The following is a 57,671-nucleotide window of genomic DNA, read 5'->3' as shown; positions in this document are numbered from 1 at the left end:
TCAAGAGCTTCCGGAGTATCAAAAGCATAATATGCCCAACCTGAATTGATCAGTTGATCAGCATAAGTTTGGTATAAATCTTTACGATCACTTTGTCTGTACGGACCAAATTTTTCATTTTTCCCAACAGTTTCTTCAGGAGAAATTCCTAACCATTCCAGTGCTTCCATAATATAAGCTTCGGCACCGGGAACAAAACGGGTTTGATCTGTATCTTCAATTCTTAAATAAAAAACACCATTGTTTTTTTTGGCAAATAAATAATTAAATAGGGCAGTACGAACGCCGCCAATATGTAAAGGTCCTGTTGGACTTGGTGCAAAACGCACACGAACTTGCTTTGACATTTGTTTAAATTTTGATGCAAAGATACAACTTTAGATAAATTCCAGTTTTTTTTAAATTCCAAATTCCAAGATAGTGGTGAAGTTGGAATTTGGAATTTAGATTATTGATTTCAGTTTTTTCAATCTTAGAACCTTAGTGCCTTAGTAACTTAGAATCTTAAATGGTATTATTAAAATTACTACTTTTATGGGTTATAAATAAAACAGATTCACTTTGAAAACAACATCTGCTATATACCAAAAGTTAGAAGCTTTTATAAAGAAATATTATACCAATGAATTGATAAGAGGAGCACTTCTTTTTATTGGATTTGGATTATTGTACTTTCTGTTTACGCTTTTTATCGAGTATTTTCTTTGGTTAAAACCATTAGGAAGAACATTATTATTCTGGGTATTTATAGGAGTAGAAGTTTTTCTATTGTTTCGTTTTATTTTGTTCCCAATTTTTAAGTTGTTCAAACTTCAAAAAGGAATCGATTATAATCAGGCTTCAACGATTATTGGAAATCATTTTACAGAAGTAAGTGATAAGCTGACTAACTTTTTACAATTGTCAGCGTCTGAGAATTCGACAGAAAGTTCAGAGTTGATGTTGGCTTCGATAGAACAAAAAGCAAATTCATTGCAGCCAATTCCGTTTGGGAACGCTATCAATTTTAAAACAAATAAAAAATATTTGCCATTAGCAATTATCCCAATTTTGCTTTTTGCGGTGTTTTATATTTCTGGAAATAGCAATATAATTTCTCAAAGTTTAAATAGAGTAGTGCATTTTAATGCTACATTTTTACCTCCGGCTCCATTCAAATTTGTGGTGCTAAATAAGAATTTGCAGACTGAGCAAAACAAAGATTTCGTGATCAAGATGGAATCTGTTGGAAAAGTAGTTCCGGAAAATGTAATGATTCATATTGGAAACGAAAGTTATTTTATGGAATCGTCTCAACCCGGAAAGTTTGAATTCAAGATTGAGAAACCGGTATCTAATGTTGAATTTTCTTTTGAAGGAAATTCAGTTTCTTCAGAGGAATATGAGTTGAAAGTAATCACGGTTCCATCAATTGCCAACTTCGAAATGGTACTGAATTTTCCATCTTATCTAAAGAAAAAATCGGAAACAATTCAGGGAACAGGTAATGCAATTGTACCAGAAGGAACTTTGGTAACCTGGAAAATGAACACGCAATCGACTCAGGAAATTGTTTGGAAAGATGATAATGCGACTTTCAAGTTCAATAAAGCCGAAAATGAGTTTAAATTGGCTAAAAATATCAGTCAAAATACAGAATATCAAATTCTTACATCAAATAATAAGGTCAAAAACTACGAAAAACTCGATTATCAGCTATCGGTGATCAAAGATCAGCATCCAACGATCACAGTTAGTCCTGCACCGGACAGTTTAAAGCTGGATAAAAATTATGTTTTGGGTAGGTTAGGTGATGACTACGGATTGTATAAACTTCAGGTTGTGTATTACGAACGTAACAAACCAAACACTGCCAAGCGTGGAACAATACCTGTTAAGTCTGGAGTATTTGATCAGTTTGTTTTTAACTTTCCAAGTAATCTTGCCGTGCAGGAAGGAGTATCTTACGAATACTATTTTGAGGTTTTTGATAACGATGCACCGCATGGTTTCAAGAGTACAAAGTCTTCTGTTTTTTCTGATCGTGTTTCGACTACAGACGAAGTTCACGATATGGAATTACAACAACAAAATGAAAATATCAATAGTTTAGAAAATTCTTTAAAGAATCAAACCAAGCAATTTTCTGAAATGGATAAGATTCAGAAAGCAGGAAAAGAGAAAGATAATTTAGAGTTTAAAGATCAGCAAAAAGTAAATGATTTTATCAAACGTCAGAAACAACAAGACGAAATGATGAAACAGTTTGCAGAGAAAATGAACAAGAATCTGGATAAATTTCAATCTGAAAAGAAAGATAAAACGGCTGATGATTTGCAAAAGCGTTTAGAAAATGCAGAGAAAGATTTAGAAAAGAATCAAAAGTTGATGGATGAATTGAAGAACTTAAATGACAAATTAAACAGTGAAGATTTGTTTGATAAGATGGAAAAATTCAAACAAATCAGCAAGAACCAATCTCGTAATCTGGAGCAATTGGTTGAACTAACCAAACGTTTTTATGTTTCTAAAAAAGCAGAACAAGTTGCAGATAAATTAAAAAAACTTGCAGACCAACAAGAGCAACTTTCGAATAAAGAAAAAGAAAACACACAAGAGAAGCAAGACGATATTAATAAAGCTTTTGATAAAATTCAGGAAGGTTTAAAAGATCTGAAAGAAGAAAATAAAACATTAAAAGCGCCTTTGGATATTCCTGCTGATGCTTCAAAAGAGAAAGATGTGAAGGATGATTTGAAGAAAGCTTCTGAAGAATTGAGTAAAAAGAATTCTTCTTCGGCTAAGCCAAAACAAAAAAGTGCAGCCAAGAAAATGAAGAGTATGGCCGAGCAGATGGATTCAAGTATGGAGGGCGGAGAACAAGAACAACTTGAAGAAGATGTTGCAATGCTTCGTCAGGTTTTGGATAATCTTCTTGCTTATTCATTGTCTCAGGAAGATGTTATGAAACAATTTAAATCTATGAAATTAGGTTCTTCGGCTTTTACAAAGAACATTAAAGTACAGCAAAACTTGAAACAACAGTTCAAACATGTCGATGATAGTTTGTTTGCATTGTCATTACGTAATCCAAAAGTAGCTGAAGATGTAACGAAAGAAATTGGAAATGTACAATACAATATAGATAAAGCTATTGAAACTTTAAGTGATGTTCAGGTTCCAAAAGGAGTTTCGCACCAACAATATGCAGTTTCTTCTGCGAATAAATTAGCTGATTTTTTAAGTGATTTATTAAATAATATGCAGATGTCTATGTCGAAACCGGGAGCTGGAAAACCAAAACCAGGTGACGGACAAGGAATGCAATTGCCAGATATTATTCAAAAACAAAAAGGCTTGGCTGATAAGATGAAAGCTGGAATGAAACCTGGAGATAAGCCTGGTAACAAACCTGGGGACAAACCGGGAGAAGGTCAACAAGGAAAATCCGGAGAAGGAAAGCAGGGACAAGGTAAAGATGGTCAAGGCAAAAATGGAGAAGGTAAGGATGGTCAGGGAAATAAAAGTGGAGGAAAAGGTAATGAAGGTAAAGACGGAAATGATGGAGAAGGAGATGCTGAAGCAATCATGGAAATATATAAAGAGCAAGTAAAACTTCGTGAAGCATTACAAAAAGAATTAGCAAAACAAGGTTTAGATTCTCAGGGTAAATCTGTAATTGATCAAATGAAAGCTTCAGAAAAGCAACTTTTAAATAAAGGTTTTAAAAATGAGAACTTGCAACGTATACTTAATATTCAACAAGAATTATTAAAATTAAACAATGCAGTTCAACAACAAGGACAAGATACAAAGCGCCAATCTGAAACTAATAAGACTGAATTTTCTAATAGAACAAATGCATTACCAAGTTCACTATTGGATTATTTAAACAGTGTAGAGATATTAAACAGACAATCACTACCTTTGCGCTCGAATTTTAATCAAAAGGTTCAAGAATATTTTAATACAAAATGATCAATTTTAATTACGAAACCGAATTTACTTTAGATAACGAACAAGCCTTTGCAGATTGGTTAAGTGCTGTAATCGTTTCTGAAAGTAAAAACGAAGGAGAGATAAATTACATTTTTTGTGATGATGAATATCTTCATAAGATAAATGTAGAATATCTAAATCACGATACACTAACAGATATTATCAGTTTTGATTACACAGTTGGTAATGAACTAAACGGAGATATTTTTGTTTCTGTTGAAAGAGTAGAAGACAACGCAAAGGATTTTAATGTTTCTTTTGAAGAAGAATTGAAACGTGTTCTTGCTCACGGTATATTACATTACTGTGGGTATAAAGATAAAAGTGATGCTGACGCAGAACTTATGCGTTCTAAAGAAGATGAGAAAATTGCGATGTTTCACGTGGAACAGTAATCAATCATCTATTTAATTTTATATTAATTCTTGTTCCACGTGAAACATAAATAAGTTTTTAGGTAAAAACAAATAAGTTGTTTCACGTGGAACAGTTTAATATTTGAATCCTTTATTTGAAATTTCAAGAGTTTTAATTAAGATGTTTCACGTTGAACGTTTCGAGTTTTGTCTTTTTAAAAAGTTCCACGTGAAAAAAAATTTTAGAAAAAGACACAAAAGTGTTTCACGTGGAACATGATAAATCGATTTTTTAGTTTTGAATTTTGTTTGAAATTTTTGGGTCGAATGTATTTTTTTAATCTGTTCCACGTGGAACAGATATTGTTTTTTAGATGAGTGTTTGAAATTTTGATTCTTATTTCGCGAAGTGCAAAGTTCCACGTGGAACATGTTATTACGTGTGAGATCAGAATTTGAGATTTTTTAGTTGTGATTTGAATCTGAAAGATTTAAATTTTGTGCGTTAGCGCCGTTCCACGTGGAACAAAAGGAGTGAAGAAGTTAATTCTGAGAACTGCCTTAAACGGTTTCCAGAGAATAATAAAACAAAATGTTTTTAGAAGAATACGATGTTATTGTAGTTGGTGCAGGTCATGCCGGATCTGAAGCCGCGGCAGCGGCCGCAAATTTAGGCTCCAAAACTTTATTGGTTACAATGAGTTTGCAGAACATTGCACAGATGTCTTGCAACCCAGCGATGGGAGGAATTGCAAAAGGACAAATTGTGCGTGAAATTGATGCGCTTGGTGGATACTCAGGAATTGTTTCCGATCGCACGGCAATTCAATTCAAGATGTTGAACAAATCGAAAGGGCCTGCAATGTGGTCGCCGAGGGTTCAAAGTGATCGAATGCGTTTTGCCGAAGAGTGGAGGATGATGTTGGAGGGAACTCCAAATTTGGATTTCTACCAAGAGATGGTAAAAGGTTTGATTATCGAGGATGGAAAAATAAAAGGAATCAAAACTTCGTTGGGAGTTGAAATTCGTTCTAAGTCGGTTGTGTTGACAAACGGAACTTTTCTGAATGGTTTGATTCATATTGGTGAAAAACAATTTGGAGGAGGAAGAGCAGGAGAAAGTGCTGCAACCGGAATTACCGAAGATTTGGTAAAAGTTGGATTTGAGTCAGGAAGAATGAAAACAGGAACGCCACCAAGAGTTGATGGACGTTCTTTGGATTATTCGAAAATGAACGAAGAAAAGGGAGATGCAAAACCGGATAAGTTTTCTTATTCGGATTTAACCGTTCCGCTAACGCATCAAAGATCTTGTCACATGACATACACGTCGCTGGATGTTCATGATATTTTGAGAGAAGGTTTTGATCGTTCGCCAATGTTCAACGGAAGAATCAAAAGTCTTGGTCCAAGATATTGCCCTTCGATAGAAGATAAGATAAATCGTTTTGCTGATAAAGAGCGTCACCAATTATTTGTGGAGCCGGAAGGCTGGAATACTTGTGAGGTTTATGTAAACGGATTTTCAACTTCGTTACCAGAAGATATTCAATTTAAAGCATTGCGTTCTGTTGTTGGATTTGAGAATGTGAAATTCTTCCGTCCGGGTTATGCTATCGAGTATGATTATTTCCCGCCAACACAATTGAAACATACTTTGGAAACTAAGTTGGTTGAAGGTTTATATTTTGCCGGACAAATAAACGGAACAACAGGATATGAAGAAGCAGCTTCGCAAGGATTGATGGCTGGAATAAATGCGCATTTAAAAGTGCATGAAAAAGCGCCATTGATTTTAAAACGTGACGAAGCTTATATCGGAGTTCTGATTGATGACTTGATTACGAAAGGAACGGAAGAGCCATATCGTATGTTTACATCAAGAGCAGAGTATAGAACATTGTTGCGTCAAGATAATGCCGATTTCAGATTAACACCAATGTCGCACGAAATTGGTTTGGCTTCTGAAGCTCGTTTGCGCAGAATGGAAAAGAAATTAAACGAATCTGAAAAGATGGTTGCTTTCTTTAAAGAGACAAGTGTTTCAGTTGCGGAGACAAATCCGATTTTAGAATCAAAAGAAACAGCTCCAATAACACAAGGTGATAAAATGTTTAAAGTTTTCTCTCGTCCGCAAATCGATTTAGAGGATATGATGAAGTTCGAGAAAGTAAAGGAATATATTGAAGCAAATGATGTTGATCAGGAAATTTTGGAACAAGCCGAAATCCAGGTTAAATATTCTGGTTATATCGAAAAGGAAAGAAACAACGCTGATAAACTAACTCGTTTAGAAGAAGTGAAAATTCCGGAGAATTTCGATTACAATAAAATTAAATCAATGTCGATTGAAGCAAAACAGAAATTGAGCAAGATTCGTCCTGTAACCATTTCTCAAGCTTCAAGAATAAGCGGAGTATCACCAAGTGATATTTCGGTTTTGTTGATTTATATGGGAAGGTAAGAAGTATTCAGTCTCAGTAAACAGTTTTCAGTGAATGCTGGATGATGTTTGCTAAGATTATTTGTTCAATTGTTCCACGTGAAACTATTTCTGATTTATATGTTTTTCGGTTTTGAAATAATCTGAAATTGAAGATTAGAATTGTTCCACGTGAAACGAATTTTAAATAGAAAGCTATATTGGTTTGTTTATATAAAGAAATGATATAGTTTGTCATTCCGATGAACGAGGAATCTCCGTTGCAAGATCGACAAAGTTTATTCTTTTGATTACGGAATTACTTGCGGAGATTCTTCGTTCCTCAGAATGACAAAATAACCAAATTTTAAAGTTCATTCTATGAAAATTATTGAAACGCAAGTTTTGTCTTTGGAACAAAAAGATTCCTTAATGCAACTTTGGAATAATGAATATCCGGCAAAATTGAATTTAAAAACGATCGATGATTTCGAATTATATTTGAACGGACTTTCAGAAACCAAACATTATTTGTTATTTGATGATTCAGATAAAATTAATGGTTGGACTTTTACTTTTTTAAGGGAAGACGAAAATTGGTTTGCTATAATTTTAAATAGTGAAATACATGGCAAAGGAAACGGTTCGCTTTTGATGAATGAAATAAAAAAGAATAATTCAAGTTTGAATGGTTGGGTTATTGATCATGAAAATGAAGTAAAACAAAATGCAACATTGTACAAATCTCCAATGCCGTTTTATATCAAGAACGGTTTTACGATTTGTAAAGAGATTAGAATTGAAAACGAAAAAATGTCAGGCGTAAAAATAAATTGGAAACGCTAATAAAATAATATAAAAATAAAACCCTAAAAGCCGAAATTCAGCTTTTAGGGTTTGCTATGTAATTCAACCAAATACCTATAATTTAAAAAATGGACGTTTTAAACAAAAAACATTTTCTTACTGTAAAAGACCATTCTGTATCTAAAGAAATTTTCGAATTGTATCATGATGAAACTTTAGATATGCTAATAACATCTCCACAACCAGATTCAGATAATCTTGGAAAATATTATGAAAGTGAAGATTATATTTCGCACACGGATAACAAACGTTCGCTATTTGAAAAAGCATATCACTTTGTGAAAAATATCGCTTTAAAAAATAAATTGAATTTAATCAATGGCGAACAATCTCAAAAAGGAAGAATTTTAGATATTGGTGCAGGAACCGGAGATTTTTTGTTGACAGCAAAAAATGATGGTTGGGAAACTGTTGGAGTAGAGCCAAGCGAAAGAGCAAAAAATATTGCGATACAAAAAGGGATTTCTTTCGTGAACGAAATTGGAGCACTTCAAAATAATTCATTTGACGTAATTACAATGTGGCACGTTTTAGAACACGTTCCTAATTTAGAATTCCAAATTCAGGAATTGAAGCGTTTATTAAAACCAACTGGAACATTAATTGTTGCGGTTCCAAATTTTAAATCTTACGACGCGCAACATTATAAAACTTTTTGGGCAGCTTATGATGTGCCAATTCACTTTTGGCATTTCTCCAAAAAAGCGATTCAGTCACTTTTTGAAAAAGTAGACATGAAATTAGAAAAAGTACTTCCGATGAAATTTGATTCTTTTTATGTGAGTTTATTATCTGAAAAATACAAAACCGGAAAAATGAATTACATCAGTGCTTTTTTTGTTGGTTTAAAATCAAATTTGAAAGCGGGGAGTACAAAAGAGTATTCATCGCACATTTATGTCTTAAAAAATAAGTAAAACGCAATTTAAGCGCATTTCTGGCGTTTTCTTTGTGTGAGTGAGGACTAATTATGTCTTTTTTGAGATCATCTTTCTAATAAAAGCTATGAAAGCCACTTTTGATAGTGGTTTTTTATGCTTTAGGAAGCTTCCATAAATAAAAACAATACCATAAAAAACGTGCGTTTTTTGAAATTTTAAGGCTGAATTTTTCTGATTTTAAATTTTGAAATGATGAAGATGAAAATTGTTATTAATTTTAATTTTTTCGAAAATGTATTTTAATTTTTTTTGGAAATGGAGTTTTTAAAAATGTTGTTAATCCAATTTGTATTTTTAAAATTTCAAAAGACAAAATGATTTTTTTAACATTTTTCTGCCGTTATGAATTTTAAAAAACATCAATTTGAAAAAATAGGCAAACAAGATTCTTTTAGGCTTAAAAAAAGGACTAAAACGTAAAATAAGCGTGTTTCTGGCGGTTTTTTAGTTCAAATGAGGAGTAATTATGTCTTTATTGAGATCATGTTTCTAATAAAAGCTATGAAAGCCACTTTTGATAGGGTAGAATTATTGACATTTTTCTTTCCATAAATAAAAACAATATCATAAAATTCTAGCATTTTTTAAACTTTATGTTGATGCTATTTATTTTTTTATATTTTTGTCTTCAATACATTAAAAAATTAGAAATTCAAAAAATGAAAAAAGCATTAGTAATTATCGCACTTTCAATTTTCGCCGTTTCATGTACTAAAACTGCAGAAGTAAAGGAAGTAAAAACAGCTTACGTAGATACTTCAATTTTAATGAAAGAGTACACTGAAGCAAAAGACCTTGAAGCAAAATACAAAGGGCAAGCTGAAGAAAAAGGAAGACAACTACAAGCCGAGATTACACGTTTTAAACAAGACGCTGCTAATTTTCAAAGTCAGGCACAGGCAAACGGTCAGGCTTGGGCTCAACAAAGAGGTGCTGAATTGCAAAAAAGAGAGCAACAATTAGGTTATGCTCAACAAGCTTTGTCTCAACAATTACAACAAGAAAGTGGTGTTGAAATGGATTCTCTAGTAAGTGGAGTGAAAAAATTCATCAAAGATTACGGTAAGAAAAACGGTTATTCTTATATCTACGGTACTGGTGATGCTGCTTCGATTTTATACGCTGAAGAGAAATATGATATTACAAAAGATATCATTAAAGCTCTGAATGATAAATATAAATCAAGCCCAAAATCAGAAGAAAAACCGGCAGTAAAAGAAGGAGAAGCTGCTAAAAAATAATACCAAACTAACTAACTAAATTTAAAAACCTAAATCTGTCAAGATTTAGGTTTTTTCTTTTATAAAAATGCGATACTTTTAGTTTTTCAATACACGCCCAATGCAAAACGTTACAGAAGCAGCTGCTTACACCTTACAATTCATCAATCAAACGCAAAAATCGATCTTCCTGACTGGTAAAGCAGGAACAGGAAAAACAACGCTTTTGCGCGAAATCATTGCCACAACGCACAAAAATACTGTAGTGGTAGCACCAACGGGAATTGCGGCACTGAATGCCGGCGGAGTTACGATTCACTCTATGTTTCAGTTGCCATTTTCGGCTTTTATTCCGTCCTATGAAGACGCTTCTCAGTTTACTGAAACGGTCAAATTTGAGAATAAAGAGACCTTGCGCCGACATTTTAAAATGAATAATGTTAAGCGTAATGTGATCAAAAACATGGAACTTTTGATTATTGATGAAGTCAGTATGCTTCGCGCTGATTTACTGGATGCTATCGATTTTATGATGCAGACTGTTCGTAAAATTTCGCGTCCTTTTGGTGGAGTTCAGGTGCTTTTTATTGGCGATTTATTGCAACTTCCGCCAGTAATCAGGGACGAAGAATGGAGAACTTTACGCAATTATTACAAAGGAAAATTCTTTTTCCATTCGCATGTAATTCAGCAGTTTCCACCGCTATATATCGAATTATCAAAGATTTATCGTCAGTCTGATGATACTTTTATTTCGGTTTTGAACAATCTTAGAAACAATCAGATTACGCCTCAGGATATTCAGGTTTTAAACGAATATGTTAAGCCGGATTTCGACTTAAAAAATAATCCGGGATATATTACACTTACCACGCATAATGCTAAGGCCGATTCGATTAACGAACAGGCAATTGGCGATTTAGCCGGAAATGAATTCGCTTATCAGCCCTTTATTGTGGGCGATTTTCCGGAGAAAATTTTTCCGGTTGAAGAAAATTTAAAACTAAAAGTGGGCGCTCAGGTCATGTTTGTCAAGAACGATTTGTCTTTTGAGAAACGTTACTTCAACGGAAAAATGGGCGTTGTTAAATCACTTTCGCCAGAAGAAATCTTCATACATTTTCCAGAAGAAGATAAGACCATTGAAGTGGAGAAGTACGAGTGGAAAAATATTCGATACAAAGTAAACGATCTTACCAAAGAAGTTGAAGAAGAAGTTCTGGGCACATTTGCCCATTATCCGCTTAAATTGGCGTGGGCAATTACAGTACACAAAAGCCAGGGCTTAACTTTTGAGAAAGCTGCGCTCGACGTATCGCAAGTTTTTTTGCCAGGACAGGCATACGTTGCCTTGTCGCGTTTAACGTCCTTAAACGGGCTTATTTTGCTTTCTCCGCTACAAATGAATGGTATTTCGAATGATCAGGATGTGATGGATTACGCTTTGAACAAAGCGACAGAAGAAGTTTTAAAAAATTCATTGCATTTTGAAACAAAGAATTTTATTCATAACTATTTGATTAACAGTTTCAATTGGGCCGATTTGGCTCAGGAATGGCGCAATCACCGTTTTAGTTATAACGAAAATGCTGTTGCATCAGAAAAATCAAAACATTCTGTTTGGGCTCACAAGCGTTTGGAAACTATCGATTCGCTGATAGATCCTTCGCAGAAATTTGTACATCAACTCAATAAAATTTTTAATAAAGAAACCGTTGATCTAATTTTTGTGCAGGAAAGGGTAGTGGCGGCCTATGATTATTTTTTTAAACCAATGGACAAACTGGTGACCGATCTTTTGAATAAAATGGCCGAAATCCAGAAGTTTAAAAAAGTAAAAGAGTTTTATGAAGAGCTGGCTTTTTTGGATGATTTGCAAACCAAAGCTGTTTTGCGCTTAATGAAGGCCAAATTGCTAATAGAAATTGTTGTGGCAGGCGAAACCATCTGTAAAGAGAAATTGTCGTCTACAGCGATTAAAAACTACAAATTAGATAAGGTTGCAAAGATTCGCGAGGATTTTAATATGTCGAATACTGATATTTTTAAATCTGAAGAACCTGTAGTGCGTTATACAGCTCGTAAATTGGACAAAAGCGTACCAAAGGCCGACAAGAAAACGACCATCGAAGAAACGCATGATTTATGGCTGGAAAAAAATTCGATAGAAGATATTGCCCGAATTCGCAAGTTAACTGTGCAAACTGTTGAAATGCATTTGGTTAAATTGATTCAGGCTAAAAAAGTAGAGATCTCAGATGTTTTGCCATACGATAAAATCCTGGCTTTGCGTGAAGCTTTTGAATTTTATCAGGAGGAATCATTGAGTCCGTTGAAGGAAAAACATGGAGATGAATTTACGTGGGATGAACTTAAAATGTTCAAAGCCAGTATCAATTGATTTTAGTCTCGTATTAAGTTAAGTTTTAGAAAATAAAATTATTGCAATCAAATCTGTTTTTATCTGTTTTTGCAAAGTAAATCTGTTTCATCTGCGTCAAAATCAGACACTGATTTTACTGATTCGCTAAAGCGAAAACGCTGATGAAAACGGATTTTTCAAATTACTTTCTTGATTAAAAGGTTATATAATTTTATAGATTTCCCCTTAAAATTAATGACATTGGCCGAATTCTCGGGATAGATTTTAAATTTTGTAACTTAGTGTTTGGAATTTGGAATCAATTATAAAAACATTATGTAAAATAGAAAACATGAAAAAACTATTATATATCTTATTCATAGGCATTTCCATTCAAAATGTCTCAGGGCAGGACCTGAAACCGCAATATCAAAAGTTCGTTAAAAGTTTTATTGATAATGTAAAAAACGACAGAAAAGAGGCTGTAGCTACGGCGATTAAATATCCTTTAAGAAGAGAAAATCCAATTCCAAGTATCAAGAATAAAGCAGAGTTTGTAAAGCGATATGCTGAAATTTTTGATGCTAAACTGAAAGCCGAAATTTCTAAATCGGATCCTGCAAAAGACTGGTCAGAAGTGGGTTGGAGAGGCATAATGCTAAATCAGGGAACTATGTGGATGGATACTGATGGGAAAGTTTTTTCTATTAGTTATCAGTCCAAAGTTGAAAATGATCTCAAAAATAAGTTGATAGCTTCTGAAAAAAACAAACTTCACCCATCGATTGCAAAGTTTAAAGCGCCGGAAGTAATTTTAGAAACATCTAAATTCAGAGTCCGAATTGATGATTTGGGAAATGATAATTACAGATATGCTTCGTGGTCAATAAAGCAATCCATGAGCGAAAAACCAGATTTAATTATCACCAACGGGAAATGGTTTCGGGACGGAACTGGAGGAAATAATCATTACGATTTCAAAAAAGGAAATTTTCTTTATCAGTGTTATATTACTGTTTTGGGTACAAAAGATTCAGCACCAGCGAATTTAACCATTTATCAAAATGGGAAAGAAATTCTCAATCAGGACGCTAAAATTGTTCCACGTTAAACAAAAATCCTATTCGTTACGTCGAATAGGATTTTTTGTTTGGTATGTATTTTGAGTTTGTTCAAAGCGATTATAAATTATTTATATTTGATTGTAATTGTCAGATTAATAACAAATTAAAAATGTTTTAATATGAATAGAAAGGTGTTTTTAATAGCATTGATTTTTTGCAGCAGTTTTGCTGTTGGTCAGGAATCGAAAATGGAGTATCAGAAATTTGTCAAAAAGTTCATTGATAATGTAAAAAGTGACAACAAAGAAGCTCTTGGCGATTGGGTAGTTTATCCGCTCAAGCGGGATTATCCATTACCTGATGTTGCAAATAAATCAGATTTTGTAAAGCGATATGCTGAAATATTTGATGCAACTTTAAGAAATGAAATCATAAAATCTACTCCAACAAAAGGCTGGAATGATATGGGTTTACGTGGCATAATGCTAAATCACGACAGCATCTGGCTTGATATTGACGGACGTTTAACAGCAGTAAATTATCAATCAAAAGCTGAAACCGAATTTAGAAATAAACTTATTGCTTCTCAAAAAAAGTCGCTCGATCCTAGTATTGCTTTCTTTCAGACTCCAATTTGTATTCTGGAGACATCTGAATTCAAGATCAGAATTGATAATTTAGGAAATAATAATTATCGCTATGCTTCGTGGTCAATCAAAAAAGAAATGACGCAGAAGCCTGACTTGGTGATTAATGGCGGCGAATTGGTTGTAGAAGGAATTGGAGGAAATCATCAGTATGAATTCAAAAAAGACGGTTTTATTTACGAATGTGCAATCATCGTTTTGGGCGAAAAAAATTCGCCTCCGGCGAGATTGCGAATTTATAAGGGCACTAAAGTTACTCTTTCTCAGGATGCTAAAATTGTTTCACGTTAAACAAAAAATCCTACTCGCGCCGAGTAGGATTTTATTTTATTATTCAGCTTTCACTTTTTCAAGTTTTTTCTGCTGTTCTATTTTTTTTAATTTAAGTTTTTGAATATCAAGATCATGCTCTTTCAACTTTATTTGTTGTTTTTGAAGATCTTCTGCAGAAACTGAACTTGAGTTTATTTTTGACTCTAATTTTTGTTTGTTATTCTCTAACTTTTCAATTTTTTTGTTGGTCGATTCAAGATCCTTTTCAGCGTTTTTAAGGTCTTTTTGATGTTTTTCTAACTTCTTCTGTTCCTTTTTTAATTGTGATTGATCGCTGTCCAGTTTTTTACGATATTCTTCTGTTGATGTCTGTGCTTCTTTATCTAATTTTTTCTGTGCAATTTCCTGAGACTTTTCAGTTGTGATTATTTTCTGGGCAAAGAATGAATTGGAATTCAGAATAAATAAAAATGCGATAAGTAGTTTTAATGTGTTTTTCATTGTATTTTGTTCTTTATAAGTTAAGAACAAAAATAGAATTGTCGCTTATGAAGCGAGGCCAGGTAAGGTTTTTTTTAAGATAAAATAAGACATAAAAAAATCCTATCGCGGCGGATAGGATTTTTTTTTTATAGTGTTTCGACAAGAATCCAGGCATCTGGATTTTCACCTTTTTGTATTTCTTTTTGTGCTTTTTCGGCTTCGGCCATTGTAGCGTAACTTCCGTATAAAACAGGGAATAAACCATGTTTGTTTTCGCCTAGCATTCGGGCCTTAAAACCGTCTTTTATCAATTGGTTGTAAGCTTTTTTTGCATTTTGCTCGCTTCTGTACGCACCTGCCATAATGTGATATGACATCATTTTTTCTGCAGCAACTTCTACTTTTGCAGAATCAACAGAAAGTGTTACAGCCGGCAATGGACTCTGAATAAAAAACGTAGCTTCTTGTATTTTGTTTTGTACCTTTTTCTGAACAGCGCTCTCTACAATAAGTGTTTTGTTTGCTATTTGATTTTGGTACAAAGGATATCCAATACTTCCTGTAATACCTAATCCCAAAACAAAAATGGCTGCATATTTTAAGAATGAATTAGAAGATCTTTCCTCATCATTTTCATATAAAGCAATAGGTTCTCTTTCTTCGATCTCCTTGATTTTTTTCTCGAAGTTTTCCTTTTTTACAAGTGGAGAAACAAACGGACTTAATCCGAAAGAAGTCGCCAAATAATTGGTTTGATCGTTTGGTGTAAAAATTATATTTTTCTCTGCATTTAAACGAATTTCACCTATGTTTTTCAGGCTAATAACCCCATTTTCTTCTAATGTTTTTTTCCAGTTTACCACTTCAAAAGCAATAGCACTTACAGCAAACCCATAAGATGTTTTTTCTGAGTTAGCGATATGATTTGCTAATAGTCCGTCATTATTTTTTAGATGGCTATTGAAAGAGATCATTTTTTTGGGTGGAAAAAATGAATTTGTGCTTTCATTCAGCTGAGCCGATTGAATTTCGGTTAAAAAAGCTCCAAACCCTGGAACCGTTACACACTGATAACGATACAATAACTGTCCTATGTAAGTTTCGATTTTCATAGTAGCAAAGTTATGCAACGAATATAGTTATCAAAATTTTATTCACAATTTTTATTAACAATTCTGATATTTTTATATACAATTAATTTTCAGTATTTTAATGTTGATGTTATTAGTTTTTTAAAATTGAACATGATGTAAAATGTTATTTTTATTAAGAAATTACTTTATTTTAATCATATTTGCAGTATTAATTTATTGGAATTTTAGATTCTATTTTACATAATATTTTAGCAGATGTCAGATCAGGAATTATTTTATTTATTAGCCTTATTAAAAGTGGATGGAGTTGGAGATATTATGGCTAAAAAACTCTTAACACATTGCGGAAATGCGGAATCAGTTTTTAAATCTAAATTAAATCAAATTGCTGGTATTGATGGAGTTGGATCTGTTTTATTGAATAATTTAAAAGATAAATCTGTTTTCGAAAAAGCAAATAAAGAACTTGAATTTATTAATACAAACAATATCAATGTCTCATTTTTTCAGGATGAAAATTATTCGGACCGTTTGAAACATTGTTTCGATTCTCCGGTTTTAATTTTTTCTGCAGGAAATATTAATTTAAAGAACAAGAAAATAATAAGTATTGTGGGAACACGGCAGATAACTTCGTACGGAACCGAATTTTGCAAGAAGTTAATCGAAGACTTGGCGCCGCTTGATCCTGTAATAGTAAGTGGCTTTGCGTATGGCGTTGATATTGTGGCGCACCAATTGGCAATGGATTATAACTTGCAAACTATTGGAGTTTTGGCACATGGTTTAAACCAGATTTATCCTAAAACGCACAAGAAATACGTTGCTGCAATGGAACAAAATGGCGGATTTATTACGGAGTTTTGGAGTACAGCAAATCCTGATAAGGAGAATTTTGTACGCAGAAATCGCATTGTTGCCGGTATGACCGAAGCGACAATTGTTATAGAATCTGCAGACAGGGGAGGTTCACTTATTACTGCAAATCTTGCCAATGATTATAATCGTGATGTTTTTGCCGTTCCCGGACGCGTTACAGACAAATACAGTCAGGGTTGCAACGATCTTATTAAAACTCAAAAAGCAAACGTTTTAACGAGCGCTGCTGATTTAGTTTATATTTTGAACTGGAATATTGAAAATAAAGGAAAAACGGTCCAGAAACAATTGTTTGTTGAACTCGAACCGGATGAACAAAAAGTTTATGATTTTTTACTTAAAAACGGTAAAGAATTACTGGATATGATTGCCTTACAATGTGATTTTCCTATCTATAAAATTTCTGGAGTTTTGCTGAATATGGAACTTAAAGGCGTAATTCGACCTTTGCCCGGGAAATTGTTTGAGGCGATTTGAGGTTACAAATAACCATATTTTTTATTTATGTGACTTGATAATATTGGCAAAAAAAAGTATTAAAGAAAGCACACAAAAAACCGCTGTAATTGTAAAATTTTGAAAAGTTATGGAGTAGAGTGTCAATAAAATAATTTCAAAGTGAGCTAGAAATATAATAATTGGTCATTCGTTTTAGGAGATAAATTATAAAATATCCAATAATGAAGAAGATTTGGGAGCATGTTATAAACCCAGTTAATAAAATTTCTTTCGAAAAGTTATAAGCCCAGCCAACAGTTTTGTTTATTGTGTAAAATTGTTCATCTGAAAACAAATAAGCTAATAAAAACCCCAATGCAAAGAGGAATATTAGCAAAAGAAACATATATTTTGTAAATAATTTTCTCAATATTCTACTTATTGATTTCGATAATTTTAATTGATACTAAGGTATGAAAAGGAGTTTTTAAAATAAAAAACCCGACAGTTTTAAATCTATCGGGTTCGAATATTTTATTTACTAAAACCAAGTACTTCGCGCACTTTTGCTAAAACTCCATCAGCAATAATTGAAGCTTTCGTAGCACCTTTTTTCAGTAAAGCATCAACTTCGTCAAGGTTGTTGATATAGTAATTGTATTTTTCTCTTTCGGTTTTAAATTTTTCTGTAATCAATTCAAACAAAGCTTGTTTGGCGTGACCGTAACCGTAATTTCCGCCTAAATAATTCGCTCTCATTTCGGCAATTTGAGCTTCAGTTGCTAGTAATGAATAAATTGCAAATGCATTACAAGTATCAGGATTTTTAGGATCTTCGAGCGGAGTACTATCTGTTTCTATGCTCATAACCTGCTTGCGCAATGTTTTATCGTCAAGGAAAATATTGATAATATTATTAGCAGATTTACTCATTTTTCCGCCGTTTGTTCCCGGAATCAATTTGCTGTCTTCCTGAATTTTAGCTTCCGGAATTACAAAAGTTTCGCCCATTTGGTGATTAAAACGGGAAGCAACGTCACGAGTGATTTCTAAGTGTTGCAGCTGGTCTTTTCCAACCGGTACAAATTCGGCATCATAAAGCAAAATATCAGCTGCCATCAACATTGGATAAGAGAACAAACCAGCGTTTACATCGTCTAAACGATCTGCTTTGTCTTTGAAAGAATGCGCTAAAGTCAGTCTTTGAAATGGGAAAAAGCAACTTAGATACCAGGTTAATTCAGTGGTTTGGGTTACATCAGATTGTCTGTAAAATGTAACACGATCAATATCTAATCCAAAAGCAAGCCATGCCGCAGCTACACTAAAAGTGTTTTCTCGCAAAGTTTTGCCATCTTTGATTTGTGTAATCGAATGTAAATCAGCGATAAACAAAAAAGATTCGTTTGCAGGATCGTTTGATAATTCGATTGCTGGAATAATTGCTCCCAATAAATTGCCTAAGTGTGGCGTTCCAGTACTCTGAACACCAGTAAGTATTTTTGCCATTCTAGTTTTTTCTTATTACTAAACGCAAAGTTCGTTTTTTTACTGCAAAGTGTGCAATTTTTTTAGCTGTAAATATTTTAACTACATAATACAGAAAGTCTTTTGCTGTTTTTTGGTAGAGCATTTAATTTTTACCGCAGAGAACGCAAAGTTTTTTCGCAAAGTTCACTAAGTTTTTCTAGTAAGTTTTTTAAAGTTCCCGGAGCTTTATTTTATAGATTATTGACCACTCTTCTAATTCCGTTTTTTAGTAGAGTTTCGTTAAAGTTTATAAGTAAACCTAGTTTATAATTTCCAAGTTTTAAGTAGGTTAGAGTTTGTGCTAAGTGATTTACGGTGAGTAATTCTACGCTTTTAATTTCGATTATCAATTTATTTTCAACAAGTAGATCAATACGATAACCGCAGTCTAGTTTTACTTCTTCAAAAATTAATGGCATTGCTTTTTCTTTTTCTACAAGAAGTCCACGTTGTTTAATCTTATAATGAAGGCATTCCTGATAAGCATTTTCTAGTAAACCTGGCCCAAGTTTTTTATGAATTTCTATTGCAAGTCCAATTATTATGCTCGATATTTCATTTTCTGTCATAATTAAAAAACGATAAATTTAATAATTATTTTCTTCTTTTTAATACAAACTTTGGCCGAAAATAGCACAAAATTTTTTCACCAATTATATAAATTTTTTAGACTTTTGAGTTTTAATTTTTTATAAAAATGGATACTTAAAGACAAAGCTTTGAGAACTTAAAAAACTTCAATAAATCTTACTTTGAGAACTTTGCGAAATAACTTTGTACCCTTTGCGGTAAAAAAACATTAGGAAATTATCAACGCCAGAAATTCTTTTTGCAAAATTCATTTCTGTTTTATTACATTTGAAACTATGAAAGGAATTAAAATTGTTTTTTGGGTTTTGTGGCGCATTTGGTTTTATATTTTAATGGCCATTCCGATATTGATTATGCTGCCGTTTTTGCTTATTTCTATTATATCTGAAAGCGGATATCCCTATTTCTTTAGAATGGCCCGCATTTGGGCTAAATTTATCCTTTTTGGGATGGGTTTTTATTATAAAGTAGAACGCGAACAGAAACTTATTAAAAATACCAGCTATATGATCGTAGCAAATCATACTTCAATGACAGATATTATGCTTACGCTGGCTGTGATTCGAAATCCTTTTGTATTTGTTGGAAAAAAAGAACTTTCGAAGATTCCGTTGTTTGGTTTTTTCTATAAAAGAACTTGTATTTTGGTCGATAGAAATTCATCGAAAAGTAAAAATGAAGTTTTCAAAAGAGCTCAGGACAGATTAAGCCAAGGTCTAAGTATTTGTATTTTCCCCGAAGGCGGAGTTCCGGATGATGAATCTATTTTGCTGGATGAGTTTAAAGATGGCGCTTTTCGTTTGGCAATAGAACATCAAATTCCGATTGTTCCTATTGTTTTTGCTGATAATAAAGAACGATTCTCTTATACTTTTTTAAGCGGAAGCCCTGGCAAAATGCGAGTGAAAATTTTACCTTTCGTAGAAACAAAAGGATTGACAAGCGAAAACCGAAAAACGCTTCGTGATGAAGTGAGACAGATGATTTACAAAGGTTTACTTCAGTTTAAGAAAGAAAAGAGTAAAGAGTAAAGAGTAAAGAATAAAGAATAAAGAATAAAGAGTAAAGAGAAAAGAGAAAAGAGAAAAGATTTAAATAAAAACCCGACAACCAAAAGTTGCCGGGTTTTCTTTTGAATTAAAATCCCCATTTTATATCAAAAAGACTATCGATGAATTATTTTTTCAGAAATAAAACGCAATACTTTTTTAAATTTCAATTTGGTTTTTCTACGGTTTTTACTGTACAACACTTCTATTTTCTCTTTCATGGTTAAAAATATTAAGGATTGATAATAAAGAGTTTGCTTTAAACTCAAGTTAACGTCACAATTACATAGAGATTAAAGAATGAAAAAGGTTGCGTGAGAAATAAAAGAATCTGAAATAAATTTTTAATAAAAAACCCGCTAGTATTTAAAACTAACGGATTTTTATCGAGCAAACAACCAAATTTATTCTGAAAAAAGTTCGAATTGGGTATTATGGCCTAATACCAATTAAAAGCTTATATCTTGTTATTAGATGAAGGTATCTTAAAATGGTTGCGTGGTTTTTACTTTTTTTTTTGAAATAAAAAAAACCGACAGGTTTTAAAAGCCTGTCGGTTGATGCAAAGTATTAAATACTAAGTATTTTAAAGAAATTAAGCGCTTGCTAATTCTTTGATATGTGCTTTGATTTTAGCTTCTAATTCATCTGCTAATTCAGGATTATCTTTTATTAAGGCTTTTACAGCATCACGACCTTGTCCTAATTTTGTATCTCCGTAGCTAAACCAAGATCCTGCTTTTTTAACGATTTCAAATTCAACCGCTAAATCAAGAATTTCTCCGGTTTTAGAAACTCCTTCTCCGTACATAATGTCGAATTCGGCAGTTTTAAAAGGCGGAGCCACTTTGTTTTTCACGATTTTAACTTTGGTTCTGTTACCAATAACATTCTCACCATCTTTTATTTGAGAAGAACGACGAATATCGATACGTACTGAAGCGTAGAATTTCAATGCGTTACCACCCGTTGTAGTTTCAGGATTACCAAACATAACTCCAATTTTCTCTCTCAACTGGTTGATGAAGAAAACAGTACAATTTGTTTTGCTAATTGTTCCTGTTAATTTTCTCAAAGCCTGAGACATCAAACGTGCATGAAGACCCATTTTAGAATCTCCCATTTCACCTTCGATTTCACTTTTTGGAGTCAATGCAGCAACAGAGTCAATTACCACAATATCAATTGCTCCTGAACGAATTAAGTTTTCAGCAATTTCTAATGCTTGCTCCCCGTTATCTGGTTGAGAAATGATTAAGTTTTCGATATCAACGCCTAATTTTTCAGCATAGTTTCTATCAAAAGCATGTTCAGCATCTATAAAAGCAGCAATTCCGCCCGCTTTTTGAGCTTCAGCAATTGCGTGTAATGTTAAAGTAGTTTTTCCAGAAGATTCCGGACCGTAAATTTCTATAATTCTTCCTCTAGGATAACCGTTTACTCCAAGAGCTAAATCAACACCAAGAGAACCTGAAGAAATAGTTTCAACTTCTATAATGGCTTTATCGCCCATTTTCATTACGGTTCCTTTTCCGTACGTTTTATCTAGTTTGTCAAGCGTAAGTTGTAGCGCTTTTAATTTGGCTTCTTTCTCTGAACTCATCTCTTTTTTTTCTTTTTCTTTCATGTAAATTTTTATAATTCATTCTCAAAAACAAACCAGAAATGATAACTTACTGATTTAGATTTGTATCAGGCTTGTATTTTGTAAAATTAGTTCTTTTTTTTGAAGTTTGATTCTCTCAAATTGTTCCAAATTGTCACAATTTTCACTATAAAAATAAAGCCTTTAATTCTGTTGCTTCAGAAGGTTTTATTTTTCCTGCCAATAGTAAACTCAATTGTTTACGACGTAAAGCAGCATCAAAACGTTGTATTTCAAGTTCGGTTTCAGGTGCAATTGGCGGAACTTCAACTGGTCTTCCGCTATCATCAACAGCTACAAAAGTATAAATGGCTTCGTTGGCTTTGGTTCTGCTTCCTGATTCACGGTCTTCTACCCAAACATCGATAAAAACTTCCATAGAACTTTTAAAAGATCTGGAAACCTTTGCTTCTATTGTAACTACGGCTCCAAGCGGAATAGCTCTGTTGAAAGCAACGTGATTTACAGATGCTGTCACTACAATTCGGCGTGAATGTCTGCGGGCGGCAATACTTGCTGCGCGATCCATACGTGCCAATAATTCACCTCCAAAAAGGTTATTTAAAGGATTTGTTTCGCTCGGTAAAACTAAATCGGTTAATACAGTTAGAGATTCTGAAGGGTGTTTTGGATTCATTTTTTTAATGTAAAATTTATTTTTTGCCACAGATTAAAAAGATTAAAAAATCTGTGTGAATCTGCGAAATCTGTGGCTTTTTTTTTAGATAATTTGGGTCAGTTTAATTCAACCAGTAAACAGCCATTACTGCCGGAATAAAATAGATTACAATGGTTCTCGCACCGTCGTAATCTTTGGCTAATCTTTGCCCAAAAAGCATCATTAACAAACAAATACAAGAAAATATGGCTCCGTAAAAACCAAATTCGCGGCCACTGTTTGTTAGTAATTGTATGGCGCCAACTACGCATAAAATTCCGGAAATTAATTCAAGAATTAAAAGATGCAAAAGTGCAAGTGGTACTTGGTTTTTTAATGGTGTTTTGGCAAAATGCCCTTTAAGCCAATCGACATTATCTTTCCAATAAAATATTTTTTCGTATCCTGATTGTAAGAAGGTTAAGGCTAAAAAGGCTAATAGTAAAATGGAGGCAACATTGTTATACATTTGAAACTATTTTTTATGAATTAAACGAGTCAGTTTTATAGATAAATCAGTTAAAATTATTTTTGCATTTCCGTTTCTTTCAATATGATACATGGCATCTGAAAGTTCTTTGAAAATTTCATGAATGTTATTTCCGTTTACGAAAGGAGCAAAATTTTCTAATTTAAATTTTTCAACTTTTGGTTCAATATAAACTAAAGTTGGAGCTTCATAATTAAGCAATAATGCCTGACGAAACATTTCGATACAAAACTGAATGAATTTTTTTTGGCTTTCACGTCCAAGAGCTGCAATTTCTTCGCTCCAGGATATTAAATCCTGAATCGCAGCTGCATTTCCTTTGGCTCTAAAAGCGGCACGAACCCAATTGACGAACCATTGCTCAAAAGGATATTCTGAGTCATCTTCTTTTAAAAGATGCAAGGCTTTGCTAAAATTTCCTTGTGCCTGATGTGCAATTTTGAAAGCTGTTTTTTCGTCGATATTTTCTTTTGAAATTAAAGCCTCGGCAATAACTTTCTCGGGTAATCCGTTAAAGTGAATTACCTGACAACGGGAACGTATGGTTTGAATAATATCTTCTTCGTTTTCAGAAATCAGAATAAAAATTGTTTTATCCGAAGGCTCTTCTAATAATTTTAAAAGTTTATTTGATGCGGCGATGTTCATTTTATCGGCCATCCAGATAATCATGATTTTATAACCTCCTTCGTAAGATTTTAACGAAAGTGATTTTAAAACTTCTGTAGCATCTTCAACACGAATTTCTCCTTGTTTGTTTTGAACGCCCAGAATTTTATACCAGTCAAATAAACCTCCATAAGGCATTTCCTGAATAAAAGTGCGCCAATCCTGAATAAAGTCTAAACTTTTTGGTTTGGTTTTGACGTCTTCGGTGGTAACTGTTGGGTAAATAAAATGCAAATCGGGATGCGAAATGTTTTGAAACTTCAAATTGCAGGAATCATTTCCGTTTGAGTTTTCGTTTCCTGTATTACTGCATAAAATATATTGCGCGTAAGCGATGGCCGTTGATAGTGTGCCACTTCCTTCTGGCCCAATGAATAATTGTGCATGCGGAATTCGTCCGGAAGATGCACTTTTTATCAAGTGACTTTTGATGTAATCTTGACCTAAAATTTGAGAAAATTGCATGAAGCAAAGATAGAAGAAAATGATATAGTCAAAAATTTTCGATCAAAACTTTCTTAGTTGCCTTTTATTTATGTTAGAATAAAACTATTTCGCTTAATTTTTTGATGTTTGTTAACCAACTTTTGTTAATAACGAAGGTAAATCGAGTAGATATCAGCACTTTTTTGTTAATAGTTTTTTCGAAAAAACGGCAATCGTAAGGTTTTTTTGGTTATTATTTTAGTTGATTTTAATTTTTTTATATGTAATATCTTACGGTTTTAGTTTTAACAATTTTAACAAAAAGCCCGTTAAAACGCACATTTTCTCGACATAAGGCTGATTTTTAAGGTTTTTTTAAGGTTTTTTTTTGAAAAAAGAAATCAATAAAGTTGCAATTTAAGTTAATTTACATATTTTTGTTTTCATCAACAACCAATTATAATAAGAATCTATGAAAGGGAAAATTATTTTATTTAGTGCACTTTTTTTAATGACAACCGGGGCTATTTCTGCTCAGGCAAAAAATGCTCCAAGAAGTATAATTAGTACAACAGCTCTTATTCGCAAATACCATGATCAAAAAGAATTGAGCGGTATGCAAAAAGGAGAACTTTTGGAATTGTACATTGAGCGTATTAAAGTTTTAGTAAAAACTCTCCCTTACATTGCTTTGGTTACTAAACCAGGTGTTACAATGGCGGATCTTGGTATTCCGGACGATAACGAACACAAAAAAGTATTAGATGCTCAGGCTGTTGGTACAACTACGTTTTTAGATACAACAGTAGAGTTTCAAAGAAAAATGATGCCGTATTCAGACAAAGGAAACCTGATTGCTGCAATTTTATTTTACGAAAGCACATTGAAATCTTTACATGAGTTCAACGAATTGAATGAAATGTAATATTATATAATATTTTTTAAAACCTTTTTTGAAGTGTTTGCGTAGATGAGTTAAATTTTTACGCCATTTTGAAAAAAGAAATAAAAAAACAACTCGTTCTCGATGTGTTCTGACTACTATCAGAAAACTCGGGATGAGTTTTTATCATTTACGCATACGCATACCCAAATTTATTATTAACCGTAATACCCCCTTATCATGAAAAAAATTACTCAAATGATCTGCGTTCTTTTGACAGTTACTAGTATGAGTGCTCAACAAGAAAAAGGAATTATGGGCTACAACAATTGGTTGAACAACTGGACCGAATTTAAGCCTCACAAAGTAGAATATGGAGAAGCAAATCAAATTTTAGCAGGAAACATTTCTGTTAATACAAAATTGCTGAAGAGGAATATTTATGTTTTGCAAGGCAATGTTTATGTAACTAATAATGCTGTTTTAACGATAGAACCAGGAACTTTGATTATTGGTGATTTCGAAACAAAAGGAACATTGGTAGTTACAAAAGGTGCACAACTTGTTGCAGATGGTTTAGAAACAGATCCAATTGTATTTACTTCAAACCGCAGCCAGAAAAAAGCTGGTGACTGGGGTGGAGTTGTTGTTCTTGGAGATGCTCCAATTAATAAATTCGGAAACGTAGGTTCTTACAACTTAGATCTTGATCCAACTCTTACTACTTATGGAGGAGATAATGCAGCTTCAAACTCTGGAATTTTAAGATTTGTGAGAATCGAATTTGCTGGTAAAAAAGTAAAAGGAGTTGATACTTTCAACGGTTTAACTTTAGCTGGTGTTGGTAGCAAAACAGTTCTTGAAAACATTATGGTAAGCTACGCCGGAGGAGATTCATTTGGTATTCTGGGCGGAGATATAAATGCTACAAAATTTGTTTCTTATAAATCAATCAACGACGATTTTAAATTTACTCAAGGTGTACAATGTCGTTTCTATAACTCATTGGCAATTAGATCTTCTTACTTCTCTAGTACAAAAGACGGATCTCGTTGCATGGAAGTAAAATCTTACGAAAAGAAAAGTGAAACAGATTTTACTAAAAAACAAACTTTAGTAGTTGCAACTAATATTACAATGCTTAACGACAGTGAAAACATTAAAGCTGATATTCAGGCAGGTTTAGTAAAAGAAGCTGTTTATGTAGCTGAAAATGCTTCTCTTGAAATGAAAAGAAGTGTGATCTCTGGATTTAATCCTGCAGTATTATTAGACAGCAAAACAGAAATCAACGATGCTAACCTTAAAAAAATCAAATTTGAGGAAATGTATTTCAACTTATGTAACGGAAACATCTTTACAGAATACAATTCTAACAACGAAGATTTAGAGAGCTGGTACGGAAACAGTGTGTTCTTTAATGTTTATTCTCAAAGTGATAACAAAGAAACTTTCATTGATATTTCTAATCCTAAAAAACCAGATTTCAGATTACAATTAGGAAAAATTACAGCTTCAAGCGGCAATAGATAATAGACTTAGATTTTTATTTCAAAGCGTAAATTTTATTAATAAAGTCCCCAGACACAATTTATGTATTCGTCTTAAACAGGACCAAATAAAGATCACAACATAATGGCTCAATCTAGAAAAAAATATTTTTTAAATATAATATTTTTGGTTTCACCTATTACGTTAAGTCTATATGCACAAAGTTCAGTAGAAAAACCTACAATTTCTATTGATACTCCATGTATGACTGCGTCAAATAACCAAAAAAACGATACGGCTGATTATACAAATATCAGCAAATTAGATAATTCTAATCAGTTTATAGCAGGGCTATCCATCCCCAAGGATAGCCTTCCTATTGCAGCTGATTTGAATGACCAGACTACTTCTTCTAAATGTGAAGATAATTCATCACTGGCAGCTTCTTATTCACTTCTTGCAAAAGATATTATAGAGAACTACCGATATGATTTTTCGGAAACATTTATCGATATCTTGTTTTTTGAGAATATAGATTTGGCAAGAAAACGCACTATATGATTCGAAAAATTACTTTATCTTTTTTTAACGTTTTTCTATTATTTGGTATAATTATTTTTACCGGATCAAGTTCTTATGCGCAGGTCAAATCGATAAACCCACAGGTTTTAGACTTTGACAGAATCTGTGCAGGACCTGGTGGTAACCAATATAGTGCAAAATTTACTTATGCTGGATTTCCTGCAGGGACAGTTTTTGTTGTTGAACTTTCAACCAACAATTTTGTATCTACAATTACTGCCAACACAATATCAGCTTTAGATCCTGCGGTAAACCAAAAAGAAATACTTTTTTCTGTTCCCACTGATCTTCCGGGATCCGATACATATAGCCTTAGAGTTTCTGCGGCTGGTTTTTCAAGCAGCAAGTTTGTTTCTTTTGGTTTAAAAACTTCTTTTCCAATTTATTACAGAGCACATGACAGGCAGTTTACCATAAATAATTTTAGTGGTAATGCGGCATTTTGTACAGGAGGTAGTTATGTCCTGACAATTGATCCTGATTCAACTAATCCTATAAACGATTCACCGTTAAAATATACTTTTTTAAACTATAACTGGTATAGAGATAATGGTGCAACTGCACTTCCAACTCTTGTTGCCGGTGCTTCAGGACCAAGTTATACCGTAACTACTCCGGGAATTTATTATGTAGAAACAAATTACGGAACCTGTACTTCTGAATCTTACTCAAATCGTGTAACTGTTACAGCAGCAGGTGGTGGTTCAGCAGTTACAATCAGTTCAAGTTTAGGAAATCCTTTTTGTCCAAGTGCTGACGGGACAGTATTAACAGCAACAAGTGGTAATAAATATACATGGAAAAAAGACGGGGCTGCATTTGGTGGTAATACCCGTACTATTAAAGCAACAGATTCTGGTATTTATACTGTAGAAGTTGACTTTGGTGGTTGTGTTGCAAGTGGATCAATAGATCTTAAAAGCAATAGTTTTAATGCCAGTATTGATGTTGCCGAGGAGTTTCAACTTGAAGAAGGTGAAACTTTAAACGTTAGTGTTACAACAGATGCTACAAGTCCTACTTACGAGTGGTACTTAAACAACAATATTATTTCGGGAGCTACATCAGGTAGTTATGTGGTAGCCGCTATTGGTATTTATAAAGTTAGAATTTCGCAGTCTTCAGGATGTGTGACTTCTAAAGAATTTATTTTTAAAGCCAAAGGAAAAGCAGGTCCTTCTTCAGTTATTCCAAACATAATTAGTCTGAGTGGTGCGAGCCCATATTGGAATATCCCGGATGAATATAAGAATGCAAATACCAAGGTTATGATTATAAGTTCGAATGGCGATATGGTTCTTGATGTTAGCAATTACCAGGGAGATTGGCCTCAGACTTCAATCGATTTTAAAAATGTAAATCCAGTTTATTACTATGTCATTAAAGGCGACGCAGGTGAGAAAAAAGGATCAATAACTGTGATAAGATAATATGAAGAAAATTTTACTATTCATCACTTTATTTTACGGTTTTTCAAATACACTCTATTCCCAGGACAAACCTGAGAATGGAGTTGTTTCGTTTTCATTACCTATCAGAAATTCTTTAAAGTTTAATAGATATTTAATCAACCCAACATTTAGTTTTGTTCGCGAAACAAATGCATACGCAAGCTTTTATAATAAAAGGCAATGGGTGCAATTTGAAGATGCACCAAATACTTATTTAGCCAATTATTCAGGACGTTTTAGAGAAAATGAAGCGTTTGCTTTTGGCTTATTCCAGCAAAATTATGGTTTAATGACCGTTTTTGGCGGAATAGGAAACTTTGCTCATAACATCGTTTTAGAACAAGACAGTAACTTAACTTTTGGTATGAACGTTGGCGTATACCAAAGTGGTTTAAACAAAGGAAAAATCATATCTGATGATCCAAATCTTTTAAATTTAGATTACCCTTCAAACACATTACTTACTGTTAATCCTGGTATCAACTACGGTACTGCATTTCTTGATTTTGGAGTTTCTGTAAACAATCTTATACTTTACAATTTCGGTTCAGGAATCGTAAAAGATGATCCGGAAAGAGCGATCGAATTGCATGCTATGTACACAGGTTATCTTGATAGTTATGGATTTTTTGACAGAAGTAAATTCTCAGGACTTGTAAAAACAGAAATCAAACAAGATAAAACAATAATTTCAGGACTTGCCATGATTGCCATTCCGCAAGGAATTTGGGCACAGGCTGGTTACAATACTTTATACGGAATATCAGCAGGTTTGGGTATTAATATTTCGCCAAGTATCGCTATCGAATACAATTACGAGAGAGGTATGGGGAATTTTACCAATTTGGGAGGTTCTCATGAATTTGCAATTGCTTATAAATTCAAAAATAAAAACTATTACTATGGTGATGATGAAGAAGGTTCTTTAATAGATCCTTCGAAACCAAAAGCAGTAATGGCTAAAAAAACTACTACTCCGGTAACAAGAGTAAGTGGTGCCGAAACAGCAAAACTTGCTGCCGAAGCTAAGGCTAAAGCCGATGCAGAAGCACTTAAAATAAGATTGGCTGCAGCCGAAAAAGTGAAGGCCGATGCCGAAGCTGCTGCAAAAGCAAAATTAGAAGCCGATAATAAAGCTAAAGCGGATGCTGAAGCATTAAAAATAAAATTAGCTGCAGATGCAAAAGCAAAAGCTGATGCAACTAGATCACAAACAGCAACGACAAACAGAGCAGTTGCTACACAACAAAAAACACAAGCACAATTGACTGCAGACAAAGCGAGAGCCGATGCTGAAGCACGCAGAATAAAATTAGCTGCAGATAATAAAGCTAGAGTAGATGCTGCTGCTGCTGCGAGAGCGCAAGCAATTGCAAATAAACCTGCTGCAACAACTGCTCAAAAGACTCAGGCACAATTAGCAGCTGATAAAGCTAAAGCTGATGCTGAAGCATTGAGAACTAAATTGGCTGCAGATAAAGCAAAAGCCGATGCCGCAGCCGCTGCAAAAGCAAAAACTACAGCTGCACCACAAAAAACACAAGCAGAATTAGCTGCTGATAAAGCGAAAGCTGATGCAGAAGCATTGAAAATTAAGCTGGCTGCCGACACCAAAGCTAAAGCCGATGCTGAAGCTGCTGCCAAAGCAAAATTAGAAGCAGATAACAAAGCGAAGGCTGATGCTGAAGCTTTAAAAATAAAATTAGCTGCCGATGCTAAAGCAAAAGCCGATGCTGCCGAAGCAAAACGTAAAGCTGATGCCAAAGCAAAAGCTGAAGCGGCAGATTTGCAATCTATTTTAGCTGCCGATGCGAAAGCAAAAGCCGATTCAGATGCTTATCAGGCAAGATTAGCTGCTGAAGCAAAAGCTGCTGCCGCCGCCGCTGTAAAAACAAAAGCGAGCATTGATGCTGCTAACAAAGCAAAACTAGCTGCCGATGCGAAAGCGAAAGCTGCTGAAGATGCTGCATTAAAAGAAAAATTAGCTGCCGATGCAAAAGCGAAAGCCGATGCAGAAGCAAGAGCTGCAAGAATAGCTGCGGATGCAAAAGCGAAGGCTGATGCTGAAGCTGCTGCCAGAGCAAAATTAGAAGCCGATGCAAAAGCGAAAGCCGATGCAGAAGCATTGAAGATAAAATTAGAAGCCGATGCCAAAGCCAAAGCTGATGCAGACGCATTACAAGCTAAACTAGTTGCTGATGCCAAAGCGAAAGCCGATGCAGAAGCATTACAAGCAAAACTAGTTGCAGATGCTAAAGCAAAAGCCGATGCAGAAGCATTACAAGCAAAACTTGCTGCGGATGCTAAAGCGAAAGCTGATGCAGAAGCACTACAAGCAAAACTAGCTGCTGACGCCAAAGCGAAAGCCGATGCAGAAGCACTTCAGGCAAAATTAGCTGCGGATGCCAAAGCGAAAGCAGATATGGAAGCATTACAAGCAAAATTAATTGCCGATGCCAGAGTGAAAGCTGATGCAGAAGCAACTGCTAAAGCGAAAGCGGATGCCGAAGCGAAGAAATTACAAGAAGCAGAAGAGGCGCGTTTGGCAAAATTAGCTGCTGATGCAAAAGCGAAAGCCGATGCCGAAGCATTACAAGCAAAACTTGCTGCCGACGCTAAAGCAAAAGCTGATGCCGAAGCACTACAAGCAAAACTAGCTGCCGATGCAAAAGCGAAAGCCGATGCAGAAGCACTTCAGGCAAAACTAGCTACCGATGCTAAAGCAAAAGCCGATGCAGAAGCATTACAAGCAAAACTTGCTGCCGACGCTAAAGCCAAAGCTGATGCAGAAGCATTACAAGCAAAACTTGCTGCCGATGCTAAAGCGAAAGCTGATGCAGAAGCATTACAAGCGAAACTAGCTGCCGATGCTAAAGCGAAAGCTGATGCAGAAGCACTACAAGCAAAACTAGCTGCCGATGCTAAAGCGAAAGCTGATGCAGAAGCATTACAAGCGAAACTAGCTGCCGATGCTAAAGCTAAAGCAGATGCTCAGGCATTGCAAGCAAAATTAGCTGCTGACGCCAAAGCGAAAGCCGATGCAGAAGCATTACAAGCAAAATTAGATGCGGATGCTAAAGCGAAAGCCGATATGCAAGCTGCACAAGCTAAGTTATTGGCAGACCAGAGAGCCAAAGCCGATGCAGAAGCTACAGAAAAATTACAGGCTGAAGAAGAAACAAGACAATTAAGATTAGCAGAAGAAGCACGTGAAGCAAAATTATTGGCTGATGCCAAAGCGAAAGCGGATGCAGAAGCACTTCAGGCTAAACTAGCCGCAGATGCACTTGCAAAAGCAGCTTCAGCTCCAAAAGATGATACAGCAAAAGCGATAGATGATTTAACACAATCTATTGAAAATTCAACTAAAAATCAAAAAGATTTATTGTCTCAGTTCAATACAACAGTGGCTAATAAACAAAGAGATTTGAATGACTTAAAAGAAGAGAATGATTTAAGTGAAAAAGGAATTTATAAAGAACCAAAACCTTTCAAAAGTGTTGCGGCCGAAAACAGTCAGTTAGAGGCTTTAAAAGCACAACTTGCTGATGCGAACAGAATCCAAAAAGATGAAATTGCTAAGCTGACTAATTTATACAACGAAAGGCTTAAAAAATTCCCGAATAAAAATGATGCTTTAAACAAAGCGTATCTGGATAAGATCAACCAATTGAAAGCAGCACAATTAAAAATGGAAGAAGACAGTGCAACTTTACTTTCGAATTTAGAACGTATTAAAGCTGAAACTGAAATTGAGAAAAAACGTAGAATCAAGCGTGCAGCTTACGAGAATGATCAGGGAAGATATGCGCAGGACGTTGCCGCTCTAAAACGTATAAAAGAAACAACTAAAATAAGCAGTACACCATTAACCGCAAGTGATTTTGATTTTGGTGAAGACCAGTCGAATATGCAGATTATCAAGAACATTAAAAATTCTGATAGTGGTTATTATTTAATTATTGCAGTTCACAATAGTGTAGAAAAACGTGATCAGTTCCTGGCAAAAGCAGTTGCTGCAGGACGTTCAGATGTTAATTTCTTTTACAATGTAACAACAAGTAAATATTATATCTATTACGAAAAATTCGAAGGTTTATCTGAAGCAACTAAGGCATTAGAAGCAAAAGGAACCAAGCCATATAACGGGAAAATGGCGATCGTAAAAGTGGAGAATTAATTGAAAATATATAATTAAAAAATTTAAGTCCTTCTGAATTTTCAGAAGGACGGATAAATAAATGTTTAGAACGCTTTAATTTATTTTTTAACGCCCCTTAAAAAATTCAGGACAAGCAAACCAAAATGAAGACTATGAAAAAACCTACTATTTTTAAAGTATTTATTGCAGCCGTATTCGTATTGCTTAGTATCTCTTCTCACGCCCAGTTAAGAAAGGAATTTGCAACTCAGTATAGAGGCAACTTGAATGGAGATATTTTAGTTATTGGAAACAATATGCTAAATAGAGATGAAAATAAGGATGGACAACGGGCGATTGACGCTTTTGACGACAAAAGTAAGGTGAATGATAATTTCGAGATGAAATATATCGATATTGATACCGAATCAACTTTTAATTCAAGTTCGGCTACATTAACAATTCCTCCGGCTAGTAAAACGTGTTATGAAATTGTATATGCCGCTTTATATTGGGCGGGAACATATCAAGGTGATGATAGAAGTAAAATAAATCAAGTAAAACTAAAAGTGCCTAATGGTGCTTACGTTCCTATTACCGGAAGTATTATTTATGATGAAGGAGGCCCGGGTGTAAGTAATGTTTATGCATCTAAACCTTATGCCTGTTTTAAAGAAATTACTACCGAGGTTAAAGCAGCTAAAGAAGGTATTTATACAATTGCTGATTTAGTGTGTTCACAAGGTAAAATTACTCCAGGAGGAAATTCTGCAGGATGGTCTATTTTTGTAGTGTATAAAGATCCCCTGCTTCCTAATAAGCTTATTACAAGTTTTGATGGTTTTAGTATCATTAGAAGTAGTGATCCGGCTTTAGACATTCCTATTTCTGGTTTTACAACGAATACTTTTGGAGATGTAAATGTAAAATTAGCATTTGCTGCATTAGAGGGTGATGCTAGTTTAGTAGGAGATGGCCTCCAAATTAAAGGAAACTCCTCGTTAAATTTTGGTAATATTTCCTCATTAGTAAGACCAATTGCTCCAGGAACACCAGAGATACCTGCTGTTCCCGCTATTCCTGCTAATCCGTCATGGGCTTTTTGGACAGCTGTACCTGCCAGACCTGCTGTTCCGGCTACACCTCCTGTACCCAATTTTTTTAATAGTACTATAACTAATGGTGATGTAATTCTTGGAGGCCGTAAACCAAATAGTATAAATACATTAGGCTATGATACAGGTGTTGTAAAAGTTGACAATCCAGGTAATCAGATAATAAAACAAGGCGAAACAGCAGCTACTCTTAGAATTAGTACTTCTTCAGATTCGTATTATATGTTTTTTAATGCATTATCCATAGAAGTTATTGCCCCAAAAATAGTACTTAGAAAAAATGTACTGGACAAAGACGGCAAGAATATTAATGGGCAGCCAGTAACACTAAGTCAGGAGCTTCAGTACGAAATTAAATTTAAGAACGAAGGAAATGACAGTGCTAAAAACTTTACCATTACAGACGACCTTCCTAAAAATGTAATTTTTGGTGGACTTAGCAGTATTACAATGGACTCCAGAATTACTGCAACTTATGACGATGTAGCACGAAGACTGATTTTTACAATACCTGATGCATTGGTTGTGACAGGTGGAGCTATCGATCCCTATACTATAAAATTTAAAGTAAAAGTGGTAGATGATTGTAATGAGCTGATTGATGCTTGTGCGAACAGAATCGAAAACACGGCTTATTCTAAATATTATGGTGTAAAAAACACCTCTGCAGACGGATTTGGAGAAGGAAGTTATTCTACAATTTCAGAATGTAATGTAGGAGAACCAACAGCAACAAACTTTTTAGTAGGCATCGATAAATGTTTATTCAGTAGAGATGTATCGCTTTGTGGTACCACAACTTTAACAGCTGCTTTGGGTTATACAACTTATGTGTGGAGAGATCCAAACGGAGTTATTTTTGGGGGTAACAACAGAATCGTTACAATTAACAAACCTGGAAAATATACTGTTAACAATAGTGGTGCAGTGAATTGTGAACCAATTCAGCAGACATTTAATGTAACAGATTATCTTGCGGCAACAATAAAAAATCCAATCAAAGGAGATAATATTGATCCTGCTACAGGAGAAGCTTTTGCATGTGTTAGGGATAAAAAACCATTTCCTAAAATATTCTTATGTGGTCTTAATGATAAGAGAGAAATTGATACACACATTACCGGAGCGACAAAGGTAACGTGGCAGGAAACAAAAGACGTGCCTTCAAAAGACGAGCCTAATCCAGATAGCTGTCCTTATGAAGGAGCAACAAACTGGACAACAATTGTTGACAACAATACTAAATTTACAGCTGACAGACCAGGTGTTTTCAGAGTTGTTGTAAACTATGGTAACACTTGTGTGGTAACACATTATTTTAATGTTTATCAAAATAATCTTGATTCTAAAGCTGAAAAGCAAGATATCATTTGTAACACTAAAGGATGGATTAAAGTTACAAACCCACCTGAAAATACAGGTTATAGTTATAGTCTTGATGGTATTACTTATCAGCCTGAAAGTACTTTCAATAATGTTCCAAAAGGAAACTACAAAGTCCAAATTAGACAGACTGTATTAATAGACGGTCAAATCTCAGCATGTCCTTTCTTTGTGGATGTAAATGTTGAAGAACTTGAATTTAAAACAGATCTTAAAGCAACTAACCCAATTTGTACAGGAGATTTAGGAACTATAACTGCTAGTATTAGTAATGTTCCTGGTAATTATAAATTTATTCTTAGAAAAAAGGGAACTACAGCTGAAATTCAAAATACAGGATTTATAACAGATAACTTTGTAACATTTAAAGGTGTTGAACCTGGTTTTATGTATGAAGTAATTATGTCTACTGCTAATAATGGCTGTAGTGTAATTAAAGAAATAGAAGTTCTTGATTATCGCCTTACAGCTGAAGCTAAAGTTACTAAAGTACTGTCAGAATGTGGTGCGGGAGAAATTCAGGTAACAGTAAAAGGAGGAACTCCAAGACCGGGACCACCACCATACTATATGTATTACATAAATGGAAATGCTGATTATGTAACAGACCCAAAAATTCCGGTAACACTTGCTACGTTACCTGCAGATGGGATGTATCACATTGTAGTTGTTGATGATAAAGGATGTAAAGTAACAATACCTCCTGTGAAAATTAATTATTTAGCAAAACCAACTATTACTGTTACGCCTAATAATGTTGATTGTTACGGGACAAATGGAGGTCAGATTAAAATTGATGTTACACCTGCAGACTCTGGTTATGCTGTGTCATACAGTCTTAATAACGGAGCATTCAGTTCTATTTCGCCAATTACTAATCTTAAACCGGGAAGTTATTCACTTGTTGTAAAATATGTATATGAAGGTGCTGAATGTTTAGATGAACCAAGAACAGTAAAAATTACAGGTCCTGAAAACGCATTAAGTGCTTCTGCAGGAGTTTCTGAACTGTCAGGTTGTGGTCCTGCAGGATTTGAATCTCAGGGAAAAATCAGAATTACGAATGTACAAGGAGGAACGCCTCTTTATACTTATAGTTTTGATGATCAAAAAACATGGATAAATGAGAACGAAGCTTATGTAGATCCAGGAAAATATACTATTTATGTAAAAGACAGTAAAGGTTGTGTTTACGCAATGAAAGATATTGTTTTAGAGCGTAAACCGGATGATCCTAGTATTGAACCAAATCCGAAAGTAGTGTACAATTGCAACGGAACCGGAAATGCAACTATTGTAGTAAACAATTCAGGTGGAGGAAATTATACTTATGAGTATTATATTGATACAAAACCAAATACACCAATTACCAGTAACGTATTTAACAATGTTCCAACTGGAAAACACGAAATATCAGTAAAATATAAATTGGTTTCGGCAGCAACTTACAGTAATTTGCTGAGAGAAGATTTTGGTAGTGGAGAAGATGAAAAAACACCTGGTATCAGTAGCAAATATTGCTGGGAGAGACAGGATTACATTACAGAGTGTGGTCATGGTTTATGGCATGATTATCTTTTAAATGATGGAGAATATGTAGTAACAAAAGGAATTCTTCCTGATCATAAAAACGATTTTGGATGGGTAATTCCTGTAGATCATACCAGCAATGGAGTTGACAAACAAGGAAGATATTTAGCAGTAAATATTGGAGGAACAGTGGGTGTAGGGGGTATTATTTACTCTAAGCCAATTGTAGATATTATTCCAAATCAGGATATTAAAGTTGAATTTTATGCTTTAAACTTATTACTTAAAGACAATCAAAAGATCAAGCCAAACTTAACGGTTGAATTGCATAAAGATGGTGTTTTGGTACCGGGTGCATCTGTAAATACTGCAGATATCCTTCAGAATGAGAACTGGAACTTAATTGATAAATTGTCTATCAATCCGGGACCTTACAGCTCTTTAGATTTTGTAATCAGATCTAATAGTGACAGAGAAGATGGAAATGATTTATGTCTTGATGATATTTTGGTATATCAATTACCTAAATCATGTATTACAGAGAAAAAATTTGATGTTATTATTGAAACTAATAAAGCATTTAAAGTTGAAGAACCTATTATAGACGATGCAACATGTAGCGATAAAAACGATGGTAAGATCACACTTACGGTTGAAAATTTTGATGCAACAAATGGCTTCAAATATTCTCTTGATAATGGAGCAAATTGGAGTACTGCGACAACGTCACCATTTACCATTACTGGATTAGCTAAGGGTAATTATAAAATTATCGTTAAGAATGATGATGCTGGATTATGTAGTAGTTCTTTCGAAAAAGAAATAAAAGCACCAATAACGCTTACCACAACAGCAAGTATAACAAAACCTTCAACATGTATTCTGGGAGCTTCAATTACTGCTATTCCTGGAGGAGGAACACCAAAATATACTTATGAACTTTACCACTCAAATGGTACGATTTACAGAACGAGTGATTTAGCTACGTTTGATAATGTGCCGGAAGGATCCTATTTTGTAGTAGTTAAGGATAAAAGCTCTTGTGCTTCTTCAGCTTCAGATCCTGTTGAAGTAAAAGATCCTGTTAAACCAAAAATAACTTTAGATTCAACTTCTGATTTATGTTATGATAGTGCTAATAAAGCAACTATTGTAGTTAAAGTAGAAGGAGGAATAGCACCTTTCTATTACAGTTTAAATGGAGCAACGGCGCAAAAAGATAATAATAAATTTGTAGTTGGACCAGGAACATACTCAGTTGTAGTAACGGATGGTAACGGATGTATTGCAGATGCAATTACCGGAATTGAAATTGGAAAACAAATTATTGCAAGTCCTAGTATAACTAAATTAATAGACTGTACATCAACTCCCGAAGCTGAGATTACGATTACTGCTTCAGAAGGAATAGCTCCATATACGTATCAAGTATCAGAAGACGGTGGAACTAATTTTGCTGACATGACTAGTAATATCTACAAAACATCTAAAGTAGGTAGTTATGTATTTAAAGTAACAGATTCAAAAGGATGTTTTGTAGTTACTGCAGCCGCAAAAGTAGATACAAAACTTACTCCAACAGCTTCAATAGCGAGTCAAACAGATCCAAAATGTAATAATGACTCAAATGGTTCATTTACAGTTTTACCGGCAGGAGGATCAGGACCAACTTATGAATTTAAATTTAATGGTGGTACTTATGGTACATCTGCTACGTATTCAAACTTAAATGCGTTTGTAGGTGCAGTAAATACCAGAACATATACGTATCAGGTAAAAGATAGTAAGGGATGTGAATCGATAGTTTATGAAGTTACTTTAACTAACCCTACAAAAGTTGCGGTTACAGGAAGTTTCCCGGCTAATACAACTTGTAGCACAAGCACCGTAATCAGTATTGTTGGTGAAGGTGGAGCAGGTGGTTACAAATACAATTTTGATGGTGGTACAAGTTATAATGATGTAGTTACCAAAACAGTTACAAATACAACAACTGAACAAACAGTTAAATTCTATGTAAAAGATGCTAATGGATGTACAGCTGAAGGTGAAGTTAAAGTTCCGGCGTTTAATCCGCCAACTTTAATTAATATTTCTGTACCGCCAGCAATTACTTGTAATGACGCGACAACAAGTCTAACTCTTACAACAACTGGAGGAATTGCTCCAATTACTTATGAAGTAACAGGAGGGCCAACTTCACCACCTTCAAACACTACAGGTGTTTTTACAGGATTAGTGGCAGGTGAGTATTTCTTTAAAGCAACAGATGCGAGAGGATGTACTGTAAATGGTAAGAAAACTATCGACCCAGCAATTAAAATTAAAGCCGAAGGTTCAAAAGAAGATGAATTATGTTTTGATGCTAAAAACGGAAAAGCTTCATTTACAGTTTCTGATGTAAGTAGTACAGGTAACTTTAGCTATACTTTTTCGCCAAATACAGGTACTCCAAACATTAGCGGAAATGTAGTAACCTATACTAATTTAGCTCCGGGAACCTATACTTTTGTTGCAAAAGATCTTACAACAGGTTGTAGTTCAGATAGCAAAGAGGTAACTGTGGGTACTGCAACTGCAATTAATTTTACTGTTAATGCATCAAAAATTAGTTGTAATAATAAAATTGCAACGCTTACAATAACAGGTATATCGGGAGGTAGCGGTAACTATACTTATGCTTATGCACCAAGTGGTTCAACTACGCCAACTACGCCATATGGAACAATTTTAACAGTTGATACTGCTGTTTTAACCACTAGTATTGATGTTTATGTAAAAGACATTAATAATTGTCCGGTTAAGAAAACGGTTACAATACTAACAGAAGATCTTCCGAAGATCGATCCTATTGCAGCGCAATGCTATCCGGGAAGTCCTATTTCTGTAACAATAACAGGAACTTTTGCAACACCGGCAACGTTTAGTAAAGATGGTAACGATTTTGGAGATTCAGCTACATTTAGCTTAACTCCTGGAAATTATAAATTAACAGTAAAAGATAAATTTGGTTGTACTGCATTTATCGATTATGTAGTGGCATCAAAATTAACAATTACACCAGAGGTAGTGGTTGATGCGGCTTGTACATCAGAAACAACTATAAAGTTAACTTCTGGAGGTGGTACAGGTACACATACTTTTGCAGTTTCAACAGACGGTGGAACGACTTATGCTACAACTACAAGTCCTTATACTGCTACTGCAGCGGGAACTTACAGATTTAGAGTTAATGACAGTGCAAACCCGGTTTGTTACGCATATACAGCAGATATTCCGGTAACAGTTAAAGCCACTGTTTTAACACTTAATACAAGTCATAAAGATGTTAAATGTTATAATGGCGCTACAGGAAGTATTTTGGTTACACCAACTTCCGGAAAAGCACCTTATACTTATTCTATAACAAGAGTTGGAACTCCGGCTACAAATTATACAATAAATAATCCTTCAGGATTAATCGAAGGAACTTATGGTATCGTAGTAAAAGATGCTATAGGTTGTGAGGGTACTACGCAGGTGGTTATTACGCAACCAACAGAACTTAAAGCTGATGCACAAATTGATGCATTTACTTGTAATACAACAAATACTAAAGAATCTAAAAATGTTGTTATAACAGCATCTGGAGGAACATTACCTTATTCTTACAGTTTTAATGGAGGTTCTTATAGCCTTACTACTAACACTTTAGAAGTAGCTGATAATACTAAAGTACAAACAGTTAAATATTCTGTAATGGATGGTAATGGTTGTGAAACAGGTGAGCAAACACTTACAATACAGCCGCTTAATCCGCCTAAAATTGATAAAGTTGTTGCAACTCCTATCTATTGTAATCCTGGTACAAGCCAGAAAAGTACAGCTACAATTACTTTAGTTGGTGGTAGTGGTGCAGTGACTTCTTATACAATTGTTTCAGGACAAACCAATGTAACTGGTGCTACAACCGGAGTTTTCGATGGACTTGATTCAGGTAACTATACTTTTAGAGCAACAGCTGCTAACGGTTGTTATGATGAATTCAGTATCAATATTCCACCATTAGTTTCAATGACTGCAATAGCAACGAAACTTAACGATGTTTACTGTTTTGCAACTCCAAAAGAAAAGACAGGAAATATCAGATATAATGTTGGGAAATTTACAGGTTCATACAGCTACCAAATAAACACTGATGCTCCTATAACAAATCAAACATTAAATACTTTTACATTATCTAATCTTGAAGAAGGTCAATATGATGTATTATTTACAGATGAAACTACAAATTGTACAGTTTTAACAAAAATTACAATTACTCAGCCTACAGATGCTTTAGCTTTATTTTTAGATTCTAATGTAAATGCAAATTGCGGAAAAGCAACCTCTAAAGTAACAGTTCATGCTACAGGAGGAACGCCTGACTATAAATATGCTTTCGTTCAAAATAATGTTACTCCGGCAGATTCTGAGTATAAAGATGCTGCAAGTGCTGATCTAAATCCAACAACAAATGCAAATTGGGATGTTTGGGTAAAAGACAGTAATAAGTGTACTGTTAAAATAGATGTACCTATTGCTAAAGATTTAGCACCAACGGTTAGTGCTGATGTTACCAATCAATGTACTGCTTCTGGAAATGCATTTATAATTGAAGCTGAAGGTCATGGTGGTGTTGCGCCATATACTTTTACAATTAATACAGGTGTTGCACCAAATCCGTCAAATACATTTACGGTAGGAGCAGGAACTTATACCATTACTGTAAAAGATGCTAACGGTTGTACGGGAACTACAAGTGTTACTGTTTATGATGCAATGACTGTAAGCGCAGAGTTGACTACAGGGCTTACATGTACATTAGTTACTCCAATTGATGGTAATATAAGAGTTAAAGTTGTAAGTGGAGGAAAACAAGACTTTACTTATGAAGTAAAAATTGATGGCGGTAATTATTCAACTGCAGGAAATACTTTTACGGGAACATTTTTTGATTATCCGGTTTCAACAGCTGGTATTTATCAATTTGAAATTACTGATGCAAACGGATGTAAGAAAGAAACGGTTGCAGTTGAAGTAAAAGATGCAGATCCGGTAACTGCTAAAGTAACAGAAGTAAGTCCGACTTGTAATGGAGACAAAGACGGATCAGTAAAACTGGAAGCATTAACGGGAGTTGGGCCATTTAAATATAGTTTTAATGGTGGAGGTTTCATTGATCAATTTGTTTACGGTGGTTTAGCAGCAGGAAGTTATGCTTATGTTGTTAGAGACAGTAAAAATTGTGAAGTTAGTGGTACAGCGAATGTCTTACCTCCTGCGGCAATTGATGTAGATATTAAGGCAAACGGAATTACATGTAATAGCACACAACCAGGAAGCATAGATATTAAACTTAAAACTACTTCTGGAGGTACTGCGCCATTTACGTATTATTTATATGATAATACGATGAAAGAAATAGATACCTACACTGCAAATACAACTGCAGCTGCAAGCGTAAATCACAATTTTCCTAATTTAGGTTTTGGTGATTATTTCATCAATATAGTAGATGCAAAAGGTTGTAAATTTGAAAGTGATCCAATAAGAATTACACCACCTCCTTATTTAGAATTTAGTGCTGAGGAGGTTGGTAAAGATTGTATCGAAGGTATTTCTGTTAAAGTAGAACTGTTACCACTTTCAGGTAACGCACCTTTCACATATTCTATCTATGGACTTGGTACAACATCTGGTCCTATAGCAGATAGAGATTATACTTTTACTAAGTTAGAACAAAATACTAAGTATACATTTGTTGTTATTGATAACGTTGGATGTCCATCTTATTTAGAATATAAAACTAGTAAAATATCAGATATTACAGTTACAGCTACGCCAAAGAATGTAACATGTTATAATTCTAATAATGGTGAGTTAAGTTTTGAAGTAACTGATTTAGGTAGTACTGAAATTTACTATGAAGTAAGAGATAATTTGACCAATTTGCCAATTTTACCTCCAAAATCTGATAACATTACAGCAGCTCCTTACAGTGCAACAATCACAGGTTTATTGCCAGGTAATTACATACTTTATATTAAAGAAATTGGTGGAACTCAATGTTCAACTACCACACCATTCCAAATCAGACAACCAGCATCTGAGCTTAAAGCATCTGTTACGAATGTAATAAATGCAAATTGCAATAAAGGTGCGATTGTAACGGTTACTGCAGGTGGTGGAACAGGACCATATACTTATGGAGCTTATACGGCGCCAGCAACAGCACCAACATCATTTGATGATAGTAATGTTCTGGAATTACCTTATTCTGCAACAACAACTAACTGGAATATTGTAGTAAAAGATAGTCAGGGTTGTCCTGTTACTTTAGGTCAGGTGATTACTAAAGATCCAAGTCCGGAAATTACTTTAGCTGTAGCTAATAAATGTGTGGCTCAGGATAAATATGGAATTGAGGTTACTTTAAGCAAGGCAGGAATCGCAGATTATTATATAAAATTGGATAACGGTTTATTTGAAAAATATACAGGTACTTTCCCATATACGATAACAGATCAACATTCAGGAACTCATAAAGTTACAATCAAAGACAAAAATGATTGTGAATATGAACAAAGTATTACTATTGATGAGCCTCTTAAATTAGTGCCATCTCCATCTTTACTACCTGATTGTGGTATTAGTAATGGTGCAATATCATTTGTTCCAACAGGTGGTTCAGGTGATTATAGCTATAATATAAGCCCAGCGCATGCAGGTATTGTAATAGGTACTAACACTGTTACCGGTCTTAACGAAAATACTACGTATACGTTAACGATGACAGATAATGTTAATACAGGTTGTTCTACTAGTGCAGAATTTAAATTAGAAAAAGGAACTGATGTTACTTTTGATGCTGTAGTTACAAATGTACTTTGTAAAGGTGGAGCTACCGGAACGATTACAGTAAATTTATTGGCAGGAAATAATGATCCGGCTTATACTTATGCTATTTCATTAGTATCAGGTGCAGCTTTACCGGCAGGTATTGTACAAACAGATAATGTATTTACAAATCTTCCTAAAGAAGATTATAGAATTACGGTAACTTCTAAGAGAAAATGTTCGCTATCCTTAGATTATCAAGTTGGGGAACCAGTAGATGATTTAGAAGTTAAGCATACTCTTAAAGATTTCGGATGTCTTACAGGAAATACTCCGGAAGAAGCTGAAGTAACATTTGCAGCAACTGGAGGAACAGGTTCATATAAATATCAATATAGTTTTGATGGTGGCTTAAATTCTGACGGTGCTAAAGTGATTATTCCAAATGATAAAAACCCGCATACAGTAGATTATTTCGTAACTGATGCCAATGGTTGTACAGCAAATGGAAGTGTAACAGTTAGTCCTTTCATACAATTAACAAATATTGATTTTGATGTAACAGTAGAACCTACTTGTCCGGATGAATTAACAGAAGTTACTTTAACGGCAGTTGGTGGTTATGCAATTGATAAATACGAAATGATTGCTCCAACGTATCATGATAACTTAATTTCACCAGTATTTGCTGGCTTAAGTGCAGGTACTTACATGTTTAGAGTGACAGACGCTAGAGGATGTTCTGTAGAAAGACCATACACTGTTAAAAATTTAACTAAAATTAATATTGTTAAAACATCATCAGTGAATGTAAGCTGTAACACGGCAAACGGAATTGATAATAACGGTGAGGCAACATTTACAGTTTCTAATTTCAGTTCAACTGGAAACTATTCGATTGCAGTAACAAGTAATCCAACCGGATTGGCTTACAACACACCAACTCAAGCTAATGATGTTATTACAGTAACAGGACTTGAAGAAGGAGAGTATACGGTAACAATAACAGATACTAAAACACAGTGTTCTAAATCGGCTAATGTTATAATCACGATGCCGGCTGCAATTGACTTTACAGTAGATGCTACCAAAGTATATTGTTCACAACCAGATTCACAAATTACGGTGTCTGGTATAACAGGAGGAACTGCAAATTATACGTATGCTGTTGTTAAAGTTGGAGCTGGTGTTCCTGCTGCAACAGAGTTTAAAGATATTAGTATACCTTTTACAGCTCATACAAACTTAACAGATCTATCGTGGGATGTTTTTGTAAGAGATTCTAAAGGATGTACATCTGTACTTAAACCAATTACGGTTGTTTACAATGTAGCTCCAGAACTTAAGGTACCGGCACAGCAATGTTTTGTTGATACAGATATTACAATTAATTTTGGAGATGCTGCAATATCTACAACGTACAATGGTAACAAAACATTTACTGTAGATGGTTTACCAACAGGTAATAACATAACATTTACAAAAGCAGGAACATACAAAATTGTCTTAACTGATGATAACGGATGTACTGATGATATAGAATACATAATTGAAGAGCGTTTAATTGCTACTGCAACAGTAGATAAAGATCTTTTCTGTACTGGTGATGTACCAGCAAGAATCGATGTTGAAATTCAAGGTGGTAAAACGGATTATACTTACCAAATGTATTTAGATGGAAACCCAGTCGGGCTTCCAAAACCAACTACGGGTAATTTTACCGAATCTGTAACTGCTTTCGGGGTTTACACTTTTGAAATTTCAGATAGTAATCTACCATGTACAGTTACAACAACGCCTGTAACAGTAAACGAACCAAAAATTCCAACTCTTGCAGATTCACAAACTAATGTAAGATGTTTTACTGAAAGTAACGGTAGTTTAACTGTTGTGCCATCGGGTGGAGTTGCACCTTATAAATTTGTACTTACAAGTGTAAAAGGTATTGTTAATACTACTGGTGATACAAGCGGAGCTTATACAGGTTTACCTGCGGATACTTACACAGTAGTGGTAACAGATGGAAAAGGTTGTTCTTCATTAGCAAGTACAATTACAATTACAGAGCCACCTTTATTAGAGGCAGATCATTCGATTACAGCAAATACATCTTGTAGCACATTGACTGAAATAGTGGTAGAAGGTAAAGGTGGTACCGGAACTGGAACGTATGAGTATAACTTTGATGGTAAAGGGTATGATTCATTAGATCGTATTTCAGTAAGTAATGATGGTTCAATTGCATCTGTTACGTATACAGTTAGAGATGCTAATGGATGTGAAACAAGTCCGGTAACAGTTCCGATTGTTCCGTTAAACAAGCCAAGTGCTTTAACATTCTCACCAACAGCTATTACATGTGCTTCTGGAAACAGCAGTGATGTTACGGTTACAGCGACAAATGGTGTAGGCGCATTAGAATTCAGAATTACAGAATTCAACGGAGCACCAACAACAGCTTATGCGATGATCCCAACAACAGGAAACGCAGTTCCAGCAGTATTTACTGGATTACCTTTTGGTGAATATAAATTTGAAGTTACGGATAGTAATAAATGTACTTTCAGTGATGTATTAACTATAAAAGATGTTGTTAGAGTTCAGGCTACAGGTGAAGCATTTGCGAAATCTTGTATCGGTACTAATGATGGAAAAGTAGTCTTTACAATTTCTGATTTCAAAGGAACTTATACGTATTCAGTAACTAGAAATACGGTGGCATTTGATGGTCCACATGCAACTTCTAATTCAGAAGTTACTTTAGCCAATTTAGCTACAGGTACTTATGAAATTAGTGTTGTTGATGATATTACAAACTGTGATATTAAATTTAGCGTTACTGTTAATGATCCTATCGCTGTAACAGTTACAGAAGAAGATAATATAAATGCTAATTGTACAACTGGTGCTGTAGTAACAGTTGCAGGTCACGGTGGAGCAGGTGATTATACCTATTCATTTGTTCCTGTAAGTCCAACAGCGACACCAGGAGTATTCTTACCGGAAGCTACGAGAGAGTTAGATCCTAAAACACCATCATGGTATGTTTATGCAAAAGATCAAAACGGATGTATTTCTGTTCCAATAATTGTAGACATCAAAATTGATCCGTTGCCTGCAGGATTTACTGCTAGTGTAACATCACAATGTGCTGATGCTGACGGATATTATGAAATTGTAGTTACGCCTGGAACAGGAATGGAACCATTTACATACAGTATAGGAAGCGGATTCCAACCTGAGACTAAATTTAAAGTAAAAGCGACTGGAGTTTATGATTTAGTTGTAAAAGATAAATTTGGTTGTCCGTTTGAATTTAAAGCGGTTGTGGATATTTTAGAACCAGTAATTTTAAAAGTAGAGCCAAATGATTTGACAACATGTGCTGATGGTGACGGACAAGTTACTGCAAGTGCAACTGGAGGATCAGGGAACTTTAGTTTTACTATTGATGGGGTTAGAACAATAACAGGAACACCTGCAGTATTTGATAAGTTATTTGCTGGTTCACATACTATTATTGTTACTGATTTAGGAACGCCAAGTAATTGTACAGATGAAGTTGTATTTGCTTTAGATGCAGCAACGCCAGTTACAGGATTTGATGCAATTCCTACTATGGTTTCTTGTAATGGTGGAAATGACGGAACAATTACAGCAAGTCTTGCACCAACAAGTCCTGGAGTAAATGATAACCCTAAATACATGTACAGTCTAAATGGTGGAACACCACAAGAGAGTCCGGTATTTAAAGGATTAATAGCAGGAACATATACAGTTTCTGTACTTTCAGGAAGAGGTTGTCCTGCTGATAAAACTGTTGAAGTGAAACAACCATTGGAAATTAAGGTACCAAACCCAGTTGTAACTCCTTATGCTTGTACTACTGATAACATTAGTAACTATGCAACTATAACGGTTAATGGTGTTACAGGTGGTACAGGAGAGTATACTTATGAGTTTATAAATGGTGTAACACAGGTTTATAAAGGACCAAGAAATGTCTTTATAGAAAAAGACTACAAAGGTGGTTCTTATACAATAAACGTTTATGATGAAAACGAATGTATTGGTACTGCGGTTGGAACATATGAAATCGTACCATTTACTGCAATGGATAATGTGGTTATAAAAGTTAATAATGCGATTACTTGCGTAGACAATGAAGATATCACAGTAACAGTAAAATCAGTAACAGGAGCTGTTATTACCGGATTAAACTATAGTTTAAGCGGTACAAACGGAACTGTTTATGGTCCGACTCCTAGTACAGACGGAATCTTTACAGATTTAGGAATTGGTAATTATATCGTGACAGTAACGAATCCTGCTACAAATTGTACGATTCAGGCAGTTCACTTTATCAATAATCCAAACACATTCGACATCATCGCTAAACCGGAAAATGAGAATGTTTGTTTTGGAACAACTACAAGAGTACAATTAACTTTCGTAGACAATCAGTTAATTCCAGATAATGACGCAGGTCCGTTTGAATATACAATTACAGGCGGAGTTTTACCAATCACTGATAAAACAACAAGTGCAGGTCCAATTTGGGTTGATAATATGGCGGCAGGTCAGTACAAAGTTGTAGCTAAATTGGTAAACAAACCAGAATGTACGGTTCAGACAACATTTACAATCAACCAGCCAACGGCAGCATTAACGGTTACGAAAACCCAATCAGAAATTACTTGTATTAAAGATAATAATGATGGTATAATCGTTGCTTCAGCAACTGGAGGATGGCCAGGTGAGTACTTGTACGAATTAAGATCTGGTACTACTATCGTTAAAGAATATAACGAATCGCCAATTTTTGACAAATTAACAGCCGGTGATTATAGAGTATATGTTAAAGATGCTTACGGTTGTGAAAGTTTTGTTGACGCTAAATTAGAAAACCCAACGCCAATTAGTGTTACAATTAGTGCTACACCAATGCTTTCTTGTTTCGACAATGAAGACGGAGTAGTAACAATTAATACAATTAACGGAGGTTCAGGAAGCTATACTTATACACTTCACGGTGTATTAATTGATGGAACTGTTACAGTTGAGCAATCACAAGGAGGAAATCAGTTTACAGGTCTAAAAGCAGGAACATATTATGTTACTGTAAATGACACTTGGACTTGTACAAATGACTCTAACAAAGTGACAATTGATCAGCCAGAAATTGTAAAAGCAAATTTAGAAATTCAAAAAACTGAAAGTTGTAAACAAGTTCCGGTTGTGAGGTTAACAGCTACTGGAGGAAACGCTCCGTACTATTATAGTGCAGACGGAATTAATTACACAGGACCATTTAATTCTTTTGTAGATATTACATTACCTGTAACAACAGCAAAAACTGAATACAAGTATTTTGTAAAAGATGCTAATGATTGTAAGAGCTACGTGTCTAACACTAGTGAGTTCTCACCAGTTCCTGCATTAGGATTTGAGCGCTCTAGCAAAATTGATATTAAATGTAAAGGTGGTGCTACGGGTTCTATCAGTGTGTTAGCAAATGGAGGTTTAGGAAACTATGTTTATACATTGCAAAATGCTGCAGGTGTTGATATTACTCCAGCTCCGGCACAGGTTATTCCAGGTACATTTACAGAATTACCAATTGGAACTTATATCGTAAAAATTACAAGCTTAGATTGTGATACAGTATCTACTTTGTTCGAGTTAACAGAACCGGATACTTCATTGACAGCTGATGCTATTGCAACACCTTTAACTTGTAATGGTTATAACAATGGTAAAATTACTGTAAACGCGACTGGTGGTGTAGGAGCATATAAATATGCAATCGAACCAGAATTTAAACAGTTCTTTGATAAAAATGTATTCGAAAACCTTAAACCAGGTTTCTACGATGTATTAGTTCAGGATGAAAACGAATGTTATGTATTCCTTAAAGACGTAGAAGTAAAAGAACCGGCACCGCTTTCGGCAGTGGAGATTCCAAATTCTATGATTCCAGAGGTTTGTGTAGGAGACAAAAATGGTGTATTTGCGATTCAGATTATCGGAGGAACAGCGCCTTATACAGCAAGTCTTGATAATGACAAAGGTCCATTCCTTCCGGTTGATGGCGACACACAAGATTACAGCGGATTATCAGGAGGTAAACACATAGTTTACATTATAGATAACAGCGGATGTATTACTGAAGTTACGGTAGATATGCCGGAACCAGTAACCCTTAACCCAACTGTAGAGGTAAACTACGATTGTGTAAACAATTCACAAACAAACATGGTAACGGTTACAGTTGATGACAGTAATACAGATCTTACACAAGTAGATTATGCGCTTGATAGTGATGTAGGTCCTTTCCAACCAGGTAATATCTTTACAAATGTTGCTCCTGGAAAACACTTTATTGTGGCAAGACATACAAATGGATGTAAAGTGCCAACGGCTAGTTTCGATATCAAAGCATACGATCCGTTAACACTTATAAAAACTCCAGGTCAGGAAGAAATGAATATTCTTTCAGTTACTGCTGCTGGTGGAGCTCCTGGTTACGAGTATAGCTTCAACGGAGAGCCATTTACATCTTCAAACAAATACAAAATCTACAAAACTGCAGATTATGTTGTAATTGTAAGAGATAGAAACGGATGTACGGCGACAATAACTCTTCCTGGAATTTACACAGACATTTGTCTTGATAATTACTTTACTCCTGGTGGTGCAACAAACACAACATGGGGTCCTGGTTGTACAAATATTTACAACAACCTTGAGTTCTCTATCTTCGACAGATACGGTCGTATAATTGCTAAGTATCATTATGGTCAAAAATGGGATGGTAGATACAACGGTGCCGATTTACCTTCAGGAGATTACTGGTATGTTCTTAAATTGAATGATGCGAAGGATGACAGAGAGTTTGTAGGACATTTCACTTTATACAGATAACAAAATAAGAGCCCCTAATGATGTTGTCTAAAAAATTAATTACAATGAAAAAGTTTATTTTATCTTTAGTACTCATGGCTGTAACAACAAGTTACAGCCAAGAGTTAAACCTACCAGTATTTACACAATATTTAGCCGACAATCCTTTTGTTATTTCACCTGCCTTTGCCGGTATTGGAGATAATCTTAGAATTAGGGCAAACGGTCTTACACAGTGGGTCGGGATTAAAGATGCACCTCAAAACCAGTCACTTTACGCTGATTTTAGGGTTCTCGATCGTTCCGGAGTTGGTATTTCGCTTTATAATGACAGAAACGGTTATACGCGTCAAACAGGAGCAAAAGTTTCCTTTGCGCATCATATCATTTTAGATTATTATTCTCAGCAATACCTGTCTTTTGGACTTTCATATAACTTCAATACATTTCGTATCGATACAGATGAATTCAATACCACAATCGAGCATCCTGTTATAGATGCATCGGTAACAGACAATCGTTATAATGCCAATAACAATTTTGATATTAGTGCCTTATACCGTAATAAAGGTTTCTATTTAAGTTTTAATGCCAATAACGTTTTAAAGAAAAATACCGATAAATACCGAGGAGTAGAACCTAATTTACTTTCAAACTATCAGGTATATTCCGGTTTTGTATTTAAAGACGGAGAAAATAGACGTATCGAATACGAACCATCTATTTACTACCAATACTTTGCCAGTGACGGACGTTCTACAACCGATTTTAACTTCAAGTACAGACGTTACAACCGTTACGAAGATTACTATTGGGTAGGAGTTTCATACCGTTTCCTAAACGATCAGTTCCCAAAACCATTATCAGTTGGACCAATGGTAGGTTTCATGAAATCTAAATTTTACTTCGGGTATTCGTATCAGGTAATGTTCAACGATTTAGGAAACTATAATACAGGAACACACTCGGTAACTATTGGTTTCGATTTCTTACAATCAATCAGTAACTGTCCTTGTACACAAAGTCCGGTTCACGATTAAGGAGCATTTTCATCATTTTACGGGCAAATTTGTTTTTTTTCTTAACTTATAACGTTTTCGCTGTTATAGATAGGTTATTTTTATATTTATGATACTTTAAAAGTTCTATATTTGTTTTTCTTTCAAAAAAAACTAAAAAACTATATAATGAAAACTTTAAACGATTTCGATTTTAAGAATAAAAAAGCAATTATCCGTGTTGATTTTAATGTACCATTGGACGAAAATTTTAATGTAACAGATGCTACACGTATCGAAGCTGCAAAACCAACAATTGATGCTATTTTGGCACAAGGAGGAAGTGTAATTTTAATGTCACATTTAGGAAGACCAAAAGGTGTTGAAGAAAAATATTCATTAAAACATATTTTAAAAACAGCTTCAGAAATTTTAGGAGTTGAGGTTAAGTTTGCCGAAAACTGTGTTGGAGAAGTAGCTCAGGCTGCTGCCAAAGATTTAAAACCAGGAGAAGTTTTATTACTTGAAAATTTACGTTTTCATGCTGAAGAAGAAGCTGGAGATGTAGCTTTCGCAAAAGAATTGGCATCACTTGGAGACATCTATGTAAATGATGCTTTTGGAACTGCTCACAGAGCGCATGCTTCAACAACTATTATTGCTCAATTTTTTCCAACAGAAAAATGTTTCGGAACATTGTTGGCAAAAGAAATAGAAAGCTTAAACAAAGTACTTAAAAATAGCGAAAAACCGGTAACAGCAGTTCTTGGAGGATCTAAAGTATCATCAAAAATTACCGTTATCGAAAATATCTTAGACAAAGTAGATCACATGATCATTGGTGGCGGAATGACTTTTACGTTCATTAAAGCACAAGGTGGTAAAATTGGAGATTCTATTTGTGAAGATGACAAACAAGAATTAGCACTTGAAATTTTAAGATTAGCTAAAGAAAAAGGAGTACAAATTCATATTCCGGTTGATGTAATTGCAGCAGATGATTTTTCAAACACAGCAAATACAAAAGTGGTAGACGTTAGAGAAATTCCTGACGGATGGCAAGGTCTTGATGCAGGTCCTAAATCTTTAGAGAACTTCAAGAAAGTAATTTTAGAGTCAAAAACTATTTTATGGAATGGTCCATTAGGAGTTTTCGAAATGGAATCATTCGCAAAAGGAACAATTGCATTAGGAGATTATATTGCCGAAGCTACAGAAAACGGAGCGTTTTCATTAGTAGGAGGTGGTGATTCTGTTGCTGCTGTAAAACAATTCGGATTCGAAGATAAAATGAGTTATGTATCTACCGGAGGTGGGGCTATGCTTGAAATGTTAGAAGGAAAAGTTTTACCTGGAATCGCTGCGATTTTAGACTAAAAAATCACAATTAACATTTTTTTAGATAGTTTACATGCATAAACTCTTTAAGTTTGCAAAAGTAGGTCTTCTGTAATTGTTTGAATTATAGAATTTTAAAAAAATGTTATATGATTGTAAAAAAAATATCAATAGTGGTTTCGGTGTTTTTTTCTATGTCGATGTTTGCGCAGGATATTGCAAAAACAGATGTTGAAATTAAACCAATAGTAAAGATATCGTATTTAGATTCTGTTAAAAATACTTTCAAAAGAGATGAAATGGCAACTCGCGTTGACAGTCTCTGGATGAACGAATTAGTAAGTTTAGATATTTATGACGATCTTACAAAAGACATTCAAACCATCAATACAGATGTTACTGTAGATGAAGAATTGCCAACAGAATTGCTTAAACAGCGCCTTCAGGCAATGAACGAGAAATCACCTTTTGACATTGAATACAATCAAGGTTTAGAAAATATAATAAAGTCATTTCTTAAGAATCGTAAAAAATCGTTTTCTCGATTAATGTCTTTATCAGAATATTATTTCCCAATTTTTGAAGATGCTTTTGCAAGACAAAACGTGCCTTTAGAAATTAAATATTTAGCCGTTGTAGAATCTGCTTTAAATCCTAAAGCAGTTTCTAAAATGGGCGCCACAGGACTTTGGCAATTTATGTACGGAACCGGCAAGCAATATGCCCTTAAAATAGATTCTTACATTGATGAACGTAGCGATCCACTTAAAGCTACAGCCGCCGCATCAGAATACATGACTAAAATGTTCAATATTTTTGGCGATTGGGAGCTAGTTTTAGCTTCATACAATTCAGGACCGGGAAATGTTACCAAAGCAATACGTCGCTCTGGCGGAAAAACAAAATACTGGGACATTCGTAACCATCTTCCAAAAGAAACTCAAGGTTATGTTCCTGCTTTTTTAGCAACAATGTATCTTTTTGAATATCATAAAGAACACGGAATTAATCCTCAAAGAGCTGTAGTTAAAAATTTTGAAACGGATACGGTTCAGATTAAAAATCAAATGTCATTTAAGCAAATCGCAGATTTGTTAGACATGCCACAATCTCAAATACAACTTTTAAATCCTTCGTATAAATTAAATGTAGTACCTTTTTATCAGGGCGAAGCACATTACCTGCGTTTGCCAAAAGATAAAATTGCCACATTTGTTTCAAACGAAGATAAGATTTATGATTACGTAGCCTACCAATCACGAAATAAAACAATGCCAACTCAATTGGCTTTGAAAGTGACGCCTAAAGCAAAAGCAAAACTGGAGAGAACAATCGAACCAGCTGATACCGATGTTAAATGGTATAAAGTTCGAAAAGGAGATAACTTAGGTGCCATTGCTGCAAGATATAATGTAAATGTGATCGACTTAAAAAAATGGAATAATCTAAAAACAAACTCAGTTGCACTGGGTAGAAATTTAAAGATTAAATCAGATATCGATGCAGTTGTTAAAAATCCAAAAGAAGCAAAAGCAACTCTTGCAATTGAGAAAAAACCTGAAGAAGCCGTTGCAGTTGTCGATGATAAAGATAAAACTTCAAAAGTATACGACGTATACGTAGTAGCGACTGGTGATAATTTAGGAAGCATTGCGAAAAAATTCGGTATGAATATTGCTGAGTTAAAAGAGCTTAATAGTTTAACTTCAAATAATATTGGTTTAGGTAAATCTTTAACGATTTCTAAAGTAGTACCGGATATTATTGATGAACACGCTGTAAATACTGCAGTAGCTTCAAATTCTTCGATTGATTCATTCAAGAAAAAAGCAACTTCAACCAAAGATCTTGGAGAAGACTATTACGTTAAAAAAGGAGATTCGTTGTATAGTATTTCTAAAAAATATCCTGGAGTTACGATTTCAGATATTAAAAAATGGAATAACATTAAAGACGGAGAAATTAAACCAGGAATGAAACTTAAAATAAACGGATAGTTAAAAAATCTTACATAAATTTGGGTTTTATTTCATATATTAATAAAATGAATAAAACCCATTTTTTATTGCTGCTAATTCCGTTGCTATTGATTTCGTGTTTAAAAAACGAGAAACCTGAGCCCGTATCCGGTAAAACCAACTCAATTTCTATTATTATAGACGATCAGTTGTGGTATGGAGAAGTAGGCGACAGTATTCGAAATAAATTTGCTTCACCAGTTTTGGGCCTCACCCAGGAGGAACCTTTATTTACCATAAATCAATATCCGGCACGTCTGCTTGAAGGTTTCGTTACCGATAGCCGAAGCATTATCATAGTCAAGAAAGCCACTACAGATAAGTTCGAAATTACCCATAGTAAATCTTTACCCCATAACACCTTTCGTATTTACGGTAAATCTGTCGATGACATTATTTGCAGTATCGAGCTCAATTCAGCACAAATAATTAAGATTATTCGCGATGCCGAAATTCAGAAAATTCAGGAAGACAATAGCAAATCACTATTAAATCCCACCGTTATAAAAAATAAGTTTCACATCGATATGCAAATCCCAACGGGCTATGAATACATGTTGCACAAGAGAAATTTTATTTGGCTTAAAAAAGACATTATAAGCGGTAGTACAAGTTTACTTATTTACCAAATCCCAATTCGTAATTTTAAGAAAAGTTCAGATCTTGTAGATAATATTATAAAAATGCGCGATTCAGTAGGTTTTTATATAAAAGGCCGCGAACCCAATACCCGAATGATTACAGGTGAAGCCTACGCGCCCTATTTTTCTACTACAATGCTTGACGGAAAAAAGGCCTATGAAACCAAAGGGAACTGGGAACTTAAAAACGATTTTATGGCAGGACCTTTTATCAATTATGCCATTGTTGACGAAATGTACAATCGTATTTTGGTTATTGAAGGATTTTGTTATTCGCCATCAAATCAGGAAAGAGATTTAATGTTCGATTTAGAAGCAATTATAAAATCAGTAAAAATTGATAAACGATAAATTTTAAAGGTTTGAATTGCATTTTAAAATAAGAAATAAATAATAGCAATAAGGAATAAAATACAGAATGGAATTAAAATGGAAAATAAAGCCGTTTGAGGCATTAACGGTTCATGAGTTGTACGATTTGCTCAAACTAAGAAGTGAGATCTTTGTATTGGAGCAAAACTGCGTCTATTTAGATCTTGACGGAAAAGATAAGAAAGCATTACACCTAATTGGTGAATACGACAATAAAATTGTTGCTTATGTACGTTTATTCGACGCCGGAATCAGCTTAGATAACGCATCGATTGGAAGAGTAGTAGTTGATGCCAATTATCGCGACAGAAAATGGGGACATGACTTAATGCGTGAAGCCATTGCAGCTATAAAATCTAATTTTGATAAAGATAAAATCAGCATTGGTGCACAATTGTATTTAAAGAAATTCTACGAAAGCCACGGATTTGTTCAAAGCAGCGAAATGTATCTTGAAGATGATATTCCGCATATAGAGATGATTCGGGGTTAATACAATTATAAGTAAAATATAAGAACCTTCATTTGCCTAATAAGCAATTGAAGGTTTTTTATTGCCATTAATTTTATGATTTTAATAACATTATTTGATACAGGCTTACTTATTTTAGTTTCAATAAAATTTTAAGAAAAATAACGCTAAATGAACAAAATAAAGTGGGTTTTGGTTTTTTGTATTTGTAGTTTTTTAGGTTTTAGTCAAAACAATTCAGACAATAAACCAATTGAGAATTTGTCGAGTCTTGCAAAAGTTTGGGGATTTCTAAAATACTATCATCCTAATGTGGCAAAGGGAGATTTTAATTGGGATGAACAATTGATTCAAATGATTCCTAAAGTCGAAAAAGCAAAAAACAAAGAAGAATTGTCTGCAATTTATCTGGAATGGATTACCAATTTAGGTCTTGTTAAAGAATGTAAATCATGCAGCGGAATTTCTAAAAAAGAGTATTTTGATAAAAATTTTGATCTTTCGTGGATAAATAATTCAGCTGCTTTTACCACTGAACTTTCTCATAAATTGAAATTTATTGAAGCAAATAGGTTTCAGGGAGAAAATTACTATGTTACCAAAACTTCGGGAGGAAATATTAAAGTGAGAAATGAAATTATTTATGGTGATTTTGAGTATCCCGATCAAAACCATAGATTATTGAGTTTGTTTCGATATTGGAACACCATTGAATATTTCTTTCCATACAAATATCTAACAGATCAAAATTGGGATTCTGTTTTAATCGAAATGATTTCGAAGTATAGATACGCAAATGATGCATTAGAATATCAGTTACTCATGCAGGAAACTGTAGTTAAACTCGATGATACTCATGCAAGCTTTTTTTCGGATAAAAATTTTGATTTTTTTGGACGAAAATATATTCCTGCATTCATTAATGTAATTGAGAATAAAGCTGTTGTTGTGGGATTCTACAATGATTCTTTGGCAAAATTAAATGATATCAAAAAAGGCGATATTATTGAAGAAGTCAACGGTAAAAATGCTTTGGAAATAATGTTAGAAAGAAAGAAATTCGTAAATGGTTCAAATAACAATACCAAAGCCAAAAATTACGATTATCTGATGTTTAATGGTTCGACAGATTCTGTAAAAGTTAAAATTAGAAGAGATAATCTTGTCTTCGTTAAAAACATAAAACGGTATTCTGGAATTGATTTTCAACCTAAAATATTGATCAACAAGGAAAAATTTAATATAGATGAAAATAATATTGGCTATATTAATTTGGATAATTTAGAAATGAAGGATCAGGATATAATAATGCAAAAGGTAAATAAAACCAAAGGCTTAATTATTGATCTTAGAAATTATCCTGATTTTAAAGCTTACTTAATCGCCAGAAGATTAATTAAGGAGGATAAAGAA

32 protein-coding genes (2 of these 32 only partly in view) are annotated in these 57,671 nt (G+C 34.3%); 23 read left to right on the top strand and 9 right to left on the bottom strand.

Annotated elements, in window-relative coordinates; genetic code table 11:
* A protein-coding gene (gltX, locus tag LNP81_RS05470) for a glutamate--tRNA ligase (RefSeq protein ID WP_230034039.1) crosses the window boundary here: on the bottom strand, positions 1–347 show its 5' end (the start). Its footprint begins 1,159 nt before the window's first position; 347 of the gene's 1,506 nt are visible here — the first part of the coding sequence; its start codon is at positions 345–347; its stop codon lies off the left edge, out of view.
* Positions 348–561: 214 nt separating this feature from the next.
* Here gltX and LNP81_RS05465 point away from each other — a divergent pair, with 214 nt between their 5' ends.
* The 9 genes from LNP81_RS05465 to LNP81_RS05425 all read left to right on the top strand — a co-directional run bounded on the left by LNP81_RS05465 (position 562) and on the right by LNP81_RS05425 (position 14,148).
* Positions 562–3,957 carry a collagen-like domain-containing protein gene (locus LNP81_RS05465; protein ID WP_230034037.1) on the top strand — a complete coding sequence of 1,132 codons (3,396 nt, stop codon included), beginning with the start codon at positions 562–564 and terminating at the stop codon, positions 3,955–3,957.
* The gene (gene ybeY / locus LNP81_RS05460) at positions 3,954–4,373 is read left to right on the top strand and encodes an rRNA maturation RNase YbeY (RefSeq protein WP_230034035.1); all 420 of its coding nucleotides are present in this window, start codon (positions 3,954–3,956) and stop codon (positions 4,371–4,373) included. The genes LNP81_RS05465 and ybeY overlap by 4 nt, the downstream gene beginning before the upstream one ends.
* A 553-nt stretch (positions 4,374–4,926) precedes the next feature.
* Positions 4,927–6,798 (top strand): tRNA uridine-5-carboxymethylaminomethyl(34) synthesis enzyme MnmG, encoded by a 1,872-nt coding sequence (gene mnmG / locus LNP81_RS05455; RefSeq protein WP_230034027.1) that lies wholly within the window; start codon positions 4,927–4,929, stop codon positions 6,796–6,798.
* 339 nt (positions 6,799–7,137) lie between these two features.
* Complete coding sequence (locus LNP81_RS05450) at positions 7,138–7,602, top strand: hypothetical protein (RefSeq protein ID WP_230034025.1); 465 nt, start codon at positions 7,138–7,140, stop codon at positions 7,600–7,602.
* An 89-nt stretch (positions 7,603–7,691) separates the two neighbouring features.
* Positions 7,692–8,540 carry a class I SAM-dependent methyltransferase gene (locus tag LNP81_RS05445; protein WP_230034023.1) on the top strand — a complete coding sequence of 283 codons (849 nt, stop codon included), beginning with the start codon at positions 7,692–7,694 and terminating at the stop codon, positions 8,538–8,540.
* Positions 8,541–9,223: 683 nt separating this feature from the next.
* Positions 9,224–9,805 (top strand): OmpH/Skp family outer membrane protein, encoded by a 582-nt coding sequence (locus LNP81_RS05440; protein WP_065452018.1) that lies wholly within the window; start codon positions 9,224–9,226, stop codon positions 9,803–9,805.
* Between the two features lie 100 nt (positions 9,806–9,905).
* A complete protein-coding gene (locus tag LNP81_RS05435) occupies positions 9,906–12,185 on the top strand; it encodes a helix-turn-helix domain-containing protein (protein ID WP_230034021.1) in 2,280 nt (759 codons plus the stop codon).
* A 313-nt stretch (positions 12,186–12,498) separates the two neighbouring features.
* Positions 12,499–13,257, top strand: coding sequence for a hypothetical protein (locus tag LNP81_RS05430; RefSeq protein ID WP_230034019.1), 759 nt, complete (start codon positions 12,499–12,501; stop codon positions 13,255–13,257).
* Between the two features lie 132 nt (positions 13,258–13,389).
* Positions 13,390–14,148 (top strand): hypothetical protein, encoded by a 759-nt coding sequence (locus LNP81_RS05425; RefSeq protein ID WP_230034017.1) that lies wholly within the window; start codon positions 13,390–13,392, stop codon positions 14,146–14,148.
* Between the two features lie 39 nt (positions 14,149–14,187).
* Here the strand turns inward: LNP81_RS05425 and LNP81_RS05420 are convergent, their stop codons facing one another.
* A complete protein-coding gene (locus LNP81_RS05420; RefSeq protein ID WP_230034015.1) occupies positions 14,188–14,631 on the bottom strand; it encodes a hypothetical protein in 444 nt (147 codons plus the stop codon).
* 128 nt (positions 14,632–14,759) lie between these two features.
* Positions 14,760–15,725 (bottom strand): HU domain-containing protein, encoded by a 966-nt coding sequence (locus LNP81_RS05415; protein ID WP_230034013.1) that lies wholly within the window; start codon positions 15,723–15,725, stop codon positions 14,760–14,762.
* Positions 15,726–15,962: 237 nt separating this feature from the next.
* Here LNP81_RS05415 and dprA point away from each other — a divergent pair, with 237 nt between their 5' ends.
* On the top strand, positions 15,963–17,063 hold the full coding sequence (gene dprA, locus LNP81_RS05410; protein ID WP_230034011.1) for a DNA-processing protein DprA: 1,101 nt from the start codon (positions 15,963–15,965) through the stop codon (positions 17,061–17,063).
* A gap of 495 nt (positions 17,064–17,558) precedes the next feature.
* Here dprA and trpS read toward each other — a convergent pair whose 3' ends face one another.
* Together trpS and LNP81_RS05400 are read right to left on the bottom strand one after the other, a co-directional pair.
* Positions 17,559–18,533 carry a tryptophan--tRNA ligase gene (gene trpS, locus LNP81_RS05405; protein WP_230034010.1) on the bottom strand — a complete coding sequence of 325 codons (975 nt, stop codon included), beginning with the start codon at positions 18,531–18,533 and terminating at the stop codon, positions 17,559–17,561.
* Between the two features lie 212 nt (positions 18,534–18,745).
* Positions 18,746–19,123, bottom strand: a complete 378-nt coding sequence (locus LNP81_RS05400; RefSeq protein WP_230034009.1) for a GxxExxY protein — start codon at positions 19,121–19,123, stop codon at positions 18,746–18,748.
* A gap of 297 nt (positions 19,124–19,420) precedes the next feature.
* Here LNP81_RS05400 and LNP81_RS05395 point away from each other — a divergent pair, with 297 nt between their 5' ends.
* On the top strand, positions 19,421–20,176 hold the full coding sequence (locus LNP81_RS05395) for a lysophospholipid acyltransferase family protein (protein ID WP_230034008.1): 756 nt from the start codon (positions 19,421–19,423) through the stop codon (positions 20,174–20,176).
* Between the two features lie 613 nt (positions 20,177–20,789).
* On the opposite strand, the gene recA is transcribed toward LNP81_RS05395, so the two are convergent.
* The 4 genes from recA to LNP81_RS05375 all read right to left on the bottom strand — a co-directional run bounded on the left by recA (position 20,790) and on the right by LNP81_RS05375 (position 24,121).
* On the bottom strand, positions 20,790–21,797 hold the full coding sequence (recA, locus tag LNP81_RS05390) for a recombinase RecA (RefSeq protein WP_230040872.1): 1,008 nt from the start codon (positions 21,795–21,797) through the stop codon (positions 20,790–20,792).
* Between the two features lie 169 nt (positions 21,798–21,966).
* Positions 21,967–22,476: an acyl-CoA thioesterase gene (locus LNP81_RS05385; protein ID WP_230034007.1), complete on the bottom strand. Its 510-nt coding sequence runs from the start codon at positions 22,474–22,476 to the stop codon at positions 21,967–21,969.
* A 103-nt stretch (positions 22,477–22,579) separates the two neighbouring features.
* Complete coding sequence (locus tag LNP81_RS05380) at positions 22,580–22,966, bottom strand: DoxX family protein (RefSeq protein WP_230034006.1); 387 nt, start codon at positions 22,964–22,966, stop codon at positions 22,580–22,582.
* A 6-nt stretch (positions 22,967–22,972) separates the two neighbouring features.
* On the bottom strand, positions 22,973–24,121 hold the full coding sequence (locus LNP81_RS05375) for a DNA polymerase III subunit (RefSeq protein ID WP_230034005.1): 1,149 nt from the start codon (positions 24,119–24,121) through the stop codon (positions 22,973–22,975).
* A gap of 433 nt (positions 24,122–24,554) precedes the next feature.
* Between LNP81_RS05375 and LNP81_RS05370 the strand changes: the two genes are divergently transcribed.
* From LNP81_RS05370 to LNP81_RS05315, 12 genes are all read left to right on the top strand, one after another.
* Positions 24,555–25,007, top strand: a complete 453-nt coding sequence (locus tag LNP81_RS05370) for a hypothetical protein (RefSeq protein ID WP_068841791.1) — start codon at positions 24,555–24,557, stop codon at positions 25,005–25,007.
* A gap of 198 nt (positions 25,008–25,205) precedes the next feature.
* Positions 25,206–26,498 carry a hypothetical protein gene (locus LNP81_RS05365; protein ID WP_230034003.1) on the top strand — a complete coding sequence of 431 codons (1,293 nt, stop codon included), beginning with the start codon at positions 25,206–25,208 and terminating at the stop codon, positions 26,496–26,498.
* Between the two features lie 102 nt (positions 26,499–26,600).
* Entirely contained in the window at positions 26,601–27,017 is a 417-nt protein-coding gene (locus tag LNP81_RS05360; protein WP_230034001.1) for a hypothetical protein, read from the top strand.
* On the top strand, positions 27,014–28,468 hold the full coding sequence (sprC, locus tag LNP81_RS05355; RefSeq protein ID WP_230033999.1) for a gliding motility protein SprC: 1,455 nt from the start codon (positions 27,014–27,016) through the stop codon (positions 28,466–28,468). Before LNP81_RS05360 ends, sprC begins: the two co-directional genes overlap by 4 nt.
* A gap of 1 nt (position 28,469) precedes the next feature.
* Positions 28,470–32,669 carry a PorP/SprF family type IX secretion system membrane protein gene (locus LNP81_RS05350; RefSeq protein WP_230033997.1) on the top strand — a complete coding sequence of 1,400 codons (4,200 nt, stop codon included), beginning with the start codon at positions 28,470–28,472 and terminating at the stop codon, positions 32,667–32,669.
* A gap of 134 nt (positions 32,670–32,803) precedes the next feature.
* Positions 32,804–50,440: a T9SS type B sorting domain-containing protein gene (locus LNP81_RS05345; protein ID WP_230033995.1), complete on the top strand. Its 17,637-nt coding sequence runs from the start codon at positions 32,804–32,806 to the stop codon at positions 50,438–50,440.
* Positions 50,441–50,484: 44 nt separating this feature from the next.
* The gene (locus tag LNP81_RS05340) at positions 50,485–51,459 is read left to right on the top strand and encodes a PorP/SprF family type IX secretion system membrane protein (protein WP_230033993.1); all 975 of its coding nucleotides are present in this window, start codon (positions 50,485–50,487) and stop codon (positions 51,457–51,459) included.
* 147 nt (positions 51,460–51,606) lie between these two features.
* Positions 51,607–52,794, top strand: a complete 1,188-nt coding sequence (locus LNP81_RS05335) for a phosphoglycerate kinase (protein ID WP_072957518.1) — start codon at positions 51,607–51,609, stop codon at positions 52,792–52,794.
* A gap of 110 nt (positions 52,795–52,904) precedes the next feature.
* Entirely contained in the window at positions 52,905–54,752 is a 1,848-nt protein-coding gene (locus tag LNP81_RS05330) for a lytic transglycosylase (protein WP_230033991.1), read from the top strand.
* Between the two features lie 47 nt (positions 54,753–54,799).
* Positions 54,800–55,765, top strand: a complete 966-nt coding sequence (locus tag LNP81_RS05325) for a DUF4837 family protein (RefSeq protein WP_230033989.1) — start codon at positions 54,800–54,802, stop codon at positions 55,763–55,765.
* A gap of 67 nt (positions 55,766–55,832) precedes the next feature.
* Positions 55,833–56,279 carry a GNAT family N-acetyltransferase gene (locus tag LNP81_RS05320; protein WP_230033986.1) on the top strand — a complete coding sequence of 149 codons (447 nt, stop codon included), beginning with the start codon at positions 55,833–55,835 and terminating at the stop codon, positions 56,277–56,279.
* A gap of 150 nt (positions 56,280–56,429) precedes the next feature.
* Positions 56,430–57,671, top strand: partial view of a S41 family peptidase gene (locus tag LNP81_RS05315; RefSeq protein ID WP_230033984.1) — the 5' portion only. The gene runs 405 nt beyond the window's last position; 1,242 of the gene's 1,647 nt are visible here — the first part of the coding sequence; its start codon is at positions 56,430–56,432; its stop codon lies beyond the right edge, outside the window.

Source organism: Flavobacterium piscisymbiosum (assembly GCF_020905295.1).
Taxonomy (GTDB): domain Bacteria; phylum Bacteroidota; class Bacteroidia; order Flavobacteriales; family Flavobacteriaceae; genus Flavobacterium; species Flavobacterium piscisymbiosum.
This window is presented reverse-complemented; position numbering and strand designations above follow the sequence as displayed.

Excerpts from the sequence above, each read along its gene's own strand:
- LNP81_RS05320 (WP_230033986.1), top strand. The coding sequence starts at position 55,833 with ATGGAATTAAAATGGAAAATAAAGCCGTTTGAGGCATTAACGGTTCAT.
- LNP81_RS05400 (WP_230034009.1), bottom strand. The coding sequence starts at position 19,123 with ATGACAGAAAATGAAATATCGAGCATAATAATTGGACTTGCAATAGAA.
- LNP81_RS05440 (WP_065452018.1), top strand. The coding sequence starts at position 9,224 with ATGAAAAAAGCATTAGTAATTATCGCACTTTCAATTTTCGCCGTTTCA.
- LNP81_RS05415 (WP_230034013.1), bottom strand. The coding sequence starts at position 15,725 with ATGAAAATCGAAACTTACATAGGACAGTTATTGTATCGTTATCAGTGT.
- LNP81_RS05445 (WP_230034023.1), top strand. The coding sequence starts at position 7,692 with ATGGACGTTTTAAACAAAAAACATTTTCTTACTGTAAAAGACCATTCT.
- LNP81_RS05370 (WP_068841791.1), top strand. The coding sequence starts at position 24,555 with ATGAAAGGGAAAATTATTTTATTTAGTGCACTTTTTTTAATGACAACC.
- LNP81_RS05365 (WP_230034003.1), top strand. The coding sequence starts at position 25,206 with ATGAAAAAAATTACTCAAATGATCTGCGTTCTTTTGACAGTTACTAGT.
- LNP81_RS05350 (WP_230033997.1), top strand. The coding sequence starts at position 28,470 with ATGAAGAAAATTTTACTATTCATCACTTTATTTTACGGTTTTTCAAAT.
- LNP81_RS05375 (WP_230034005.1), bottom strand. The coding sequence starts at position 24,121 with ATGCAATTTTCTCAAATTTTAGGTCAAGATTACATCAAAAGTCACTTG.
- mnmG (WP_230034027.1), top strand. The coding sequence starts at position 4,927 with ATGTTTTTAGAAGAATACGATGTTATTGTAGTTGGTGCAGGTCATGCC.
- sprC (WP_230033999.1), top strand. The coding sequence starts at position 27,014 with ATGATTCGAAAAATTACTTTATCTTTTTTTAACGTTTTTCTATTATTT.
- LNP81_RS05360 (WP_230034001.1), top strand. The coding sequence starts at position 26,601 with ATGGCTCAATCTAGAAAAAAATATTTTTTAAATATAATATTTTTGGTT.
- LNP81_RS05435 (WP_230034021.1), top strand. The coding sequence starts at position 9,906 with ATGCAAAACGTTACAGAAGCAGCTGCTTACACCTTACAATTCATCAAT.
- LNP81_RS05380 (WP_230034006.1), bottom strand. The coding sequence starts at position 22,966 with ATGTATAACAATGTTGCCTCCATTTTACTATTAGCCTTTTTAGCCTTA.
- LNP81_RS05330 (WP_230033991.1), top strand. The coding sequence starts at position 52,905 with ATGATTGTAAAAAAAATATCAATAGTGGTTTCGGTGTTTTTTTCTATG.
- LNP81_RS05450 (WP_230034025.1), top strand. The coding sequence starts at position 7,138 with ATGAAAATTATTGAAACGCAAGTTTTGTCTTTGGAACAAAAAGATTCC.
- dprA (WP_230034011.1), top strand. The coding sequence starts at position 15,963 with ATGTCAGATCAGGAATTATTTTATTTATTAGCCTTATTAAAAGTGGAT.
- trpS (WP_230034010.1), bottom strand. The coding sequence starts at position 18,533 with ATGGCAAAAATACTTACTGGTGTTCAGAGTACTGGAACGCCACACTTA.
- recA (WP_230040872.1), bottom strand. The coding sequence starts at position 21,797 with ATGAGTTCAGAGAAAGAAGCCAAATTAAAAGCGCTACAACTTACGCTT.
- LNP81_RS05325 (WP_230033989.1), top strand. The coding sequence starts at position 54,800 with ATGAATAAAACCCATTTTTTATTGCTGCTAATTCCGTTGCTATTGATT.
- LNP81_RS05335 (WP_072957518.1), top strand. The coding sequence starts at position 51,607 with ATGAAAACTTTAAACGATTTCGATTTTAAGAATAAAAAAGCAATTATC.
- LNP81_RS05430 (WP_230034019.1), top strand. The coding sequence starts at position 12,499 with ATGAAAAAACTATTATATATCTTATTCATAGGCATTTCCATTCAAAAT.
- LNP81_RS05420 (WP_230034015.1), bottom strand. The coding sequence starts at position 14,631 with ATGAAAAACACATTAAAACTACTTATCGCATTTTTATTTATTCTGAAT.
- ybeY (WP_230034035.1), top strand. The coding sequence starts at position 3,954 with ATGATCAATTTTAATTACGAAACCGAATTTACTTTAGATAACGAACAA.
- LNP81_RS05345 (WP_230033995.1), top strand. The coding sequence starts at position 32,804 with ATGAAAAAACCTACTATTTTTAAAGTATTTATTGCAGCCGTATTCGTA.
- LNP81_RS05425 (WP_230034017.1), top strand. The coding sequence starts at position 13,390 with ATGAATAGAAAGGTGTTTTTAATAGCATTGATTTTTTGCAGCAGTTTT.
- LNP81_RS05395 (WP_230034008.1), top strand. The coding sequence starts at position 19,421 with ATGAAAGGAATTAAAATTGTTTTTTGGGTTTTGTGGCGCATTTGGTTT.
- LNP81_RS05385 (WP_230034007.1), bottom strand. The coding sequence starts at position 22,476 with ATGAATCCAAAACACCCTTCAGAATCTCTAACTGTATTAACCGATTTA.
- LNP81_RS05340 (WP_230033993.1), top strand. The coding sequence starts at position 50,485 with ATGAAAAAGTTTATTTTATCTTTAGTACTCATGGCTGTAACAACAAGT.